This window comes from Seonamhaeicola sediminis (assembly GCF_004358095.2).
Classification (GTDB): domain Bacteria; phylum Bacteroidota; class Bacteroidia; order Flavobacteriales; family Flavobacteriaceae; genus Seonamhaeicola; species Seonamhaeicola sediminis.
In genome coordinates this window covers 1-50199 of the sequence record NZ_SMZJ02000014.1, presented here as the reverse complement: position 1 = coordinate 50199, position 50199 = coordinate 1, and the positions used below count along the sequence as shown (strand labels likewise).

The window sequence follows — 50199 nt, the reverse complement described above, 5'->3', positions numbered from 1 at the left end:
CTCCTAGTCAAGCACATAAACAGCAGAACATAAAACTTAAAAAATGGACAAAGAAAAACCATCAAAAGCTAGCTTTTGATGGTTCAAATATTAATACTAATTTTATTCAATAATCGGTCAACCTATTTTAGGACGACTCATAGTTACTGATAAATAATTTAATCCTTACTTTCATAAACATGCTTAGCATAGTGTAACTTTAAAGCATCAAGTTGTTCTCTGAAAGTTATTAGTCTAGTGCTAAAATCAGTCCAATTTCTATCTTCTTGTTTAGACCAAACCACTTCGGATAACGCTGTCATTCTTGGTAAAACCATATATTCTACATAATTTGGCGTACTAATATATTCCGTCCAAAGATTAGCTTGAGCTCCTAAAATATAATGCCCTTCTTCTTCCGACAATTCTTCTGGCGTGGGATTATAAGAGTACACATCTTCAACAGTAGTTAATCCTCCTATAGCAAGAGGTTCATTGTCTTTATTATCATGCTGATAATAATCAAAATAAACAGACTGGTAAGGTGTCATTATAACGTCATGACCTTGTTTAGCAGCTTCAATACCTCCTTTAGTTCCCCTCCAAGACATAATAGTTGCATTAGGAGCTAAACCACCTTCTAAGATTTCATCCCAGCCAATAATTTGCTTTTCTTTTGAATTTAAATACCTTTCAATTCTTTGTATAAAATAGCTTTGTAATTGGTGCTCATCGCTTAAGTTTTCTGTTTTAATTCTAGACTGACAGTTTACACACTTTTCCCAATTATCTTTTGGGCATTCATCGCCTCCTATATGAATATATTTAGAGGGAAATAATTGAATCACCTCATCAAGTACATTCTTCAAGAAAATAAATGTATCTTCTTTTCCAGCACAATAAACATCAGGAAAAACACCCCAGGTTTCTTGTACAAGTTTTACTGTTTCTTTAGCCTGAGCTTCTTTGCTGGCATTTGACATCATATTGTTTACAACAGTTGTAGGCTCATCTGGAAAACAACTTAAATGTGGGTAAGCTGCAATGGCAGCACTACTATGGCCTGGTAATTCTATTTCTGGAATTACTGTTATATGTCTTTTTGCTGCATAAGCTACAATATCTATTATTTCTTCTTGAGAATAAAAACCTCCATACTTTTTATTATCATTTGCCATTCCTGGAAAATGTCCAATTATAGTTCCGTTTCTCCAAGATCCTATTTCAGTTAGCTTAGGATATTTTTTAATTTCAATTCTCCACCCTTGATCATCCGTTAAATGCCAATGAAATGTATTCATTTTGTGTAAGGCGATTAAATCAATGTATTTTTTAATAAAACTCACAGGAAACATATGTCTGGCTACATCTAAGTGCATACCTCTGTAAACATATCTTGGACTGTCAATAATTTCAACTGCAGGTATGGTGATTTCATTTTGTGCATAGTTATTTGAGTCTTTTGAAGGAGATAATAACTGTAGCAAGGACTGAATACCATAAAAAACACCTTTAGAAGATTTGCCTGAAATAACAATTTTTTTATGTGTTACAGAAAGGGTGTAACCTTCTTCATTTTTAATGGAATCGTCTAATCTAAGCTCTATGTTTCCGGAACCTTCTGTTTGAGAACTAATATCATAACTACTTAATCGATTAAGTATTTCAGCAAGATATACTCCCTCATTCTCTAATATAGAATCTACAACAATTTTAGTTTTTGAATTAACCAAAAACTTTCCATCCATAAATTGCAAACTTGTTGGTTTAGGAATAATATCATAATCATTTGCAGTATTCTTGATCTCCTTATATTTGTTAGTGCAAGAAAAATTCATAAAAAATACCAGTGATAAAATTAAATACTTCATTTCAATTTACTTAATGTTAATAATCTAGACATCTTTTTATATAGACTACCTCTTAATTGGTATCTTATTAAAACTTTATAAGTAAGTGAAATTTTTTAGAAAAAACTAATCTTTGTTGCATTATAAATAACGAGGTTGTAAATAGTCCTTAAATTACAGAAGTATATTAGGTATTAGGTCTATTCTGAAATCTGATTCGAGACAATCCAATAACCTTTCTTTCTTTATTAAAATAATTTAGTAAATAGTACACCTAAATACTTATAAGTTCATACTAATTCATTATTTCAAAAGTTATATTTTAGCATAAATTATTTTTAATAATGAACCGTTACCTATATTTTGTCTTAACCTTACTATTTTTAACCATTTGGAGCTCTTGCCGTAAAGATTTTGAATTCTCACCAAGTAATGGCAACCTTGGCTTTTCTAAAGATACTGTTTACTTAGACACCGTTTTTACAAACATTGGCTCCAGCACATACAACTTAAAGGTCTATAATAGAGGTAATAATGATATATCTATTCCCTCGGTAAGATTGGCTTTAGGGGAAGCTTCTAATTACAGGTTAAGTATTGATGGTATGGCTGGGAAAGTGTTTGATAACATAGAACTTTTAGCTAAGGATAGTCTTTACATATTTGTTGAAACCACAATAGATATTAATAATTTACCCAATCTTAATGGAGAATACTTGTATACCGATCAAATAGAATTTGATGCTGGTTCCAACCTTCAAAAAGTAGAGTTAGTAACTCTGGTAAAAGATGCCATTTTTATTTACCCTGATAGAGATAATACTACAAAAGTAATTGAAACACTAACTATAGATATTGGTGGTGAACAAATAGAGACCGAATTACAAGGAAGGGAATTATTACCCAATGAATTAACTATGACTAATGAAAAACCCTATGTTATTTATGGGTTTGCTACAGTACCTAACGGTGAAACACTAATCATTGAAGCTGGGGCACGTTTACACTTTCATGAAAATTCGGGTATAATAGTAAATAATGGGGCGTCTTTACAAATAAATGGCGGTTTAAGTAGTAACCCAGAAACACTTGAAAACGAAGTAATTCTAGAAGGAGACCGGCTAGAACCTAATTTTTCTGAAAGACCCGGACAATGGGGAACCATTTGGTTTTTAGATGGTAGTGTAAATAATATCATTAACTACACAACCATTAAAAATGCTTTGGTTGGTATTTTATGTGATGGAAATGCCAACGACCCAACAGATAAACTCACCATTACCAACTCTAAAATTTACAATAGTAGCAACTTTGGGATTTTAGGCAGAAATACCTCTATAAATGCTGAAAATACAGTCATAAACAACACCGGGTTATCATCTTTTGCAGGTACTTTTGGCGGAAAATACAATTTAACCCACTGTACTATTGCTAATTATTGGAATAACGGATTTAGACAATTTCCATCCGTATTACTGAATAATTTTATTTTGGATGACGATAATAATGCGGTTGTAACTGATTTAAGTGAGGCTAGTTTTAATAACTGTATCATTTACGGGAACGATAATCCAGAAATTCTTCTTGACGAGGTTGAAGACACCTCCATTGACTTTAATTTTAAATTCACTAATTGTCTTATTAGGTTTGAAGATAATAACAATAATTTTAGTGGACCTAATTACGACTTTAATGATGCTACTCATTACGAGGGAAATATTTTTAATCAGAATCCAGATTTTAAAGACCCTGATTTGAATATGCTTATAATTGGGGAGGAGTCTGCAGCCATAAATAAAGGTTTAACAAACTTTGCAACTCAAGTACCTACCGATATTTTAGGAGTAAATAGAACAACCTCTCCAGATTTAGGAGCTTATCAGCATATTGTGTTTCCTGAAGAAGATTGATAACTCAGTCAGTATAATTAAAAAAATAAAGAACATTAAAAAGCCTGAAATGTATTTTCAGGCTTGGTTTTTTCACGTCATGTTGAATGTATCAAACTGTATGAAACCTAGAAACAAGTCTAGGGTACACACTATACCACAAATAACGGTCTACCCGCCATCATAGCATTTACTTTTTCTTTGGTAGCTTCTAACAGTGCTTCATCTTCATGATTAGTTACCACTTCATCAACCAAATTAGCAATAGCTACCATATCGTCTTCTTTTAATCCACGTGTGGTTACTGCAGCAACGCCTAATCGAATACCTGAGGTTACAAACGGTGATTTATCATCAAATGGTACCATATTCTTGTTAACCGTAATATCCGCTTTCACCAAAGCTTCCTCAGCCTCTTTGCCAGACACATTCTTATTGCGTAAATCAATTAACATACAATGGTTATCTGTACCACCAGAAATAATTTTATACTCTTTATCTACCAAGGCTTGTGCTAGAGCCGCAGCATTCTTTTTAACTTGTAATTGATAGTGTAAAAAATCGTCTGTAAGCGCCTCACCAAAAGCAATGGCTTTAGCAGCAATAATATGTTCTAATGGACCACCTTGATTTCCAGGAAACACCGCAGAGTCTAATAATGATGACATTTTACGTAACTTCCCACTCTTTAATGAAATTCCAAAAGGATTCTCAAAATCTTTACCCATCATAATCAAACCACCTCTAGGACCTCTTAATGTCTTGTGGGTAGTAGTAGTAACAATATGACAATGAGGTAGCGGATCGTTTAATATTCCTTTGGCTATCAATCCAGCAGGATGTGAGATATCTGCCAATAAAATAGCGCCAACGCTATCAGCTATTTCTCTAAAACGCTTAAAATCAATATCACGAGAATAAGCCGAAGCGCCTGCTATGATTAATTTTGGTTGCTCCTTGCTTGCAATCTCTTGAATTTTATCATAATTTAAAACTCCTGTCGCCTCTTCTACTCCATAAAATACTGGATTGTATAATTTACCAGAAAAGTTTACTGGAGAACCATGTGTTAAATGCCCGCCATGAGACAAATCAAATCCTAAAATCTTATCCCCTGGTTTTAAACAAGCAGCAAAAACAGCCGTATTGGCTTGACTTCCAGAGTGTGGCTGTACGTTAACATATTCTGCTCCAAATAAAGCTTTGGCTCTATCTATAGCCAACTGCTCAATTTCATCAACTACTTCACAACCACCGTAATAACGCTTACCAGGGTACCCCTCTGCATATTTATTGGTTAAAACAGAACCAGCAGCTTCCATTACTTGTTCGCTTACAAAATTCTCTGATGCTATAAGTTCTATACCGTGTAATTGACGCTCTTTTTCAGCTTCAATTAATTCAAAAATTTGTTCGTCGCGTTGCATAAAATTAAATTATGGTTAATTATCCGGCAAAAATAGGAAATTGAATAGTTTTAAACACCAAAAAACACAGAATTACACATAAGTTTTAAACGGTTTTATTAACTACTTGACAAATTTTAAATTTTAATGGATTTAAAGCATTTTTTATATGAAACTAAAAAAAAATGTGTACGTTTGAATAGAATTCAATAATCATTAACCAATAAAATAGTTATGCCATTATCAGCTAACAACCCAGATAGAAAGTCGTGGTTACACGTAGATAAAAATTCAGATTTCCCAATTCAGAACATTCCTTTTGGGGTATTCTTAACGCGTGATGATATTATTACCATTGGTACACGTATAGGTGATACTGCTATTGATTTAGGAGCGTTACACCAACTAGGATATTTTGATGGTATAGCTTTAACAGATGATATTTTTCTACAAGATACTTTGAACGATTTTATTGCAGACGGGAGAAAAACATGGCGCGCTGTAAGGAATAGAATAGCTCACATATTTGATGCTGAAAATAATACTTTAAAGAATAATGTAAAGCACAAAGAAATTGTTCTATTCCGCTTAGATGAAATTGAAATGCAATTACCTGTAGAAATTGGTGATTATACTGATTTTTACTCAAGTTTAGAACATGCCACCAACGTAGGAAGCATGTTTAGAGACCCTGATAATGCACTGTTACCAAACTGGTTACACATTCCGGTTGGATATCATGGAAGAAGTTCCTCTATCATTCCATCAGGAATTCCAGTTCACAGGCCTCAAGGACAAACACTTCCAAACGGAGCAACAGAACCTGTTTTTGGACCTAGCAGATTGGTTGATTTTGAATTAGAAATGGCTTTTATTACAACAGACGCTAATGATTTAGGTGAACCTATTCCTATTGAAGAAGCTGAGGAATATATTTTTGGGTTAGTATTACTAAACGATTGGAGCGCAAGAGATATTCAAAAATGGGAATACCAACCTTTAGGACCATTTTTAGCTAAAAATTTTGCGTCTTCTATTTCACCATGGATTGTAACTTTAGATGCTTTAGAACCTTATCGAGTTCAAGGACCTAAACCTCTCAAACCTCAACTAGAGTATTTGCATTACAAAGGCAAAAAGAGTTTCGACATCAATTTAGAAGTATCCATTCAACCTAAAGGCGCCAAGGAAACCGTTGTATCTCAATCTAATTTCAAATACATGTATTGGAATATAGCACAGCAGCTAGCACACCATACAATTAATGGATGTCCAGTAAATTCTGGAGATATGATGGGTAGTGGAACCATTTCCGGACCTACCGAAGACAGCTATGGCTCTATGCTAGAACTAACTTGGAAAGGAGAAAAGCCTATAAAAATGAAAGACGGTACCGAACGCAAATTCATTAACGATTATGATACCGTTATCATGAGAGGTCATTGTGAAAATGATGGTACCCGTATTGGCTTTGGAGAAGTTAAAACACAATTGCTTCCTATATTTATTAAAAAGTAGTCTAAAACTTTCAAAAAATTACATATTTAAACATTTCAACTGATTTATTCGTATTTCATGGATTAATTTAGTATTTTGGCACTACAATTGAATAGGTATCCAAAACCTTTAAATTACGACCCATGAAAAAAACACTACTTATCTCTCTTGTTATAACTCTAATTTTGTCTTGTAGCACTAGAAGACAAATGGAAAAAACTATCAGTTATGGAAATTACGATCGTGCTATTAACGATGCTATCGGTAAACTAAAAATCAATAAAGACCGAAGAGGAAAAGCAGATATCATTGAACTTTTGGAGGATGCTTTTTATAAAGCAGTTTCTAGAGATTTAGAAAATATTAGCTTTCTAAAAAAAGATAACAATCCAGAAAACTATTTACGCATTTTTGATGCCTACATTAGTTTAGATAATCGCCAAGAAGCCATTAAACCACTACTCCCCCTTTATATTAAAGGAAGCGAGGTTGATTTTAATTTCAATGACTATAGTGATGAGCTAATTACCTACAAAAATAGCGCGTCATTGCAACTTTATAACAGTGCGGTAGCGTTACTTAACTCAAATAACAAATTTGATATAAGAGCGGCCTATAATCAGTTAAGAGAAATTGAAAGTATAAATCCTAACTACAAAGATATTAGAACTTTAATGGAAGTTGCTCACCAAAAAGGTACTGATTTTGTACTTGTTGATATGATCAACGATTCTGGGATTATAATACCAGCACGCTTAGAAAACGATCTGTTGAATTTCAGTAGTTATGGTATCAATAGTTTTTGGTTACAATTTCACAGTAACCCTGTTGAAAATTTGAATTATGATTTCAATATGAAAGTAAACTTTAGAGGTATTAACATCTCACCAGAACAAATCAAGGAACGTCACATCATTAAAGAAAAGCAAATTGCTGATGGCAAAGAAAACTTGATAGAAAATGGAAAAGTAGTTAAAGACAGTTTAGGTAATGCCATTCAAGTTGATAAGATGAAAACTGTACGTTGTGAGTATTATGAATTTACTCAATTTAAAGCCTCTCAAATCACTGGAAATGTGGAGTATATTGATTTTCAAAACAATCAATTAATTGATACCTTTCCGATAAATAGCGAATTTATTTTTGAACATATTTACGCTACGTCCAGAGGTGACAGAAGGGCTTTAGAAACAAACCTAATTCCATTTTTAGAGCGTCGTGCTGTTCCCTTCCCTACAGCAGAACAAATGATATACGATACAGGTGAAGATTTAAAAATACAATTAAAGCAAATTATTAATTCATATTCTGCTTCCATAGCAGGAATTTAAAATAAAAAACTCCCAAATTAATTTGGGAGTTTTTTTAAACTATGACACTGAAGTGAATTTCTGGCAAATTCTTAACTCATATCTCATTCTGGAGTCTTATCAGTATGAGTCTGTAATATTAAAAACATAAATTAAAAAGGAGCCTTACTAACTACCTCCAACATCTCTTGAGTAACAGGATGCTCAAACTTTATATATTCAGCGTGTAAGTGCAAGCGCGCTCCTTTTGTTCCATACAAATCATCTCCAAAAATAGGTGTATTCAATCCATCTTGATGAGCCGCATGAACCCTTAGTTGATGCGTTCTACCCGTAATTGGATAAAAATAAACTCTAGTTTTTCCATTTTCAACGCCAATAACTGTATATTTTGTTTTAGCAGGTTTACCATGCTCATAGCAAACTAGTTGCCGGGGTCTATTGTCTAAGTCAACCCTTAAGGGTAAATCAATCTCACCCTGTTGTTGCTCAATTACCCCATCTAACAGAGCAACATAACGTTTTTTTATACTACGCTTTATAAATTGTTTTTGAAGGTTCTTATGCGTCTTTTCATTTTTTGCAACCAGTATTAACCCAGAAGTAGACATGTCTAATCTATGAACCAACAATGGTCCCGAACTATGTTGTAAATATTGCTGCATTTTAGTTTGTACTGAATCTATGATGGTTTTTCCCGGTACTGATAAAAACTCATTTGGCTTATTTACTATGAGCAAATAATCGTCTTCATAAACAATTTCTAGTGGTTCACTTTTACTATTAAACTCTAAAATAGGATTATCCTCAACATCTAAACCCTGCATCATATGTCCTAAAATTGGTTCGCACTTACTTCTACATGATGGATAAAATTGCTTATGCTTTCTTACTTCAGATTTAGGCGAAGCTCCCCACCAAAATTCAGCCATGGTAATCGGTTTTAAGCCATTTTCATAAGCATATTGGAATAGTTTAGGAGCAGCGCACTCGCCGGCACCTGCCGGAGGAATACGAATCGTGGTTTGTTTAAAAATCTCCAACAAATCTTTTGCCTCTCCGTTGGCATTTAAAAAGGCATATTGCTCATGCAAACGCCTTTGTAATGAAGCAGACTGTAAACGCCGCTTTTCTTTAAGCGCATCAATAGAAATTTGAATTTCTTTCAAATTTGATTCTGCTAATGCTATTCGTTTTCTCCAAGCCTCTTTTAAATCTTTTAATCTAAAATGATAATGAATACTTTGCTTTTTTAAATCCTCAAGCAAGTTTTCATAAGCCTCTTTAGATAAATTTGTTTTATTAGACTCTCTGAGTTCTTTACGCTCCCCTTTTTTTTGTTTAATAGTAGCTTTTAAAGTCCTTAACTCAGTATGATAATCTTCTATACTACACTGCAAGTTCTTTTTAGCAATGAGATACTCCTGAGATGCTTCTAATTTTTCAATTTTTCTATTGAGCTCATTTAGTTCTCGTTCACCAATTTTATAAAATCCTCTGGGATCTAAGGTATCATAAACAGTAGGCACAAACCCCTTTAAATCGTTTCGTTCAGCTAATTTTCCTGAAAATGCCGCCAAATACCCAATAGTTCGATTATTTTTTTGAACTACCATAATACCAAACATTTTACCTATAATCAATCCTTGACCTTCTGGGTTTAATCCAAAATTATGAGTGAAATCAGTCTGATTTTCAAGATAGTTTTGCAAATCTTTTGCCGCCAAAACACTTAATTCATGCGGTTCATAATAAAAAGGAAATGTGAATTGCTTTGGTAAAGACAATTCTTTAGGCTGATTTATTGGGTGAAATAAAACGTTTTTAAAATTACTCATATTAAATTCAAAAGAGTGGCAAAGGAACGAAATTATATATATTAATATGAAGTATAGATATTGGGTTATTTATGTACTTATAAACTATCAATTTTAAAATAAATATAGATAAATTAACTGATTTAAAGTATTACTTTAGCTTTATAAATTAAACTCTTACTAAATAAAAAACACTGTATACACATAACAATCAGTAGTTTAATAAAAAATTAATTGTTAATATATTTTTTACTATTTTCGAAGTCTGACTTTTTATTAATCCCTATGAAACAACTAATAATAGCATTATTTTGTCTATGCTTCTATTTACCCTGTTCTAGCCAGTCTCAAAATGAAGATTTCATGATTACTGTATTGAAATATAACATTAAAGAACAAACTTATATTTTTGGTGAATGGAATCCTAGCGATAATCAATCAGAGATTCATTTAAATTATTTAGGAGACATAGAAACTAGTGATGCTACTAAATACAAGATAATGACTTCTAGTCGGTATTGGGGACCAACTAAGAAAATTACAAATAAAATTTTAGTCTTTGATAGAAACCACAATTTTCTTGGAAATTATTATTTGAACACTAAGTGTGAATTGCCAACACAAATAGTAGATAATCAACTTATTTTTAAGCCTGTAGAATGTACAAACTGTAGTTACTCCATTACCAAAGTAGATTTTCATAATGGTATTCCTGAAAATTTTTACCTAGGATGTAGGCCAGGGCTCGGTAGTCTTTACTCTTTTTATTTGAGTATTTAGTTTAAATTGAAATTATTCAAAACTAAACACCCAGAACTTACCAAACGTACAACTTTTATTAGGGTTGCGGAGCAAGAAAATCAAGTCTATAATCAATAAGGCATATTCATATTTTCTATTGAAAAATGTTGGTAAGTTTTAAATATAAAATCTAATATTTAATAATTTCATATTCAAGGTTTCTGTTTATTTGCAAAATCATAATTATTAAAATTTTGATGAGAATAATACTATTCAATTTAGTCTTAACAGTTTATTATTAGTACTTTTCAAATAAAAAATAGGTTAAAAAACAACCCGTTATATGGCATTGAAAATTGTTATTTCTCATAAAACAAAATACAAGTATGATAGACTTGTTTCTCTATCTCCTCATATATTTAGATTAAGACCTGCTCCCCACAGCAGAACTCCCATTGAAGCCTACTCAATTAAAATAAAGCCAGAAAATCATTTTTTTAATTGGCAGCAAGACCCTTTTGGAAACTATTTGGCACGATTAACATTTCCTGAAAAAACGAAAGAGCTTAGTGTTGATGTTGAAATTATAGCCGATTTAAAAACTATTAATCCGTTTGATTTTTTTGTTGAAAAATACGCCGAAGATTTTCCGTTTCAGTACACAGATACTGTAAAAAAAGAACTGTTACCATATTTAGAAATAACAGACCACGGACCTCTTTTAAAAGCATTTCTAAAAACTGTTGATCTTTCTCCTAGAAAAACTATTTTTTTCCTAATAGACATTAATCGAAAAATAAATGAATTCTTAAATTACAGTATTCGTTTAGACCCAGGCGTTCAAACCTGTGAAGAAACACTCAGTTCTAAAGTTGGATCTTGTAGAGATTACGCTTGGTTATTTGTACAAGTAATGAGGCATTTAGGATTTGGAGCAAGATTTGTTTCTGGCTATTTGGTGCAATTAAAATCTGATGAAAAATCGTTAGATGGTCCATCAGGTCCTGAAGAAGATTTTACAGATTTACATGCTTGGGCTGAAGTTTACGTTCCAGGAGCTGGATGGATTGGTTTTGATGCCACCTCTGGACTTTTGGCTGGTGAAGGCCATATTCCATTAGCTTGTACACCATCCTTTGAAAGTGCTGCGCCTGTAACCGGAATGACTGATATTTGCGAAACAGAATTCTTCTATGAAAATACAGTAAAGCGCATTTTTGAATCGCCAAGAGTTACCAAACCCTATACCGAAGAACAGTGGAACGCTATTTACAATCTTGGTTTTAAAGTTGATGAAGAATTAGAAAAAGGCGATGTAAGATTAACCATGGGAGGTGAACCTACGTTTGTATCTATTGATGATATGGAGTCTGCACAATGGAATACAGATGCCGATGGCCCTCACAAACGAGAGCTTGCTAAAAATTTTTCAGCTAGATTATATGATGAATTTGGCAAAGGTGGTGTTTTGCATCAAGCACAAGGTAAATGGTATCCTGGTGAACCACTACCCCGTTGGTCTATTGAGATTTGTTGGCGAAAAGATGGTAAGCCTATTTGGCAAAACAAAAAGCTGCTATCGCTTTTTTCGGAAGCTAAAAAATTACCAAAAGATGCTGATAAAAAGTTTCTTAAAACATTAACCAAATATTTAGGTGTTTCAGAAAAATATATAAAACCCACCTATGAGGATAGCTTTTACTTCTTGTGGCAAGAAGGTCAAATGCCTATTGATATAGACCCCACAAAGGAAGATGGTAACTTATTGGTAAAAGACAAACTTAAAAATATTTTAAAAGAAGGGACCACAAAACCTGTAGGTTATGTGTTGCCACTTAACAACTCTAAAGGTACATGGCATAGTTGTGAATGGACATTTAGAAGAGAACATTTGTTTCTATTACCAGGGAACTCCCCTGTTGGTTTACGATTACCTCTAAATTCACTAATTCAAAAGCCTAAACAGAAAGAATTCCCCGTTTATCAACCAGATCAATTTTCGAAACAAGACAAATTACCAACCTATTTTGAAACAGTTGAAAAACGTTTTACACAGCAAAAAAAACCTTCAAAAGTTAATTATTTTATACGTACCGCCTTGTGCATTGAAATTAGGGATGATAAACTTCATATCTTTTTACCGCCATTAGATGCTATAGAATATTACTTAGATTTGGTAACTGCTATTGAGGCTACTTCAAAAGCTTTAGATATTCCTGTTGTTTTTGAAGGCTACAATCCACCTTTTGATAATCGCTTACAATCACTAAAAATTACTCCAGACCCTGGTGTAATTGAAGTTAATGTTCAACCTACAGAGAACTGGAGTGAATTAACCTATAACACCTTAGCACTCTATAAACATGCTAAGTTATCACGTTTAGGTACTGAAAAATTTATGATTGATGGTAAACATACAGGTACTGGTGGCGGGAATCATGTTACTATTGGAGGTATTACTCCTGCTGATAGCCCGCTTCTTAGAAAACCAAGTTTATTGCGTAGTTTACTAACGTTTTGGCAACATCATCCGGGGTTATCATACCTCTTTTCAGGAGCTTTTGTAGGAGCCACAAGTCAAGCCCCTCGAATAGACGAAGCTCGTATGGAAAACCTTTACGAACTAGAAATAGCCTTTAGCAAAATACCAAAGAATGGTGAGGTACCTTTTTGGTTAACTGATAGGTTATTTAGACATTTATTAACCGATTTAACAGGAAACACTCATAGAGCTGAATTCTGTATAGACAAGTTATACTCACCAGATTCCGCTTCAGGCAGACTGGGAATTCTAGAATTACGTGCTTTTGATATGCCACCGCATGCTCAAATGAGTTTAATGCAAAATTTACTAGTCCGTACACTTGTAGCTTGGTTTTGGAAAAAGCCTTACGAACATGATTTAGTGCGTTGGGGAACAGAGTTACATGATAAATTTTTAATAGAACACTTTGTTAGAAAAGACATAAATGATGTTGTAAACAAACTTAATAAAGCAGGGTACCCTTTCAAAGAAGACTGGTTTAATCCATTTTTCGAATTCAGGTTTCCACTACACGGTATGGTCACTATAAATGATATTCATATAGAACTGCGCGCAGCTATAGAACCTTGGAATGTTTTAGGTGAAGAAATGAGCGGTGGTGGTACTGCCAGATATGTAGATTCATCTCTGGAACGCATTCAAATTAAAGTTTCTAATTTTACTAACGAAAGATATATTGTAACTTGTAATGGTGTAAAAATACCTTTAAAACCAACCGATGTTAAAGGTGAATTTGTTGCCGGTATCCGTTATAAAGCCTGGAACCCTTATTCTGCTTTGCATCCTACAATAGGCGTAGATGCGCCTTTAGTTTTTGATGTTGTTGATACTTGGAACAGGTGCTCTATTGGAGGATGTACTTATTTTGTAGCACATCCGGGAGGACGTTCATATGAGTCCTTTCCTATTAATAGTTTAGAGGCCGAATCCAGAAGAATAAATCGTTTTTGGAATTTTAATCATACACAAGGTGATATTGCCCCAGATAAAAATGACATGATAAGTAAAGAGGAATTTAAAAACATTAAAAAACAAATTAATCCAAAGCAATTTAAATACAAAGAATTGAAGATTAATAATGAATTTCCTATTACTTTAGATTTAAGAAAGAAGTAGACAATGCCAATGCATTCCAACATACTATTTCAAAATTATTTTTCCGATTTCAAAAATTACGATGAAGTTTTGAAATCTGATTTATCTATTAATCCTAATTGGGAAAAATTACTAAAAAATTTAACCCAATACGGAAACCAGATATTAATAGAGAAGCAAAACGAAATAAATTGGCTTTTAGAAGAAAATGGGGTTACATATAATGTGTATAACGACCCTAAAGGAATGCATCGCTCTTGGCGATTAAACATCGTACCTTTTTTAATTCACCAAAATGAATGGGCAACTATAGAACGTGGTATTACTCAAAGATCTGAATTACTAAATCTTGTTTTAAAAGATGTTTATGGTAAAAGAGAACTTGTCTCTAGTGGCATTGTTCCTCCCGAAGTTATTTATGGACATAGAGGTTTTTTAAGACAATGTGATCAAATTCAGTATAATACATCAAAACATTTATTAATATATTCTGCTGACTTAGCACGTGGACCCGACGGACGTATGTGGGTAGTTAATGATAGAACTCAAGCTCCTTCTGGAATGGGATATGCCTTAGAAAACAGGTATTCACTTAGCAGAATGATGCCTGATCTGTTCAAAGACATCAATGTTAAACAACCCACACAATTTTTTGATGAGTTTAATCAAATGTTAATTGATTCGGCGCCAAATAACGTAACAAACCCCAATATTGTTATTTTAACACCGGGCCCCTTAAACGAAACATATTTTGACCATGCCTATATGGCATCTTTTCTGGGATATCCATTAGTTACCGGAAATGACCTTGTAGTTAGAAACGGAAAAGTATGGATGAAAACCCTAAAAGCGCTTAAGCAAGTTGATGTTATTATAAAACGTGTTGACGATGCCTTTATGGATCCTCTAGAATTAAGAGAAGATTCCTATTTAGGAGTTGCAGGTTTACTAGAAGTAGTAAGAAATAATCAAGTTGTTATTGTTAACCCTATTGGCGCTGGCGTACTAGAAAACTCTGGTTTAATACCTTTTATGAATGGCATTTGCAATTACTTCTTTAATGAAGATTTGATATTACCACAAATTGCTTCTTGGTGGTGCGGACAAGAAAGAGAACGTAACTATGTGCTCAATAATATGCGAGAATTTGTAATAAAAAACATTGACCGCTCCAATAGAGAATACCTTCATTTTTGTGAATTTTTAGATGATTTGTCTCTCAATAATTTAAGAGCTGAAATACTATTAAACCCCTATAAGTTTGTAGCACAAGAAAAAATTTCGTTTTCTACAGCTCCAGATTTTTTTAATGGTACTTTAGAACCCAGAAAGGTTATGTGTAGAACATTTGCTATTGCAAATAAGCACTCATACAACGTTATGCCAGGTGGTTTGGTAAGGGTAGCTGCAGAAAGAGAAAACCTGTTTGTATCTAATCAACGTGGTGGCATAAGTAAAGATTTTTGGATTATCTCAGATGAATTTCAAAACAGTATTCAGAGTTATTCCTGGAACAATAATAATAAAATATCGCTGTCAAATGTAAATGATTTACCAAGTAACACAGCCGAAAACTTATATTGGTCTGGAAGATATTTAGGTAGAGCACTTACAACTGCTCGTTACCTACGGATGGTTTTAAACCGAATGAATAATGAACAATATAACAATCAAAATTCAGAATCACGCAGTTTAGTTTATCTATATAAATCTGTAACTAATATTACTTCAACATTTCCAGGATTTGTAGGTAAAAATTCTGAAAAAACGTTACAAGACCCACTAAAAGAAATTTTGTCTTTGCTCTTAGATGAAAACCGTATAGGTAGTTTTGCACAAACACTTTCTAGTTTTAACCACGCTTACTATTCATTACGTAACTTATGGTCTAGAGACATGTGGCGTGTTTTTGATAGCATAAAGAAATTATGGAATAAATTTAAAGAGAACGAAACACATTCTATTTCTGAACTTTCCAAATTATTAGATCGTATCATAACAAGGCTTATAGCTTTTATGGGGCTTATAGAAGAGAGTATATTAGTAAGTCAAGGGCTTTTATTATACTTTATTGGTTTACAAACAGAACAAGCTATGATGCATATTGCAAAACTAAGAGCTCTGTTGGTTTTTAATTACTCTGAGCAATTGCAATATGAAATTCTGGAATCGTTTTTAACAAGTCATGAAAGTCTAAATATTTACAGGTACAGTTATCGCTCTTATTTAAGTGTAGAAAACGTTATTCGTTTAGTTATGCTTGATACAGAATACGCAAAATCACTCCATTACCAATTTAAACGTATTCAAAAAGACATACGTAAACTTCCACAATCTGAAACTAATTCAGGGAATAACTATTATAGTTTACATATTTCTGAGTCTATAAAAATTATAGAAAACCTAGATATTACTAATTTACTAGAGCTAAACAATACAAAAACTCTACGTCAAAATCTTGATGATGTCTTATCGGAACTTAGCAATTTATTACACAAAAGTAGTATTACTCTTTCTGATACTTATTTTAATCATGCCTACCAACAAAAACAATTGGTTAATCAAAACTTTCCATTGGCATAAATGATTTATCAAGTTTCACATACTACTACCTATAATTACGAGCATGGTGTATCATTTTGTCATAATATAGCCACTCTTAAGCCTAAGGAAGTTGCAGGTCAAACATTATTAGATTATCATTTAGACATTACACCTATTCCCGAAGAAATTTCAGAGAAAATTGATTTTTTTGGAAACACTGTCACAAGATTTTCTATTCAAAAACAACATTCAAAATTAAAGGTAATCGCCAGTAGTAAAATTTTAAAAGAGGTTAGTACAGTATCCAGTATTTATAATAACCCAGCTGCTCAACAAATTACTTTGCAACAAGCCTTGTTGGAATTAAAAAGTAATTCAACTGAAATACTTCATGTAAAACAGTTTTGCTTAGAATCTGTTTTGGTTGCTAATATTACATCAAATATCAAAGCTTATGCTGAAGTTTCTTTTCAACCAAATAGATCAATTTTTGAAGCGGCGTTTGAATTAATGCAGCGTATTTATACCGATTTTGAATTTAATGCTGAAGTTACAAATGTAGCCACACCCATTCATGATGTTATGAAACTTAAAAAAGGCGTTTGCCAAGACTTTGCGCAAATAGCCATTGCCTGTGTGCGCTCTGTTGGTTTACCTGCCCGTTATGTAAGTGGTTATATTGAAACACTACCACCGCCTGGTAAAGAAAAACTTATTGGTACAGATGCTTCTCATGCTTGGTTTTCTATGTTTATACCCTATTTTGGATGGGTGGATTTTGACCCAACTAATAACCAGATACCTTCAAATCAACACATAATAATTTCTCATGGTAGAGATTATTATGATGTTCCGCCATTAAAAGGTGTTATTTACAGTACGGGGAAAAATAAGATGAAAGTAGCTGTAGATATAAGACCTGTGATTTAATATCTCATCGTTAGTAATATTTCTACCCGTTTTATTGTTTGTTAACTGATTTAATTTAATGAAAATGCTACTATTTTATTACCAATTGGTGTTCCTAGTTTTTCGCCTCCACAGGCTATTGCTATATACTGCTTGCCATTAACTTGATACATAGCCGGGGTAGCAAAAGCAGCTGCGGGTAATTTGTACTCCCACAACAATTCACCTGTAAACTTATTAAATGCCCTGAAATAGCCATCCTTTGTCGCTCCAATAAAGAGTAACCCGTTTTGAGTAACTATGGGGCCTCCATAATTCTCACATCCCGTTTGTGGATATCCTTTTGCCTTTAGTTCTGGTGTATCTCCTAATACAATTGACCATTTGAAATTACCTGTATTTAAGTCTATGGAGTGCATAGTGCCCCAAGGTGGTGAAATAGCAGGTCTTCCCTTGCTATCTAAAAAACGCTTATAACCAGCGTATTTATAAGCCAAAGGATACGTAATTTTTGGATTCTTAGGCATAATAGTATCTGGTTCATTAAACAAGAAATGCATTAAAGCTTCCTTTTCTTTGGCTGGAATATGAGGAAATCCGGTCATCATACCCTTACCTGTTTTTATTAACTGAGCTACTTCGTTTTTTGATGTTTTACTTTTTAAATTTATTAAAGAGGGATAACCACTTTGAACCACCCCGCTTTTATCTTCTTGATGACAAGTAACACAGTATTGCATATAGGTTTGTTTCCCTAAGGGAAAGTTTTTCACTGAGTTATCATTCTCCTTCATTTGAATAACCCATGGTGCTTCTTGAGAGTTTATGTAAATAACACCTTCTTCGGGATCTGCAGCAGTTCCGCCCCACTCTGCAGCACCATCCAATCCAGGGAACAGAATCATGGGGTCTAAACTCGGTGGCGCATATAATCTTCTATCCGAATGTTTCAAAAGCTCTAAAAGTTCTTCTCTGTTATCGGCATACGGACTTATATCTTCATCTGTTAGTTCCGTTGACTGTCTTGCAAAAGGTTTTGGCTTTACAGGAATGGGTTGTGTTTTTGAGGCCTCTTCACCATCTAAAGTTGAAACAGGCACTGGTATTTCTTCAATATCAAATAGAGGCTCTCCAGTAACTCGATTAAAGACATAAACATATCCCTGTTTTGTTGATTGAGAAACTGCGGGTATCTTTTTACCTTCTCTAGTAATCGTAATTAAATTGGGTGGTGTTGGAGGATCTCTATCCCATAAATCATGATGTACCATTTGAAAATGCCAAAGTCTCTTTCCAGTATTAACATCCAAAGCTAGCAGGCAATCTGTAAATAAATTGTCTCCTTTGCGAACACCGCCATAAAAATCAGGGGAAGCCGAACCTGTTGGAATGTAAATAATACCGCGTTTTTCATCTAAAGCCATACCGCTCCAATTATTACCTGCGCCAATCAAAGGGTTTGAATGGGGATTTTTGTCTTCCCAAGTTTCAATACCTTCTTGGTATGGAAGTGGAATTGTATTAAAAACCCATTCCAACTTACCTGTAATAATATTAAACGCCATAATATTTCCTGGCAGAGCCCCAATATCTTCAGGAACACGAATAGGCATGACAATAATATCCTTGTATACGGTACCTGGTGTATTGGAGACAAGAAAACTACCCGTGGTAATTTCACCTAAACCACTACTTAGGTTTACTTTTCCGTTATCGCCAAAGCTTTCAATAGACCTTCCTGTTAAGGCATCAAGTGCATATAAATACGGTCCAGAAGTATATAATATGCGTTTATCATATCCTTTCTCCCAATAAGAAACTCCTCTGCTGGTTGAGGCTCTTAAATTTAACGAATCACCAAATCTCCAAATTTCCTTTCCTGTTGCAGAGTGCAAAGCAATGGCTCTAAGTCTTGAAGTAACACCATACAGAATAGTATCAATGACAATGGGATTCATTTGCATTTGTCCATAATCTGGTGACTCGTAGGTCCAAGCTACTTTTAACTTAGTAACATTATCTAATGTGATTTCTGATAATGTAGAATACTGATTTCTATCTGGTCCACCTTGGTATGATCTCCAAGTTGAATAATCTTTAGGCTTATAACTAGAATTTTGTTGACAGTTAAAAATAAGAAGGAAAGCTAAAAAAGCAGCTAAGTAAAAAGCACTGCGCATAGGTTGGTTTTCAAGTGTTTTATACTCTAAATATAGTGAATCCCAAACTTTTATTTCAGAACTCTTCCTATAGAACCTTTATCATTAGGAATAAGCTCATAAATATAGTCTGGTGCTAGCCCAATTTCATGACGATGTGAAACATACAAAATAGCCGTATGACTCTCTTTGGAAATTTTATTAATCAACTCAGAAAATATAATGGTATCTAAATCATCTAATCCATTGGTAGGTTCATCTAAAATAAGCAATGGTGGATGTTTTACCATAGCTCGAACAATTAAAACCAAGCGCTTGTGTCCTTGAGAAAGTGTTTGGAAATTTTGATTTTTAATATCGAACATATTTAATAATTTCAGCCATTCATGTGCTTTTAAAATTTGACCTTCATTGGGGTATTTGTAAAGACCAACAGAATCATAAAATCCAGAAATTATCATTCTTTCAATAGTATCTGATCGTTTGAAACCTTGCAACATTTCTGAAGTGAAATACCCTATTTTTTTCTTAATATCCCAAACACTTTCTCCACTACCTTTTTTAATCCCGAAAAGATATATATCCTGATTAAAAGCTTTAGGGTTATCACCTGAAATTAATGATAGAATGGTACTCTTACCGGAACCATTTGGCCCAATTAAATGCCAAAATTCTCCAGTTTTAATCTCCCAACAAATATTTTTTATTATTGGTTTTTCTAGATAAGAAACTGATACGTTTTGAAACTTTACCAAAGAAGGACTTTCAACTGAAACTTGCTCAAGGGGCTTTGGTAAATCTTGAATGAAATAGTGTTTTAATTTTGGCGTTGGATTGTCAAAATTTTCAAATGGGATAATCTGTTTGCCTTCAAATCTATATACTTTACTAATAAAAGGAAGCACATCTTTCTTTCTATTAGAAATTTGAATAACAGGAATTGATTTACTCAGCTCTTCAAGTGTAAGCGCTATTTCCTCTTGAGATTGAACATCTAAATTTCCGAATACATTATCTGCTACCAAATATTCAGGTTTGCTGGCTATTAAATGCTTAAGCAATGCTTTTTTTCGTTCTCCCTCAGAAGATTTCATTAAGCTATGTTTGTTCTTTGTGGCAATATCAAAACGTCCATGACGCTTTTCTTCTTCAATAAACTTATTAATGGTTATTTCAGAAAAAAGTGCCCCATTTAAACCATTTAAACTTTCAATAAGGTTTCCAGATAAAATATTTTTAATTAATGATTTTTTATCATCTTTATTGGAAACATAAATGGCAATGTGCTTTTTCAATTTATAGTCGATTTTTTGTCTAAATATAAAAAAAGAGGGATAAACCCTCTCTTCTGTATTTTATAAAAACCTAATTATATTACAAGTTACTTATGTGAAAAGGAACCAACCCATCAATAGGTCTTCTTACAAAGTTCCCTACTTTGAAGCCCATTTCGTCTGCAACTTCTCTTATTTCATTTTGAGAAAAGAAGGCTATAGACCCTGCAAAATGAACAGGAACCGTTTTTAACTCTTCCTTAAATTGCATTATCATATTTTTAGCAAATAATCTGATACCGTTTTTTATAAGATTGATTGTATATTCAGAATCTTTATGTAAAAACATAAACTCAGCAAAACTTGCTAAATAAGCATTGGGGTTGGGTTGTTTGTAAAGATTATACTTAATAAAATCTGATTCTAAATTATATTTAGCTCCAAATGCCACTTTAACATTTTCTGGCATGTGATTAAAATAATAATCCCTAATTAATTGTTTTCCGTAGTAATTACCAGAAGCATCATCCATAAGCGTATACCCCAATGAAAGTACACGTTGATGAAGTTTTTCACCATCATAATAACTACAGTTAGAACCTGTTCCCATGATACAAACTACAGCAGCTTCTTTGGGATGATTAATTGTTGAATATACGGCTGCCAAGGTATCTTCGTTGACAGAAACTTGAGCCTTAGAAAAAATATCCTCTAATACACCTTTTAACATTTTTCTTGGGTTCTCTGTACCACAACCTGCACCATAAAAGAACACATGAGAGACAATATCTTTATTATCAATTAAGGAATCACTTTCCTTGATGGTTTTATAAAGCTTCTTTTCAGTTAAAATGGCTGGATTAAGACCTTTGGTTCTAATCTTTTCCATTATTTTGTTACCATCTTTATCTACGGCTAACCAATCTGATTTGGTAGAACCACTATCAACAATTAATATCATAAGTTCAAAGATAAAAAAACTCCACAGTAATTAAATGCATGTACACTTAACACACTGTGGAGTGTTGTAAATTATAAGTTATATTATTTTACAGATGCAATGTATTGAGCTAAATCAACTAATTTAGTTGAATAACCAAATTCATTATCGTACCAAGACACTAACTTAAAGAAGTTATCGTTTAATGCGATACTTGCACCAGCATCAAATACACTAGTTAAAGGTTCTGAAACAAAATCCTGAGATACCACAGCTTCTTCAGTATAACCAAATACACCTGCTAATTCGTTTTCAGAAGCCGCTTTTAAGGCAGCTTTAACTTCATCCCAAGAGGCTGATTTTTCTGTTCTAACAGTTAAGTCTACAACCGATACATCTGGAGTTGGTACTCTAAATGCCATACCTGTTAATTTTCCGTTTAATTCAGGAATTACTTTTCCTACTGCTTTAGCAGCTCCTGTAGAAGAAGGAATAATGTTAGCTAAAGCACTTCTACCACCTCTCCAGTCTTTTCTTGAAGGACCATCAACAGTCATTTGAGTAGCTGTTGTAGCATGAACTGTAGTCATTAAGCCTTCTATAATACCGAAGTTATCATTAATAACTTTAGCTAAAGGTGCTAAACAGTTAGTAGTACAAGACGCATTTGATACAATGGTATCAGCGGCTGTAATTTTATCATTGTTTACTCCCATTACAAACATTGGAGCATCTGCAGAAGGAGCCGAAATAGCTACTTTTTTAGCACCAGCCGTAATATGAGCTTGCGCTTTATCTAGAGTTGTGAAAATTCCAGTACAATCTAAAACAACCTCTGCGCCAACGGCATCCCATTTTAAATCTTCAGGGTTGCGCTCTGCAGTAATTCTAATTTCGTTTCCGTTTACAACTAAGTTTCCGTCTTTAATATCCACAGTACCATCAAATCTACCGTGAACAGAATCATATTTTAATAAATAGGCTAAATGCTCTACATCTAACAAGTCATTAATTCCTACTACTTCAATATCATTAGGTCTAGAAGCTGCTACTCTAAAAGCAATTCTACCTATTCTACCAAATCCGTTAATTCCAATTTTTAATTTTGACATATCTAAGATTAATTAGTGTTATGTGCTCATGATATCTGAGACACGTAATAATTCTAAATTTATTTTTGTTTTTCCTTTAATGGCTTTATCTAATGGGGTTAATTCCATTTTGTTGTTTTTTAACCCTACCATATAATTAGTTTCTCCTTCTAGTAAGGTTTCTACAGCTTTCACCCCCATTCTACTGGCTAAAACTCTATCAAAACAAGATGGAGCTCCTCCGCGTTGCATATGGCCTAAAACCGATACGCGAACATCATACCCTTCCATATTTTCATCTACATATTCTTTTAGCTCAAAAATATTTTTACCAATTTTATCACCTTCGGCAACAACAACAATACTAGAAGTTTTTCCAGTTTTTCTACTCTTATTTAAAGATTCTTTCAATCTATCTAATCCTAAATCTTCTTCTGGAATGAGGATTTCTTCTGCTCCACCAGCAATACCAGTATTTAAAGCAATATGACCCACATCACGTCCCATCACCTCAATAAAAAATAATCTGTTATGGGAACTCGCTGTATCTCTAATCTTATCAATGGCATCTACTACTGTATTCAAAGCGGTATCAAAACCTAACGTGTGGGTAGTTCCAAAAATATCATTATCAATGGTTCCTGGTATACCCATTACTGGAAACCCAAACTCTTGATTGAAAACTAATGCCCCAGTAAAAGAACCATCTCCACCAATAACAACTAAACCTTCAACGCCCTCCTTTATTATATTTTGAAACGCTTTCTCTCTACCTTCTTTGGTTCTGAATTCTTTTGAACGAGCAGATTTTAAAATGGTTCCACCTTTGTTGATGATACCTCTTACACTACGGGCATTCATAGATTTAAAATCCCCATCAATCAACCCTTCGTAACCTCGATATACACCAATACATTCAACACCATGATAGGCACATGTTCTAACCACCGCACGAACCGCGGCATTCATTCCTGGAGCATCGCCCCCTGAAGTTAAAACGGCTATTTTTTTAATTTTATTAGGCATATATTAAATTTGCTGGTAAAATTACTAAACAAAAACAATATAATCATAGCATTTAGGGCTTTTTAATGCATACTTAACACTATAACGTTTTAGTAAATTATGGTTTATTATTTCGATAAAAACAGCTTGAAATTTTAACAAAAATAAAAGCTGTTTACTTTTGTGAAGATGGACGCTGATTTATGAAGCTGGGGGTAGCATTAGTATCTTCAATATTTGATTGTTCATCTAAGATTGATTGGTCTGCTTTTTTCTTGAACAAGCTCTGAATAAGTTCTTTAAAGGTGTCAAAATCTACATTGTAAGACACCCCTAAACCCTGCGTATAACCAATGGCTTCTCCAAAATTTCGGATACTATTTTCTCTGTTAAATACTTTAGCTATTAGTGTTCCTTCTTCATTTAAAAGAAAATCTATCTGTACATCTCCAGCCACAACTGTATTGGCAGCATCTGCTCCACCAATTGGCACCCCAACTTTACCATTTATGAGTACTCTATCGCTAATTTGGGTTTGAAGCGTAACACCTACCCTATCATTTGTTTGATAATCTGGTCTGTTTTGCCCTGCCTCATAATTAACGCCAAGACTAAGTTTACCATCACCACCAGAAAAAATACCATTAATAATACCATTAAGTCTCTCTGCTATGGTTCCTGAAAAATTAAGTTCATTTATCCCTCTAGAAAATGAACCCGTTGAGATTAAGTACAGAGCCTGATTTTGTCTATCGTCTGGTGATTCCAATCTATATTGTAACTCAGATTTTATAGACGAATGAATATTAGGAAATTCAAAATTAAATGCAGGCGTTGGTTGCTCTAAATCACCTGTTAACGCAATGTTTAACTCTACTGGAATACTTCTGTTTATAGGGTCATCTAATAAAGGAGATGGGTTGGCGGTTGTTTTATAAATAGCTAACATGTCTATTTGAGCTTTTAACGGGTCTCCTTCCCAATTGATGGTTCCACCAGGTTGTACTATGAACTCCTTTTGTACTAAGCCCCCATACGCAAAATTGTAAACTCCTTCGAATACCGAGAAATCACCCCACATATTAAACTTACCGTTAGTATTTATTTCAACAAGCATACCACCTCTACCGCGTCCTTTTAAGGAATGCCCTGTACTTTTATCTATAATTATTTCAACTTCGGCATCTTCTGTCACATCTACCTCAAAATCCAATTCTAATCCTTGAATATCTTGAAAAGCAATTTCCTTACCTTTATCTCTTGCTTCTTTTTCGGTTTTAGATAGAATTCTTATGAATGAATTATCACCAAAAGATTCGGTATCATTAAGTGGAATTTTAAAAACAGTGCCTGGTTTAGTTTCTGCTACAACACTTATTGTTAATTGCTCTGTGGGTCCTTGAATTTTAGCTTCACCTCCCATAAAACCCCTACCATAATAAAGTGCCTCTTCAGATTCTTCAGTATCTAAAATCAATAAATTTTTAGTATCGACATCTAAATCTAAACGCCATTTTGATAGATTCACATGGCTTAAAGAACCATTAAGCATTCCTCTTGATTTAAATTTGGTATCGGTTAGTTGTATATCATTAAAAATGAAACTTTGATTACTAAGTGATACGGAAGCATTATTATTAAAATTATAATCAACATTTAAATAAGGAATACCAAAGCCACCATTTATTACTCTCAGTTTTCCCTCAATATCTGGTCTTTTAAGATTACCTACAATATTGGCTTCTCCTGTTACAGCACCTCTTATATTAGAAAGCACATCTTGCAATAACGGATTGAGTGGCTCTAAAATGAAATGATCAAAAGTAAGATCTACATTTATTGTTGAGTTTTTACCAAGAACACTAATATCTCCTTTTGCAGCAAATGAATTTGCTTTATCATTTTTAATAGTTGCATCAACCTCATATTTTGTTAAATCTTCATTTCCTGTAATATTAGCATCAAAGTCTCCTAAAGGAAATTTATTAACCATAAAATCATTGATTATAATCGTTGAATTTGGTAAATAACTTCCGTTTTTCTGCAAAACATCTAACTTACCATTAACCTTTCCCGCTAAAGAGAGGCTATCAATTACAGGTGTTATTTTAGCTAGATTTACATTTTTAAAATTTAATTTGATATCTTTTTGGGTAGAATCTTTCAAAAACCCAGAAAGTTTAATTTCTTCATTTTTATGAGTAATCTTAAAGTTATCTAGATTAAACTTGGTAAGTGCCTTATCAAAAGACATTTTGTTGAGTGTATCATTTTTTTCATTTACAAACCATTTTCTATCCTTTATTGTAAAATCTGATTTTTTAAAGCCTACAACAGATTCCTTAGCTTCATTAATTGTATGATAAAAACTTAAATTATAAATGTCTTTATTTCGTTTTCCGCCTTTAAACTCAGAACGCATAAATAAAGTATCATTAACCGTAACGTTAATTAAATTAAAGTTAGACACGTTGTAGAACTTGGTGTTTAGACTATCTACCTCTACATAAGTATTGAAAAGTGGATTACTATTGTCTACTTGTAACTCAATATTATTTGCAAAATAATTATGAACTTTTATTTGCGGTGATTTAAATGTTAACTTAAACTTAGTTTCATCACTCTCTACCCTTCCTCGTATGTAGGTGTTTTTTCCTAATTCAATATCTGGAAAGATAACTTCGGCAATTTTATTATAGATTTTAAAATTAAAATCTATACTCTGAGTAGCACTTATATCATGTGGAATATAATTAGTATATATGTGCCCAATAGAATTTTCAAAAAGTTTTTTTAAATCTCTAAACACAAAACGCCCCTTAAGGTTGCCTTCTATGATATCTGGCGATTTAAACTCAACTTGCCTTATACCTTCATCAAATCTTGATGAAATATCAAACTGGTCAAAATAATATGCGTCATGCTCATTTGTATAAGTAGTATTATTAAATGATATTTTTCCATAGGCGTCATCTAAATTGCTACTATTCATATTCATTTTAACTCTACTCTTTAAAATGGAAATACTGTCTTTTTTAACAAAATTCAGAGTTCTTAAGTTAGCATAATCAACATTTGCTTCAAAATCGTATTTTTTAACTTTTTCAGAGAAATCAACAAGACCATTAAAATTAAATTGCAAGTTCCTGTCATTTACAATTAAGTTTCCATCAAAAATCTTATTTCTTACATTCCCAGCTACTTTTATACCACTATAATTATAATCATTATAAAGAATCTCGTAAATCTCTCCTTTTACCTTAGTATCTAGATTATCTGTTAAAAATCCATTACCATCAACATCAAAATTTAGTGAACCAACACCTGTTTTAGGGTCGTTTAAAAACACGCCAAAATCAAACTTTTCAAAAACTACTTTTCCCTTATAGGTAGCATTATCAATATCATCAACCTTAGTTATTTCTAAATTAGAATCAATAAACCCTATTTCTGTATCTATTTCAACATCTGCATTAATGGTCCTTGAAGTTATCTGTGTATTACCTTGAATGGTAAAATTTCCTAAACGCTCAAAAGATGAAGGTATAGCTTCTCCTAAAACATTGGGTAACAAGGCTTTTAAATCGTTATAAGTAGAGGTTACATTTGAAAACCGCCCATTCATATAAAAATTATGCTCTTCTTTATTAAACAAATTTTTAAAATTAACGTCCCCAATTATTCTGGTTTTTGTATTGGTTCTAAGATTTAAATTAGTGGCAGTTAAATTGTTTAAAGTTCCAGACATATTCACGCTAAACTTAGCACGTTGATTAACCCCAAACTCATTATAAATAATGTTGAGTTCATCTAGCAGTACATCTGAATTTTCAAATTTAGCGTCCACCAAAACCTTATCTGTGAAATACAGTAAATCTTCTCTTTTGTAGGTGAATTTCAAGTTTCCTTTTAAAACCGACTCTGGTGTTTTTATATCCAGATTATTAAAAGTCATGCCGGTAAGTGTGTACTTAAAATCGGTCATCATGTTTTTCATGGTTAGACCTCTACTATCCTTAAAAGAAAGTTTATTTATTCTGGCACTTACATCACTTCCTTTTATTAAAAAGTTGGTAGCATTAATATTTAAATCTCTTAAATCTAAGCGCTTAGAGGTTTCTCTGTTTTCGTCTATGAGTTTAAAAAGGCCATCATAAATAGACACATCACTTGATGACAACAAAAAACTACCATCGCCTTTTTTGGGGTTTTCACCTTCAATCTTTCTAACAAAAATATCAAGGTTGGTTTCAGAGGTATCTTTATAGGTTTTTATATTTAGAAATAAATTGAAGACATCAATATCACCAAATGTCATTTTATTATTAAAAAAATTCCTAAAACTTAATACAGAGGTATTTAACTCTACTATATTGATTAAGGTATCTTTTTTATAATCTTCAATAAAAATATTTTTAAACTCAATATCACCGTTAAACTGAAGTCCAACTTTTTCAATATTAATATTAGTTCCAAATTCTTCGTTAAGCTTGTTTGTAGCATAATTCCCTAAACCAGTTTGAACCGAAGGGATAGAAAGTACCAACACCAAAATGATGAAGAGTAGCAGTAAAATACCTGCTATTTTTGATGCTATTTTGAGTCCTTTTTTGATACGCTGTAAAATTATTGATATTATTAAGAATAAACTACATTTCCTTAGCAATTCTATATTTAGAAATTTAGGTCTTAGGTAAACTACTCAATACCTATTTCTACATTTCATTAAAAAAATAAATGAGTAATTTTGTAATTACGAATAATGGCATCTTTTCAGACGTTTATTCACAACCAAAATTAACAATTATTGTGCCTAAATATAATTAATGAATTCACAAAATATTTTCATTCTTGGTATTGAATCTTCTTGCGATGATACTGCAGCTTCTGTGATACATAATGGGAGAATTTTAAGTAATGTTGTTGCTAATCAAAAAATACATGAAGCATACGGTGGTGTAGTACCAGAATTAGCGTCTAGGGCACATCAGCAAAATATAGTTCCGGTAGTACACCAAGCCATTAAAGAAGCTGGTATTACCAAAGAAGATTTAAACGCTGTGTCTTTTACCAGAGGCCCTGGCTTGATGGGAAGCTTACTTGTTGGCACTTCATTTGCAAAATCTTTGGCCTACGGTTTAAATATTCCTTTAATTGATGTTAACCACATGCAAGCGCATATATTGGCACATTATATTGATGAAGCTGGCTTTAAGAAACCACCATTTCCTTTTTTGGCTATGACTATTTCTGGAGGGCACACTCAAATTGTAAAAGTGAACCACTATTTTGATATGAAAGTTATTGGTGAAACCATTGACGATGCTGTTGGTGAAGCTTTTGATAAGAGTGGAAAGATTCTTGGTTTAGGATACCCTGCGGGACCAGAAATTGATAAACGGTCTAAATTAGGAAACCCAAAAGCTTTTAAATTTACTAAACCCAAGGTTGACGCATTAAATTTTAGTTTCTCTGGCTTAAAAACTGCTATTTTATATTTTGTACAACGAGAAACAAAGGCTAATCCTAATTTTGTTGAAGAAAACCTTAATGATATTTGCGCTTCTATTCAACATACCATTATTGGTATATTAATTGACAAATTAAAGAAAGCATCTAAAGAAACAGGCATAAAACATATTGCTATTGGTGGTGGGGTTTCTGCAAATTCTGGGATTAGACAAGCGCTAAAAGATGGTGAACAAAAATTTGGATGGACTACATATATTCCAAAATTTGAGTATACCACAGATAATGCTGCCATGATTGCCATAGTAGGCTATTTAAAATATCTAGAGAGTGATTTCAGCAAACAAAATGTAATGGCCTCTGCTAGGTTGAAGATATAGCAACATTTGCAGTTCACTAACAAATCTAAAACCCTAAATCTTTTTATCTTAGCTAAATGCAACTCTTTTACAATCCAGACATAACAGATAGCACAGAAGAATTCTCTTTCCCAAAAGATGAAAGCAGACATATTATAAAAGTACTTCGTAAAAATACTGGAGATATACTCTACATTACTAATGGCAACGGTTTGTTGTTTAAAGCCGAAATAACACTACCCAACATTAATAAGTGTTTGGTAAAAATAAAATCAATAGAAAAGCAACCAAAACGAAATTATAAGTTACATTTAGCCGTGGCTCCAACTAAAATGAATGACCGTTACGAATGGTTTCTGGAAAAATCAACCGAAATAGGTATAGATACCATAACCCCTATTATTTGTGACCATAGCGAACGTAAAACAATTAAAACAGAACGTTTTGAACGCATCTTACAATCGGCTATGAAACAATCTTTAAACTGTTATAAGCCTAAGTTAAATAAAGCTTTAGCTTTTAAAGATTTTATAAAACAAGATTTTAGTGGTCATTTGTTTATTGCCCATTGTGAGGAAACAGACAGAAAATCTTTAAAACAATTATTAAAACCTAAATCAGAGGTTATCATTTTAATTGGACCTGAAGGCGATTTTAGTTCCGAAGAAATTAATATAGCTATTGCTAAGAAGTTTATTCCTGTAACTTTGGGAAATACTAGATTAAGAACGGAAACCGCAGCTATTGTAGCGTGCCATTCTGTAGCATTTATCAATGAGTAATATGAAAAAAGCCGTTTTAATTTTAGTTTTTAGCTTATCACTTTTAACTATTTCTGCTCAAGAGCTTGCTGTTCTAAAATACAAAGGTGGAGGCGATTGGTACAGCAATCCCACCGCATTACCCAACCTCATTAAATTTTGTAACGAAACCATCAATACTAAAATAGAAACCAACCCGCAAACGGTTGAAGTTAATAGTGTAGAGATTTTTCAATACCCTTTTTTGCACATGACTGGCCATGGCAATGTGTTTTTTAGTGATGAAGATGCCGAAAACTTAAGGAATTACCTTTTATCTGGAGGTTTTTTACATATTGATGATAATTATGGTATGGAGCCTTTTATTACCGAAGAACTAAAAAAAGTATTCCCTGAGAAAGAATTGATTGAACTACCAACAAACCATAAAATTTTTAATGTAGCATTTAACTTTCCTAACGGACTACCAAAAATACATGAACACGATGGGAAAACACCACAAGCCTTTGGTCTTTTTCATGAAGATAGATTGGTTTTATTGTTTACTTACGAAAGCGATTTAGGCGATGGTTGGGAAGACGAATCTGTGCATAACGATCCTCCCAATGTTAGAGAAAAAGCCTTAAAAATGGGAGCTAATATCATTAAATATGCCTTTGAAAACTGATAGTTTATATCAATAATACTTTAAAGACACAAAGTAAACCAATACAAATGAAATTACATTATTACTGCAGCAATCCTTCTTGCAAAAAACTAAATGCTATAAAAGTTAAATCTACCAACAGATATGACCTAAAACAAGAAATTGGATTGGAAATAAATGATCGATGTAAACATTGTAGTCACCATACCAAAAGACATATTAATAGATTACATGCTTCTCTAAATTACTTTATAATTATAGGAGGCGTTGTTCTGGCAGCTATTATAACAATCTTAATTTGGGATTTAGGTTTTGTTTCAACATTAACAGGAACTATACCCATAGCCATTTGGATGAATGAAGAAAAAAGAGCTAGTGCTTTTAATAAGATTATGATTAGAGATTAATTCACAATCATTTTGAAAGAATTTTTAATTATGATTGTTGAATGGTTTTTTGAAAGTCAAAAAGACATAAGTAGTTTTAAGGGCTTTATCAAATTGGTAATAAAATTTCTAATATTTGTTTTAATATTTATTGTGGTTTTATATTTACTGTTAAACACAAGAGAGACTGTTTCTATTTCTAATTAAAATATCGTCGATCAATTGCAACTTACTCATTACAATAGCAACTTTACAAAACAAACATTCCCTATTACGGTTATAAGTAACAATATTAACAATGCGCCCAACATTGGTAGTTTGTTCAGAATTTGTGATGCCTTCGGCGTTGAAAAATTAATACTTTGTGGCAGTCATATTTCGTTAGGAAGAAAAATGACAAAAACCTCTAGAGCAACCGAAAAAGCTGTTATTTTTGAAGTTCAAGAGTCAGCATTATCAGCTATTGAAATTTTAAAATCTAAAGGGTATCAAATCATCTCATTAGAAATTACTGAAAATAGTCGCCCTCTTCATACGTACAAATTTTCTAAAAAAAGTCCTATTGCATTGGTGGTTGGAGATGAAAACTTTGGTGTTTCTAAAAGCATTTTATATCTATCTGATACTATTATCCATATAGATATGTATGGTCAAAACAGTAGCATGAATGTAGTACAAGCTACCAATATTGCACTCTATGAAATTACAAAACAATTGTTGTAAAGTAATTGTTGTTATGTCTATTAATGAGATTACTACACTTTGTTCGGATTGACAACAAATAGTTTTTATATTTACTAAATGAATTCCAAAATAATTTCCAACGGTATTTTAAGAGCTATAGCTATCATTTGTGGTATCATAGTGGTTCTTTATTTTTTATACCAAATACAATCTGTAATTGGTTATATAGCCATTGCCGCGGTTATCTCTTTAATAGGGAGGCCTATAGTATTATTTTTAAGACGAAAGTTGAAGTTTAAAAACACGTTTGCTGTTGTAATTACTATGGTTTTACTATTAGCAATTATTGCTGGTTTGGTAAGTCTTTTTATACCTTTATTACTAGATCAAGGTCAAAAATTATCATTATTAAGTACTTCTGAACTTCAGGAAAATATTGAAAATTTATATACCGAAATTGTCAATTATTTTGACTTACACCAAATAGATGTAGAGCAATCTTTGAAGGACTCCAACCTGTTTTCAAAACTCGATTTTTCATTTATTCCTAACTTTTTAAACTCCATAATTAGCGGTTTGGGTAGTTTTAGCATCGGATTGTTCTCAGTATTATTTATTTCTTTTTTCTTTTTAAAAGACAGCAAATTATTTGAAAATAGCATCCTTACTATAATCCCAGACAACAAAGAAACTAGATGGAAAGCCTCTTCAGAAAAAATTAAAGATTTGTTATCGCGCTACTTTGTTGGCCTTATCTTCCAAATATTTATTCTCTTTTTAATTTATATGACAGGGCTGTTAATAATTGGGGTTGACAACGCGGTGGTTATTGCCTTTTTATGTGCGCTATTAAATCTAATTCCCTACGTTGGACCACTCATTGGTGCCTTTTTAATGATTACCTTGACAATGACAAGTAATTTAGGACAAAGTTTCTCTGAGGTTATTATGCCCAAAACATTATGGGTACTTTTAGTGATTGCTATTGGGCAATTGGTTGATAATTTTGGTAGCCAACCTATTATTTTTTCAAAAAGTGTAAAGTCACACCCGCTAGAAATATTTTTGGTAATTCTCATTGCAGGTATCTTATTTGGCGTACTAGGACTTATTATTGCTATACCATCTTACACGGCTATTAAAGTTATTTTAAAGGAGTTCTTGTCAGAAAATAAAATAGTTAAGAAACTCACTAAAGATTTATAATAGCTTTTGAATTTATCACTTTTAAATACTGAAATTCAAGACTTTATTTCGGCTAATTTGAATACAGATATTGCCTCAATATTGCTGAAAGGCAGCCCTTTTGAAGCCGTTGAAACCAAAAAAATTGTTGAACAAATTGAAGCCAAAAAGCGATGTAAAGACAAACTTCCTTCCTGGTTCAATGCTAAAAACATCTATTTTCCTAATAAACTAAATATCGAACAGACTTCTTCAGAAGTTACGGCTAGATACAAATCTCAATTAATTTCTGGTAATTCTATTATAGATTTAACTGGTGGTTTTGGAGTAGACAGTTATTATTTTGCAAAAAATTTTAACCACGTAATACATTGCGAAATCAATGAAAACCTATCAAAAATTGTTTCCCTCAATTACCAGCAACTTTCTGTAAATAATATTGAAACATTACATATTGATGGTATTTCGTATTTAAAATCGAATAAAAAGAAGTTCGATTGGATATACATAGACCCCTCTCGAAGGCATGATATTAAAGGAAAAGTCTTTTTCCTAAAGGACTGTTTACCAAATGTGCCTAAACATCTTAATTTAATCTTTGAAAAATCAAAAAATATATTAATAAAAACATCACCTCTGTTAGATGTTTCTGTAGGTATAAATGAATTGCAATCTGTAAAAACCATTCATGTTATTGCTATTAATAACGAAGTAAAAGAAGTGTTATGGGTTTTAGAAAAAGGGTTTGGTGATGAGATTGCAGTAGAAACCGTTAACATTAAAAACAACTTAGAAGTACATTTTAAATTTATATTAAATAAAAATCAAAATGAAGTTCAATTTAGCAAACCACTTTCTTATCTATTTGAACCTAATGCCGCTATTTTAAAATCTGGTGGTTTTAACGAAGTTTCAACTCAGTTGAATATTTTCAAACTGCACCAACATTCACATTTATACACCTCACACGCACCAATAGATTTCCCAGGAAGGTCATTTAAAATTGAGAAAATCATCAACTTTAACAAAAAAGATTTTAAAAAGTTAGGTATAGCTAAAGCTAATGTAACCACACGTAATTTCCCTGAAACCGTGCAGCATATCAGAAAAAAACTTAACATAAAGGATGGTGGTGATACATATATATTTTTCACAACAGATTTAAAGAACAAAAAAATAGTTATTATTTGCAAAAAGCTTAAATAAAAATGACAGCGCAAGAACTAGAAGGTGAATATACGGTTGTTGGGAGTAATCAAACTGCAGACGCAAACACATATAAAGGCATACTAACATTAATCCTTGATGATTATTACAGAATTAGAGCTAAATGGCTTATAAATGATTGGCAAGAACAATTGGGTTATGGTTTTTTTAAAGATAATATTCTTGTTATAAACTTTAACTATAAAGGAGATGATAACAGTGTATTTAAAGGAGTGGCTGTATATAAATGTCTTTCTAAAGATTTACTTGAAGGATTTTGGTCTGAGAAACATGGAGACCCAAATTTTATTGGAACTGAACGTTGCTATAGAGTTAAAGAAAATAAAGATTTAAATTAAGACCTTGGCTTATCTATACCCCTATCGTACATGACTATACTACCTGCAACAGACACATTTAAACTTAATTTGGATTTAAATTTTACCAAAAAATGTGATTTTTCAATGGCTTGTTTTGATAAGCCATGATCTTCGGCTCCTAACAGATACACACAACGTCTAGGGTGATGAAAGGTTTCCAAAGATTCAGCATCATTGGTAAGTTCTACCCCTACTAATCGTGCGCCTTTAGGTAAATTAATAAAAAACTCATCAAACGTTTCATAATGAAAATAAGGCATTGACTTTACAGCATTGTGAGTATCACAAGCCTGTTTAGCATAACGGTTTCCAATAGTAAAAATAAAACTAGCACCTAAATTCTGAGCAGATCGCCATAAAACCCCAAGATTTTCAGGTGTTTTTCCATTTTGAATACCTATTCCAAAAAATTCGTTTACAAAATTGTCATTCATAATGCAAAAATATGAAACATTTAAAAACAACAAATCCCCACTAATTCTAGTGAGGATTGAAGTGATCGCGACAGGATTCGAACCTGTGACCGTCTGCTTAGAAGGCAGATGCTCTATCCAGCTGAGCTACGCGACCAGTAATTCATAGTGTCGGGGTGGCAGGATTCGAACCTGCGACCTCCTGCTCCCAAAGCAGGCGCGATGACCGGGCTACGCTACACCCCGATAGGTTAAAAATGCGGAGAGACCGGGATTCGAACCCGGGCAGCACTTACGCGCTGACAGATTAGCAATCTGCTCCATTACCACTCTGGCACCTCTCCTATTTTCTTTAAGAACCTTTGCAATAAAAATTGCACTCCTAAACCTTAATTGTTCAGGCGGGTGCAAATGTAATTCATCCTTTAAAAGAACGCAACTATTTTATTTATTTTTTTGTAAAATTTATTCTGGATACTCAATACGTAAATGGTAAATATTAGCCAACTTATTTTTAAGCACTTTTTTAATAGATTGAATCTCTTTAAAGGTAATATTAGCATTTAAGAATTGACCCTCTTCTATTTGCCTATCTATAATACTTTCAACAAAAGCATCAATTTTTGTAGACGTTGGTTCTTTTAAACTTTTTGATGCCGCTTCTATACTATCACACATCATTAAAATAGCCGTTTCTTTACTAAAGGGTTTAGGTCCAGGATAACTAAAATCAGTCTTATCAACATCGTCATAATCTTGCTGTTCTTGCTGATAGAAATAATAAACCACACTGGTTCCGTGGTGAGTTCTAATAAAATCTATAACCCTATCTGGTAAATTATTTTTTTTGGCAATTTCAATACCATTAATAACATGGTCAATAATAATTTGAGCACTTTCTTTTGAAGATAATTCATCATGAGGATTTATCCCTGTAGATTGATTCTCTGTAAAATAGGTTGGATTCTTCATTTTACCAATATCATGGTACAACGCGCCTACCCTAACCAACATAGCATTAGCACCAATTTCGTTCGCAGATGCTTCAGCTAAATTTGCCACATTTAATGAATGATGAAATGTACCGGGCGCCTTATCTGAAAGTTCTTTAAGTAATTTAGAATTTGTATCTGAAAGCTCTAAAAGAGAAACATCAGAAACCAATCCAAATAACTTTTCATAAGCATAAATAAGTGGCTGTACAAAAAGTGTAGCCAACCCACAAAGTACAAACCAAATAAAAGTTTCCCATTTTAAAGTCTCTACACTGCCTTCATGAATTACAAAAAAAGCAAAATAAGCAATGATGTATATAAGTGTAATCTGCCCAACAGAGATAAACAAATTGGCTCGTTTATAAAGTTCTGAAACTGTTAAAATAGTTACTATTCCTGCAATAATTTGTAGAAACATATACTCATAACTATTAGGAACTATAAACCCTAAAAGCAATACTGTTAGCACATGAGTAAACAACCCCAATCTAGCATCAAAAAAAGCTTTTAAAACTAATGGCAATACACAAATGGGAACTATATATATGTATTTAGAATTGTAGTTAACAACAAATGTGGTTAAAAAAATGAGTAGTAAAATATTAAAGAAAATAAACGTTACTTTAGTATTGTTTTCATAAACTTCACTTCTGTACTTTCTTAAAAACAATAGCAACATTAACATTGCTAATGCCACCAATAGTGCATAAGCAAATAAAACCCAATTATAATTTGATTCATTCCATACTTGTGATTCATATTCAGATCGTAACGATTCTAATTTTTGGTACTTATCGCCTTCAACAACTTCACCTTTTGATATTATGAGTGTTCCCTTTGCTACACTACCTCTGGTGTATGATATCTTGTCTAATTCCTCTTGAATGACTTTATCTGTAAACGATTTATCATAGTTTAAATTTGGTTCAACCAAATCGAAAAATAACGAAGTAAAATCAGCTTTATAATTAATTAAATTATTCCTATTTAAAACCTTATCGATAACGGAGGACACTTGAATTTGCTTTACTAAATTTGAGAAAAGTGCATCCTGTATTTTGGTACGCTCTTTTAAAATAGCTACTGTTCTTTTCTCAGAAAAATTATAATCTTCATTTAATATTCCAAATAGATATAATTCATTTAATATATCATTACCAACGTGTTGTAAATGACTTATTTTTTTTGCGGGGATTGAATCTGAAAATACCTCTGAAAAAGAATTTTCAAAGTTATTTTTCACTCTAGGTTTTACAATACTATCAACAATAAAATAAAGAACTGCCTCTTCTGTTATAGCTTGCTTTTCGGCGTTAATCTCATCATCTGTTTTTTTAATAGCAAAGTCAAATGGTGCCAACAAATTCTCAGATTGCCAAGGCTTCCCCTTCTCAAAATTATACTTAAACTTTCCGCTTTTAGGAAAAAGATAAACAATCAAAAATGTTGTTGATACAAATAATAGTGCTTTATAAATTAGCGAATGGTTTCTGTATAGTTTATTTACAAAGTCTTTCATCTAATAAGTTAATGTTTTCAAATGTAGTAAATTCTCGGGTTTTAAGTTTTTTATCTGTACAAGAATCATTCTAAATTCCTTTAAAATCATTATTTTCGTTGCAGGTCATTCAAACGCTTAAAAAATGATTAAAGATGTAGTTATTGTTTCTGCTGCGAGAACACCAATTGGTAGTTTTCTTGGTTCATTATCTACTATTTCTGCTCCAAAATTAGGAGCCATAGCTATTAAAGGTGCTTTAGACAAAATTAATTTGAAACCAGAATTAGTTGATGAAGTTTTAATGGGTAATGTGGTACAAGCAGGAACAGGTCAAGCGCCCGCAAGACAAGCTGCAATTTACGCAGGGATACCAAATTCAGTACCCTGCACAACCATAAATAAAGTGTGTGCTTCTGGTATGAAAACTGTTATTCAAGCTACCCAAAGTATTGCTTTAGGAGATACTGAAATTATTGTTGCTGGAGGAATGGAAAACATGAGCTTAATACCACATTATTTACATGCCAGAACAGGAACTAAATTTGGTTCTGCTACATTAATTGATGGTATGCAAAAAGATGGTTTAGTAGATGCTTATGATCAGAATGCCATGGGTGTTTACGCAGATGCTTGTGCTAAAGAATATAATTTTTCTAGAGAAGACCAAGATGCTTTTGCTATTGAATCTTATAATAAATCTGCCAAAGCTTGGGAAACTGGTAAATTCAATAATGAAGTTATTCCAGTTGAAGTTCCTCAAAGACGTGGTGAGCCTATTTTAGTTAAACAAGATGAGGAGTTTACTAATATTAAAATAGATAAAATTCCAAGCTTGCGTCCCGCTTTCACAAAAGAAGGAACCGTAACGGCTGCCAACGCATCAACAATAAATGATGGTGCAGCTGCTATGGTTTTAATGAGTAAGGAAAAGGCACAAGAATTAGGATTAAAACCACTTGCAACAATAAAAAGTTACGCCGATGCTGCACAAGAACCAAAATGGTTTACAACCGCTCCCGCAAAAGCGCTACCAAAAGCCTTGGCAAAAGCAGATATCACAATAGAAGATGTTGACTTTTTTGAGTTCAATGAAGCTTTTTCTGTGGTTGGGTTAGCTAATATGAAAATACTGGGAATTGATGGTTCTAAAGTAAATGTTAATGGTGGTGCCGTGTCTTTAGGACATCCTCTAGGTTGTTCTGGAGCTAGAATTATTGTAACCCTAGTAAACGTTTTGGAACAGAAAAATGCTAAAATTGGTGCAGCAACTATATGCAACGGAGGCGGTGGAGCATCAGCAATTATTTTAGAAAGAAATTAAGTTGATTTAATGCAGTACGGAATTTGTAATTTAAGTGTTGTACCATTAAGAAATGAACCTGCTGATACTAGCGAACTTGTCTCTCAAGTGTTATATGGCGATTTTTTTAAAGTATTAGAACAGCGTAAGCATTGGAGTAAAATTAGGATGGCTTTTGATAAGTATGAAGGTTGGATAGACAACAAGCAGTACCTAGAAATCCCTGAAGACAACTATAATGCTTTAAATAAGGAAACACCTAAACTTTCTCATGATTTAGTGGAGTTTATTCAAAATTCTGATGGTCAATTACACCCTATTTTAATTGGGTCATCCTTAAACGGATTATCTCTTTTAAACCATTCTCATGATGGCAATATAATTGAAGGGAAAATTGATAAGGGAAATATTATAAAAACAGCTTTTTTGTATTTAGGAACACCATATTTATGGGGAGGTAAAACACCCTTTGGAATAGATTGCTCTGGATTTACTCAAATGGTCTATAAGCTTAATGGTTATAAATTACTAAGAGACGCTTCACAACAAGCTACACAAGGAGAAGCTTTAAGTTTTATTGAAGAAAGTGAACCAGGTGATTTAGCTTTTTTTGATAATAACGAAGGGATGATTACCCATGTTGGAATCATCATGAAAGATAACTACATTATTCATGCACATGGAAAAGTGAGAATTGATAGACTGGACCACTCTGGAATATACAACGTTGACAAGAGAACCCACACCCACAAACTAAGGGTCATAAAAAAAATAATATAAATAAAAAATCCACTTTTTAAAAAGTGGATTTTTTATTTTCTTAAGAAGTATAAGTCTAGTTTGCTGATGCTTCAAGAGCTTCAACAACTTCTTTCATTTCTTTATATTTATCTGTTTCTCCTAAAATACTATAAATATTCATTAAGGTTTTAGCCGCACTGATGCTTTCTGGATCTATACTAAGTGCTTTTGAAAGGTAAGGTACTGCTTTTCTATATATAGCTTGTCTCTCCTCTCTTAATTCTTCATAACGCCTATCATCTGCAGCAGATGTTCCTAAGCCATTCATTTCTTTAATAATAGACTCTTCTTTACCTAAAATTAAAGCTGATAAATTGATATAAGCATTAATATAGTTTGGATCTAATTCTATTGCTTTTTCATAATACGCTCTAGCTTGAGCATCTTCTCCAGAGTCAGCCGAAATTACACCCAAGTTATATTGTAATTCTGGATTTTTAGGATCCATTTTAGTTGCCTCCTCTAACAAACTCTTGAACTTCTCTGTATTACCCATTTTAAAGTAAATATTGGCTTCCGTAAGCAATAAATTTACATCATCAGGAGTCTCTGCTCTTGCATCTTTCATGGCCTCAATTGCCTTCTCATTATTACCTTGACTCACATATATTAAGGCAACATTCTTTACAATTTCAGGCTTTTTAGAATCTGTATTCTTCTCAAAAGGATCTTTATGAGTTTTTGTCTTAATTGAAATATCCCTCATTTGTTTATTAGGGAAAATCTCTTCTTTTTGAGTAGTTACATCAATAGCACAGTATTCGGTAGTTATACCAGTGTATCCCACTTTTTTTAGTTCTTCATAAAATTTTAGCGCTCTATCAAACTCTTGTACATTAACAGCAGTTGCTGCAGCGTAGTATAGATACACTGTATCTTTTTTTGATACTCCATACGCTTTTTCAAAGTATTTTGACGCTTTAGAAAAGTCTTTTCCTTCGTAAGCTTTGTTTCCCTTTGTTAGAAGCGCATTAGTCATACCCTGTTTTAATTCAGTTATCTCATTAGTATATAAAGACTGTACATTACTTAAACTTTCAAGAGCTATATCATAATCTTTTAGACTACCAGCGCCTCCAGAATAAAAGGCTTGAGCTTTTAAATAATAATATTTGTCCTTTGTCTTTTCGTCCATGGCATCAAGCAAAGCTTCCGCTTGCGCTAAAGCTGCCTTAGCTTCAGAATAGTTAGTCCCTTTAATAGCTTTTTCAACAGCTTTCAGTTCTTTCTTTTGGGCAAATGAAAAGCTGCATATCGCTAGTGTTAAAGCTATAATAATTTGTTTCTTCATTTTTAAATTCTATTAAATTAATTATCAGTGTTATCTTTGTTTATATCATTATCAAGAGTTGTGCCATCTTCGGAAGCATCAGTATTTTCAACATCTTCAACTTCTTCAACATCATCCTCATCACGCATTACTTTGGCAACTGCAGCAATGGAATCTGAATTTTTAAGATTTATCAATTTAACTCCTTGAGTAGCTCTACCCATGGTTCTTAAATTAGCAACTTCTAACCTAATTGCAATTCCAGATTTATTTATAATCATTAAATCATCATTATCAGTTACCGTTTTAATAGCCACTAAATTTCCTGTTTTTTCAGTAATAGAAATGGTTTTAACTCCTTTCCCGCCTCTATTGGTTATTCTGTAAACGGCTTCTCCATCTTCAGGGTCATCAATAAAAGTTCGTTTGCCATAACCGTTTTCAGAAACGACTAGCACGGTCTGTTCCATAGGATTTTCAACTGTTACCATACCAATGACCTCATCATTTGCTCCAGCCAAAGTAATACCTCTAACTCCTGATGCACTACGCCCCATAGGTCTTGTTTTAGCTTCTTCAAATCTGATGGCTTTACCAGATTTAAGCGCTAACATCACTTGACTATCTCCAGTGGTTAATTTAGCCTCTAGAAGCTCATCACCTTCTTTAATGGTAATAGCATTAATACCATTGGTTCTAGGACGAGAATACTGCTCTAAAGACGTCTTTTTAACTTGACCGTTCTTAGTGGCCATAATTACATAATGACTATTTATGTAATCATCATCTTTTAAATCTTGGGTACATATAAAGGCTTTAACTTTATCATCTTGTTCTATATTGATAAGGTTTTGAATAGCACGCCCTTTTGAAGTTTTACTTCCCTCTGGTATTTCATAAACACGCATCCAGAAACACTTACCTTTTTGAGTGAAGAATAACATGTATTGATGATTAGTACCTACAAATAAGTGTTCAAGAAAATCTTCATTTCTAGTAGTTGATGCTTTTTGGCCTACACCTCCTCTATTTTGAGTTTTATATTCTGTTAATGAGGTGCGCTTAATATAACCAGCATGTGAAATTGTGATGACTACTTTTTCATTTGGAATCATGTCCTCAATACTTAAGTCGCCACCAGCATATTCTATAGTCGATCTACGCTCATCTCCAAACTTATCTTTAACAACTTCCAACTCCTCTTTTATGATATCCATTCTACGATCTTTTTTGTCTAGAATATCTTTTAGGTCTTCAATAGTTTTTAATAATTCGTCATATTCATCTCGCAACTTATCTTGCTCTAAACCAGTAAGCTGACGCAGTCTCATTTCAACTATTGCTTTAGCTTGAATTTCTGTTAATTTAAAACGTTCCATTAACTTCTCTCTTGCTTCATCTGCATTGGCTGAAGCTCTAATCAAAGCAATTACCTCATCTATATTATCAGACGCAATAATTAAACCTTCAAGTATATGTGCACGCTCTTCTGCTTTACGAAGTTCATACTTGGTTCTTCTAACTACTACTTCATGCCTATGCTCAACAAAATAATGTATTAAATCTTTTAAATTTAACAGCTGAGGACGACCATTAACAAGTGCGATATTATTAACGCTAAAAGATGATTGTAACGCTGTGTACTTGTAAAGTTTATTTAGAACAATATTAGGAATAGCATCACGTTTTAAAACATAAACTACGCGCATTCCTTTTCTATCAGACTCATCTCTAATAGTAGAAATACCATCAAGCTTTTTCTCATTTATCAAATCAGCTGTTTTCTTAATCATATCAGCTTTATTAACTTGATAAGGAATCTCTGTAACAACAATAGACTCTCTTCCTTGAACTTCTTCTATATTGGCTTTTCCTCTAATAACAATTCTTCCTCGTCCTGTTTGGAACGCTTCCTTAACCCCATCATACCCATATATAGTTCCTCCCGTTGGAAAATCTGGCGCCTTAACATATTTGATTAATTCATCAACTTCAATATTGTTGTCGTTTATATAAGCAATAGTACCATCAACAACCTCTGTTAAGTTATGCGGTGGCATATTTGTTGCCATACCAACTGCAATACCAGAGGCACCATTTACTAAGAGGTTTGGTATTCTTGTAGGTAAAACGGTTGGCTCTTGAAGTGTATCATCAAAATTCAATTTATGATCTACGGTTTCCTTTTCAATATCAGCTAACATATCTTCAGAAATCTTCTGCATGCGCGCTTCTGTGTATCGCATTGCCGCAGGACTATCGCCGTCAATAGAACCAAAATTTCCCTGACCGTCAACTAACAAATAACGAAGACTCCACTCTTGCGCCATACGAACCATAGTATCATAAACCGACGTATCTCCATGTGGGTGATATTTACCTAAAACCTCTCCTACTATTCTTGCAGATTTTTTATGAGCGGAATTAGCTCTCACACCCAATTCATGCATACCGTAAAGCACACGCCTATGAACAGGTTTTAACCCGTCTCTTACATCTGGTAAAGCACGTGACACAATGACCGACATTGAGTAATCAATGTAGGCTGATTTCATTTCATCTTCAATGTTAATAGGGATCAATTTTTCTCCTTCTGCCATAAGTAAATCAATTAATTTTAAGAGTTTTTCAAAACATGCTAATATAAGTATTTCATGAGTGCTAATAACTGACTTACGTTAGTTTTTTGGTACTTTTTATTAACAATTTTTAACGCGTTTTTAGTTAATAAGTATACACCTTAAAATTTTGATTTTATAAAGATTTTTTCGTCAATTAGCAACTGACAGTTAATTTAAGGTATAGTTTTTGCCTTTAGTCAACTATTATTATTATTTTTAATGCAGAAAGAGTTTGTTATGGATGATAATTTTTCGCCAAGAGTAAAAGATGTTATTGCATATAGTAAAGAAGAAGCATTGCGCTTAGGTCATGATTTTATTGGTACTGAACACCTAATGCTCGGGCTATTGCGTGATGGAAACGGTAAAGCTATTAATATATTAAATGCCTTAGATATAGATTTAAATCATTTAAGACGAAAAGTAGAAATACTAAGTCCTGCTAACCCTAACATAACTGTAGGGTCTAACCAAAAGAAAAATCTACACCTTACAAGGCAAGCTGAACGTGCCCTTAAAACTACGTTTTTAGAAGCCAAATTATTTCAGAGCTCATCCATAAATACAGCTCATTTATTATTGTGTATATTAAGAAATGAAAACGACCCCACTACCAAGCTTTTAAATAAGCTGAAAGTAGATTACGACAATGTTAAAGAACAGTTTAAACTTATGATTACAAACGATAGCGATTATATAGAACCTAAATCGGAATCTTTTCAGGATGATAGCCCAAACCCTGAAGAAGAATCTTCAAAAGATATTTTTAATTCACCAACAAGCAAATCAAATAAGAAGTCTAAAACCCCTGTTCTGGATAATTTTGGACGTGATTTAACGGTTTTAGCTGAAGAAGGCAAGTTAGACCCCGTTGTTGGTAGAGAAAAAGAAATACAGCGCGTTTCACAAATTTTAAGTAGGCGAAAGAAAAACAATCCGCTTTTAATTGGTGAGCCTGGTGTAGGTAAATCGGCCATTGCTGAAGGATTAGCTCTGAGAATTGTAAAACGAAAAGTATCAAGAATTCTTTTTAACAAAAGGGTTGTTACTTTAGATTTAGCAAGCTTAGTTGCTGGCACCAAATACCGTGGTCAATTTGAAGAACGTATGAAAGCCGTTATGAACGAGCTTGAGAAAAACGACGATGTTATTTTGTTCATTGATGAAATACATACTATTGTAGGTGCTGGTGGTGCGACGGGTAGTCTAGACGCTTCTAACATGTTTAAACCAGCATTGGCAAGAGGTGAAATTCAATGTATTGGTGCTACTACCCTAGACGAATACAGACAATATATAGAGAAAGATGGTGCACTAGAACGACGTTTTCAAAAGGTTATTGTAGAACCAACAAGTGTTGAAGAAACTATAGAAATTCTCAACAATATTAAAGCTAAGTATGAAGAGCATCACAATGTTGATTATACACCTGAGGCCATTGAAGCTTGTGTAAAACTAACAAACAGATATATGACAGAACGGTTCTTGCCAGACAAAGCTATAGATGCTTTAGATGAAGCTGGTTCTAGAGTTCATATCACAAATATTGACGTTCCTAAACAAATTATTGAGTTAGAAAAACAACTTGAGGAGATTAAAGAAACTAAGAACGCCGTTGTTAGAAAACAGAAATACGAAGAGGCTGCTAAATTACGAGACGATGAGAAACGTTTAGAAAAAGAATTGTCTGTAGCGCAGGAAAAATGGGAAGAAGACACCAAACAACATCGTGAAGTTGTAACAGAAGACAACGTTGCTGACGTTATCTCCATGATGACGGGGGTTCCGGTAAACAAAATAGCGCAAACCGAGATTAATAAATTAGCTGAATTGCCTAATCTAATTAAAGGCAAAGTTATTGGTCAAGATGAAGCAGTTTCAAAGGTTGTAAAAGCTATTCAGCGTAATCGTGCTGGATTAAAAGACCCTAACAAACCTATTGGTTCTTTTATCTTTTTAGGGCAAACAGGTGTTGGAAAAACTCAATTGGCTAAAATATTATCTAAAGAGTTATTTGATAGTGAAGATGCACTTGTTAGAATTGATATGAGTGAATACATGGAGAAGTTTGCCATTTCAAGATTAATTGGAGCACCTCCGGGTTATGTTGGTTATGAAGAGGGTGGTCAGTTAACTGAGAAAGTAAGACGTAAACCTTATGCTGTTATTCTTTTAGACGAGATTGAAAAAGCACACCCAGACGTATTTAATATGCTTCTTCAAGTACTTGATGATGGCTATTTAACGGATAGTCTTGGAAGAAAAATTGATTTCAGAAACACCATTATCATCATGACCTCTAATATAGGAGCCAGAAAACTTAAGGATTTTGGTACTGGAGTTGGTTTTGGAACTGCAGCCCAAAAAGCTCAGGAAGATGATAATGCCAGAAGTGTTATAGAAAATGCACTTAAAAAATCATTTGCTCCAGAATTCTTAAACAGAATTGATGATGTGGTTATATTCAATGCTTTGGAGAAGGAAGATATCAATAAAATTATTGATATTGAATTAGAAAAACTCTTGGCGCGCATTAAAGGTTTAGGCTATATCTTGAAACTTAGTAATAGTGCAAAAGACTTTATAGCTGATAAAGGCTTTGACAGGCAATATGGTGCAAGGCCTTTAAAAAGAGCCATTCAAAAGTACATTGAAGATGCTCTAGCTGAAGAAATTGTAGCATCCAATGTTCAAGAGGGTGATAAAATCAAAATAGACTTAGATAAGAAATCTAATGAATTAAAAATTACGGTTGAAAAAGCTGAAAAACCAACAGAGTCTTAGAGTCTTATCTATCAAAACAATAACAAAATCCTACGTTCTTTATAATGTGGGATTTTTTTATATATGAGAAACTTTCTTGGTTCTGTAAAGTAAAATTACTCCAATTACAAAAAAGGTGATGAGAAACAATATTGAATATCGCATACTACCAGTTAACTCTGCCACAAACCCATACATGAACATGCCTATTACAATACCTATTTTTTCTGAAACATCATAAAAACTGAAATAAGAAGCTGTATCCTCAGAATCCTCAGGAATTAATTTACTATAGGTAGAGCGAGATAATGCCTGTACCCCTCCCATAACCAGACCTACACATGCTGCAGTAATATAAAATTGCGTAGGTGTTACAACAAAGTATGCATAGGCACAAATTGCAATCCAAGAAAAAACAATTACTATAAGGGTTTTTATATTACCGTACTTTTCAGACATTTTTGCAGTGTAATTTGCTCCAACAACAGCTATTAATTGTATTAATAAAATACTTATTATTAATCCTGTAGTTGAATCTTGATCTCCCCAATCCAATTCTTCAACACCAAAATAAGTAGCTGCAATCATGATGGTTTGAACTGCCATACTATAGACAAAAAAAGCGCTTAAATATCTTTTTAAAACTTTATTTGTTTTAAGTGCATTCCAAATCTTATTTAATTCTTTGTATCCATGAACAATCACAGAACGTGTAACTTTTTTACCTTCATGAGTTCCTTTAGGCAAATACTTAAACGTATATTGCGCAAAACCCATCCACCATATACCCACCATAATAAATGATATTTTCGTAGGTTGTCCTGCATCTTTAAAGCCAAATGTATCATAGTAGAGAATCATCACTAAATTAACCACCAATAAAAGAACACTACCTATATACCCTAAAGAAAACCCTTTGGCACTAACCTTATCTTGCTGTTCTGGGTACGCTATGTCTGGTAAATATGAGTTATAAAACACTAAACTTCCCCAAAAACCTACTAATGCTAGCAGGTAACATAACAATCCAAAAAATAAATTATCTAAAGAAAACCAATAAAGCCCAATACAAGACAGGGATCCTAAATAGCAGAAAAATTTCATGAAATTTTCCTTATTCCCAACATAGTCTGAGATACCTGAAAGTATAGGTGAAATTATTGAAACAATTAAAAAACTTAACGCAGTTACATAACTTATTAAGGAATCATTATTAAAATCATAACCCAAAAAAGAAACCGTATCATTAATCTTATTCCCTTCAGCATCTTTAATAATTGTTAAAGCACCATAAAATATCGGAAAAACTGCTGATGAAATAACCAAAGGATAAACAGAGTTTGCCCAATCATAAAAAGCCCAAGCATTGAGTAGTTTTTTGTTTCCTTTTTCTAATACTGCCATAATAAAAAAGCTGCTCTTTTAATGAACAGCTTCTAAAATAGAACAAATATTTATAATATCAATATTTTCCTAATGGTCTAAATGAAGTTACTCCAAACTTAGCTGCTTCTTCTTTAGCCTTAGGAGCCAATACTTTCAAATTAGCAATACGTGACTCATTTGAAGGATGCGTACTTAAAATCTCTGGTGGTGCTTCCCCACTACTTTTAGCTTTCATACGCTCCCATAATTTTGAGGCCTCATCAGGGTTATAACCCGCAATGGCCATTAAATAAACTCCAATTTTATCAGCCTCGGTTTCGTGGCTTCTGCTAAAAGGTAACATAACACCCACCTGACTACCTACGCCATAATATTGATTAAACGCATTTCTATCCTTTTCATCTTTAATAGCAATATTACCTGCAATAGCAACACCAGCCTGAATATAAGCTGCACTCATGCGCTGCTGTCCATGATTTGCCAAAGCATGAGCCACTTCATGTCCCATGATAGCGGCAACTCCTGTTTCATTTTCCGCAACTGGCAGAATTCCTGTATAAAAAACTATCTTCCCTCCAGGCATACACCAAGCATTTACCGTTTTATCATTAACTAAATTATATTCCCATTTATAATCTTTTAAATAACCATGATGTCCATTAGCATTTAACCAACGTTCTGCAGCAACAGCAATACGTTGTCCCACTCGTGTTATCATTTCAGCATCTTTTGTTCCAGTAACAACCTTGTTTTCGGATAGAAATTGATTATATTGAGCAAAAGCGGTTGGAAATAATTGTGAATTAGGCACCAAAGCCATTGTTTTTTTTCCTGTGAATGGATTAGTAGCACAGGCTATAACCATAATAACTACACCTAAAATAATAATCAGATTTTTCAATTTCATTTTTTGAATATTTTAATAAGGATAAAAGTACAAAAATTGTACCTTGAGACTTTTAAGACACCATCTTTTTTTGTTGGTCACCTATATTTTGTAGACTTTCACTAAATAACGTTAAGTTAACCATTTATTTTCGACATAAAAAAAACATTAAATTATTTAAAAATGAAAAAAATATTCATCTTTATAATATGCTCCATTTTTCTAAGTTGTAATGGTTCTGCCCAAAAAGAAAATAAAAATAATAAACCTTATAAAGTTACCAAGACAGAGGAAGAGTGGAAAACCCAATTAAGTGATTTGGAATACTATGTACTCAGAAAAGCTGGTACAGAGGAACGTTTTTCTAGTCCATTCAATAAAAATTACGAAAAAGGTATTTATGTATGTAAGGCCTGTGAAACCCCTTTATTTAAAAGCGAACACAAATATGACTCAGGCTCTGGGTGGCCCAGTTTTGACAGAGAAATTAAAGGCAATGTAGCTTTTTCTACAGACTATAAAATTGGTTATTCTAGAACTGAAGAACATTGTGCTACCTGCGGCGGTCATTTAGGACATGTGTTTAATGATGGTCCAAGAGAAACCACTGGAAAAAGACATTGTATAAACGGGGTAGCTTTGAAATTCATACCACAGAAATAACAACAAGTTTAAAATCTAAGTAAAGTCTTGTACTGTTTTATAGAATTGTATTAGTTAAACTAGAATCTTAAACATTATATGGAAAGCTATCTATCAAGTGTTATTAAACAGTTTAAATATTATAAAAGTTTAGGTGATAAAACCTTTGAACAATTGGATTTTAAAGAACTGCAAAAGAAGTTTTCAAAAAATTCAAATTCTATTTCAATTATCGTTAAGCATTTACTTGGAAACATGCTTAGTAGATGGACTCATTTTTTAACTGAAGACGGTGAAAAGATTTGGAGACAAAGAGACTCTGAATTTGAAGATACTTATACATCAAAAAAAGAATTAAATAAACTACCTCGGGGCAAGCCCACGAGGTATTAAAATAATTTGAGTTGTCCTGAATGAACTTCTTTATATTCCTTCTCTTTTCCTTGATTTTCAACATATCTCTGAATCACATCTTTGCTTGCATAGAGCCCTAC

General features: G+C 33.0%; 35 protein-coding genes and 3 tRNA genes. 20 read left to right on the top strand and 18 right to left on the bottom strand.

The features are described 5' to 3' along the window. Positions 1 to 158: 158 nt before the first annotated feature. Positions 159 to 1850, bottom strand: coding sequence for a beta-N-acetylhexosaminidase (locus E1J38_RS14275; RefSeq protein ID WP_255449910.1), 1692 nt, complete (start codon positions 1848 to 1850; stop codon positions 159 to 161). 323 nt (positions 1851 to 2173) lie between these two features. Here E1J38_RS14275 and E1J38_RS14270 point away from each other — a divergent pair, with 323 nt between their 5' ends. Continuing rightward, a complete protein-coding gene (locus E1J38_RS14270) occupies positions 2174 to 3739 on the top strand; it encodes a right-handed parallel beta-helix repeat-containing protein (RefSeq protein ID WP_133357485.1) in 1566 nt (521 codons plus the stop codon). 131 nt (positions 3740 to 3870) lie between these two features. Here E1J38_RS14270 and glyA read toward each other — a convergent pair whose 3' ends face one another. Beyond that, a complete protein-coding gene (gene glyA / locus E1J38_RS14265; RefSeq protein WP_133357486.1) occupies positions 3871 to 5145 on the bottom strand; it encodes a serine hydroxymethyltransferase in 1275 nt (424 codons plus the stop codon). A 213-nt stretch (positions 5146 to 5358) separates the two neighbouring features. On the opposite strand from glyA, the gene fahA reads away from it, so the two are divergent. Beyond that, positions 5359 to 6642 (top strand): fumarylacetoacetase, encoded by a 1284-nt coding sequence (gene fahA, locus E1J38_RS14260; protein WP_133357487.1) that lies wholly within the window; start codon positions 5359 to 5361, stop codon positions 6640 to 6642. 122 nt (positions 6643 to 6764) lie between these two features. After that, positions 6765 to 7952 carry a hypothetical protein gene (locus tag E1J38_RS14255; protein WP_133357488.1) on the top strand — a complete coding sequence of 396 codons (1188 nt, stop codon included), beginning with the start codon at positions 6765 to 6767 and terminating at the stop codon, positions 7950 to 7952. 131 nt (positions 7953 to 8083) lie between these two features. Here E1J38_RS14255 and E1J38_RS14250 read toward each other — a convergent pair whose 3' ends face one another. After that, positions 8084 to 9769, bottom strand: coding sequence for an RluA family pseudouridine synthase (locus E1J38_RS14250; protein ID WP_133357489.1), 1686 nt, complete (start codon positions 9767 to 9769; stop codon positions 8084 to 8086). A 264-nt stretch (positions 9770 to 10033) separates the two neighbouring features. Between E1J38_RS14250 and E1J38_RS14245 the strand changes: the two genes are divergently transcribed. From E1J38_RS14245 to E1J38_RS14230, 4 genes are all read left to right on the top strand, one after another. After that, positions 10034 to 10528, top strand: a complete 495-nt coding sequence (locus tag E1J38_RS14245) for a hypothetical protein (protein WP_133357490.1) — start codon at positions 10034 to 10036, stop codon at positions 10526 to 10528. 304 nt (positions 10529 to 10832) lie between these two features. Then, positions 10833 to 14150: a transglutaminase family protein gene (locus tag E1J38_RS14240; RefSeq protein ID WP_133357491.1), complete on the top strand. Its 3318-nt coding sequence runs from the start codon at positions 10833 to 10835 to the stop codon at positions 14148 to 14150. Between the two features lie 69 nt (positions 14151 to 14219). Beyond that, positions 14220 to 16712 carry a circularly permuted type 2 ATP-grasp protein gene (locus E1J38_RS14235; protein WP_255449909.1) on the top strand — a complete coding sequence of 831 codons (2493 nt, stop codon included), beginning with the start codon at positions 14220 to 14222 and terminating at the stop codon, positions 16710 to 16712. Then, positions 16713 to 17603, top strand: coding sequence for a transglutaminase family protein (locus E1J38_RS14230; RefSeq protein ID WP_133357493.1), 891 nt, complete (start codon positions 16713 to 16715; stop codon positions 17601 to 17603). Between the two features lie 50 nt (positions 17604 to 17653). Here E1J38_RS14230 and E1J38_RS14225 read toward each other — a convergent pair whose 3' ends face one another. The 6 genes from E1J38_RS14225 to E1J38_RS14200 all read right to left on the bottom strand — a co-directional run bounded on the left by E1J38_RS14225 (position 17654) and on the right by E1J38_RS14200 (position 28717). After that, positions 17654 to 19762 (bottom strand): pyrroloquinoline quinone-dependent dehydrogenase, encoded by a 2109-nt coding sequence (locus tag E1J38_RS14225; RefSeq protein WP_133357494.1) that lies wholly within the window; start codon positions 19760 to 19762, stop codon positions 17654 to 17656. Positions 19763 to 19812: 50 nt separating this feature from the next. Continuing rightward, on the bottom strand, positions 19813 to 21036 hold the full coding sequence (locus E1J38_RS14220) for an ATP-binding cassette domain-containing protein (protein ID WP_133357495.1): 1224 nt from the start codon (positions 21034 to 21036) through the stop codon (positions 19813 to 19815). 79 nt (positions 21037 to 21115) lie between these two features. After that, positions 21116 to 21976: an N-acetylglucosamine kinase gene (locus tag E1J38_RS14215; protein ID WP_133357496.1), complete on the bottom strand. Its 861-nt coding sequence runs from the start codon at positions 21974 to 21976 to the stop codon at positions 21116 to 21118. A gap of 83 nt (positions 21977 to 22059) precedes the next feature. Next, complete coding sequence (gene gap / locus E1J38_RS14210) at positions 22060 to 23067, bottom strand: type I glyceraldehyde-3-phosphate dehydrogenase (protein WP_133357497.1); 1008 nt, start codon at positions 23065 to 23067, stop codon at positions 22060 to 22062. An 18-nt stretch (positions 23068 to 23085) separates the two neighbouring features. Next, positions 23086 to 24072 carry a 6-phosphofructokinase gene (gene pfkA, locus E1J38_RS14205; RefSeq protein ID WP_133357498.1) on the bottom strand — a complete coding sequence of 329 codons (987 nt, stop codon included), beginning with the start codon at positions 24070 to 24072 and terminating at the stop codon, positions 23086 to 23088. Positions 24073 to 24226: 154 nt separating this feature from the next. After that, positions 24227 to 28717: a translocation/assembly module TamB domain-containing protein gene (locus tag E1J38_RS14200; RefSeq protein WP_255449908.1), complete on the bottom strand. Its 4491-nt coding sequence runs from the start codon at positions 28715 to 28717 to the stop codon at positions 24227 to 24229. A 160-nt stretch (positions 28718 to 28877) separates the two neighbouring features. Here E1J38_RS14200 and tsaD point away from each other — a divergent pair, with 160 nt between their 5' ends. The 8 genes from tsaD (at position 28878) to E1J38_RS14160 (ending at position 35106) form a co-directional block, all read left to right on the top strand. Further along, entirely contained in the window at positions 28878 to 29900 is a 1023-nt protein-coding gene (tsaD, locus tag E1J38_RS14195; RefSeq protein WP_133357499.1) for a tRNA (adenosine(37)-N6)-threonylcarbamoyltransferase complex transferase subunit TsaD, read from the top strand. Positions 29901 to 29956: 56 nt separating this feature from the next. After that, positions 29957 to 30661 (top strand): 16S rRNA (uracil(1498)-N(3))-methyltransferase, encoded by a 705-nt coding sequence (locus tag E1J38_RS14190; protein ID WP_133357500.1) that lies wholly within the window; start codon positions 29957 to 29959, stop codon positions 30659 to 30661. 1 nt (position 30662) lies between these two features. Beyond that, on the top strand, positions 30663 to 31307 hold the full coding sequence (locus E1J38_RS14185) for a DUF4159 domain-containing protein (protein WP_133357501.1): 645 nt from the start codon (positions 30663 to 30665) through the stop codon (positions 31305 to 31307). A gap of 47 nt (positions 31308 to 31354) precedes the next feature. Beyond that, the gene (locus tag E1J38_RS14180; RefSeq protein ID WP_133357502.1) at positions 31355 to 31693 is read left to right on the top strand and encodes a hypothetical protein; all 339 of its coding nucleotides are present in this window, start codon (positions 31355 to 31357) and stop codon (positions 31691 to 31693) included. Between the two features lie 201 nt (positions 31694 to 31894). Continuing rightward, complete coding sequence (locus tag E1J38_RS14175) at positions 31895 to 32395, top strand: TrmH family RNA methyltransferase (RefSeq protein ID WP_133357503.1); 501 nt, start codon at positions 31895 to 31897, stop codon at positions 32393 to 32395. A 78-nt stretch (positions 32396 to 32473) separates the two neighbouring features. Beyond that, positions 32474 to 33562 (top strand): AI-2E family transporter, encoded by a 1089-nt coding sequence (locus E1J38_RS14170; RefSeq protein WP_133357504.1) that lies wholly within the window; start codon positions 32474 to 32476, stop codon positions 33560 to 33562. A gap of 6 nt (positions 33563 to 33568) precedes the next feature. Beyond that, on the top strand, positions 33569 to 34747 hold the full coding sequence (locus E1J38_RS14165) for a class I SAM-dependent methyltransferase (protein WP_133357505.1): 1179 nt from the start codon (positions 33569 to 33571) through the stop codon (positions 34745 to 34747). Positions 34748 to 34749: 2 nt separating this feature from the next. Beyond that, complete coding sequence (locus tag E1J38_RS14160; protein ID WP_133357506.1) at positions 34750 to 35106, top strand: hypothetical protein; 357 nt, start codon at positions 34750 to 34752, stop codon at positions 35104 to 35106. On the opposite strand, the gene E1J38_RS14155 is transcribed toward E1J38_RS14160, so the two are convergent. From E1J38_RS14155 to E1J38_RS14135, 5 genes are all read right to left on the bottom strand, one after another. Beyond that, complete coding sequence (locus E1J38_RS14155) at positions 35103 to 35561, bottom strand: RNA methyltransferase (RefSeq protein ID WP_133357507.1); 459 nt, start codon at positions 35559 to 35561, stop codon at positions 35103 to 35105. The two genes, E1J38_RS14160 and E1J38_RS14155, sit on opposite strands and share 4 nt — an antisense overlap. Before the next feature lie 62 nt (positions 35562 to 35623). Beyond that, positions 35624 to 35697, bottom strand: a tRNA-Arg gene (locus E1J38_RS14150). 14 nt (positions 35698 to 35711) lie between these two features. Further along, positions 35712 to 35786, bottom strand: a tRNA-Pro gene (locus E1J38_RS14145). Between the two features lie 14 nt (positions 35787 to 35800). Then, a tRNA-Ser gene (locus E1J38_RS14140) sits at positions 35801 to 35884 on the bottom strand. Between the two features lie 121 nt (positions 35885 to 36005). Continuing rightward, positions 36006 to 38054 (bottom strand): HD family phosphohydrolase, encoded by a 2049-nt coding sequence (locus E1J38_RS14135; RefSeq protein ID WP_133357508.1) that lies wholly within the window; start codon positions 38052 to 38054, stop codon positions 36006 to 36008. Positions 38055 to 38178: 124 nt separating this feature from the next. Between E1J38_RS14135 and E1J38_RS14130 the strand changes: the two genes are divergently transcribed. Both E1J38_RS14130 and E1J38_RS14125 read left to right on the top strand, forming a co-directional pair. Next, positions 38179 to 39357: an acetyl-CoA C-acyltransferase gene (locus E1J38_RS14130; RefSeq protein WP_133357509.1), complete on the top strand. Its 1179-nt coding sequence runs from the start codon at positions 38179 to 38181 to the stop codon at positions 39355 to 39357. Between the two features lie 9 nt (positions 39358 to 39366). Beyond that, a complete protein-coding gene (locus tag E1J38_RS14125) occupies positions 39367 to 40116 on the top strand; it encodes a C40 family peptidase (RefSeq protein WP_133357510.1) in 750 nt (249 codons plus the stop codon). Positions 40117 to 40171: 55 nt separating this feature from the next. Here E1J38_RS14125 and E1J38_RS14120 read toward each other — a convergent pair whose 3' ends face one another. Both E1J38_RS14120 and gyrA read right to left on the bottom strand, forming a co-directional pair. Then, positions 40172 to 41428, bottom strand: coding sequence for a tetratricopeptide repeat protein (locus E1J38_RS14120; RefSeq protein ID WP_133357511.1), 1257 nt, complete (start codon positions 41426 to 41428; stop codon positions 40172 to 40174). A 17-nt stretch (positions 41429 to 41445) separates the two neighbouring features. Beyond that, positions 41446 to 44007 (bottom strand): DNA gyrase subunit A, encoded by a 2562-nt coding sequence (gene gyrA, locus E1J38_RS14115; protein ID WP_133357512.1) that lies wholly within the window; start codon positions 44005 to 44007, stop codon positions 41446 to 41448. A 258-nt stretch (positions 44008 to 44265) separates the two neighbouring features. On the opposite strand from gyrA, the gene E1J38_RS14110 reads away from it, so the two are divergent. Continuing rightward, positions 44266 to 46812, top strand: coding sequence for an ATP-dependent Clp protease ATP-binding subunit (locus E1J38_RS14110; RefSeq protein ID WP_133357519.1), 2547 nt, complete (start codon positions 44266 to 44268; stop codon positions 46810 to 46812). 57 nt (positions 46813 to 46869) lie between these two features. Here the strand turns inward: E1J38_RS14110 and E1J38_RS14105 are convergent, their stop codons facing one another. Together E1J38_RS14105 and E1J38_RS14100 are read right to left on the bottom strand one after the other, a co-directional pair. Continuing rightward, positions 46870 to 48195 (bottom strand): MFS transporter, encoded by a 1326-nt coding sequence (locus E1J38_RS14105; RefSeq protein WP_133357513.1) that lies wholly within the window; start codon positions 48193 to 48195, stop codon positions 46870 to 46872. Between the two features lie 58 nt (positions 48196 to 48253). Continuing rightward, positions 48254 to 49084: a M48 family metallopeptidase gene (locus E1J38_RS14100; protein ID WP_133357514.1), complete on the bottom strand. Its 831-nt coding sequence runs from the start codon at positions 49082 to 49084 to the stop codon at positions 48254 to 48256. Between the two features lie 162 nt (positions 49085 to 49246). Between E1J38_RS14100 and msrB the strand changes: the two genes are divergently transcribed. Further along, positions 49247 to 49726 carry a peptide-methionine (R)-S-oxide reductase MsrB gene (msrB, locus tag E1J38_RS14095; protein WP_133357515.1) on the top strand — a complete coding sequence of 160 codons (480 nt, stop codon included), beginning with the start codon at positions 49247 to 49249 and terminating at the stop codon, positions 49724 to 49726. Between the two features lie 78 nt (positions 49727 to 49804). Continuing rightward, positions 49805 to 50098, top strand: coding sequence for a DUF1572 family protein (locus tag E1J38_RS14090; RefSeq protein WP_133357516.1), 294 nt, complete (start codon positions 49805 to 49807; stop codon positions 50096 to 50098). Positions 50099 to 50199: the final 101 nt, after the last annotated feature.

What these genes read in the sequence shown, in the direction of transcription:
- E1J38_RS14180 (WP_133357502.1), top strand. Translation starts at nt 31,355, where the DNA reads ATGAAATTACATTATTACTGCAGCAATCCTTCTTGCAAAAAACTAAAT.
- E1J38_RS14170 (WP_133357504.1), top strand. Translation starts at nt 32,474, where the DNA reads ATGAATTCCAAAATAATTTCCAACGGTATTTTAAGAGCTATAGCTATC.
- gap (WP_133357497.1), bottom strand. Translation starts at nt 23,067, where the DNA reads ATGTCAAAATTAAAAATTGGAATTAACGGATTTGGTAGAATAGGTAGA.
- glyA (WP_133357486.1), bottom strand. Translation starts at nt 5,145, where the DNA reads ATGCAACGCGACGAACAAATTTTTGAATTAATTGAAGCTGAAAAAGAG.
- E1J38_RS14250 (WP_133357489.1), bottom strand. Translation starts at nt 9,769, where the DNA reads ATGAGTAATTTTAAAAACGTTTTATTTCACCCAATAAATCAGCCTAAA.
- E1J38_RS14100 (WP_133357514.1), bottom strand. Translation starts at nt 49,084, where the DNA reads ATGAAATTGAAAAATCTGATTATTATTTTAGGTGTAGTTATTATGGTT.
- E1J38_RS14155 (WP_133357507.1), bottom strand. Translation starts at nt 35,561, where the DNA reads ATGAATGACAATTTTGTAAACGAATTTTTTGGAATAGGTATTCAAAAT.
- E1J38_RS14270 (WP_133357485.1), top strand. Translation starts at nt 2,174, where the DNA reads ATGAACCGTTACCTATATTTTGTCTTAACCTTACTATTTTTAACCATT.
- fahA (WP_133357487.1), top strand. Translation starts at nt 5,359, where the DNA reads ATGCCATTATCAGCTAACAACCCAGATAGAAAGTCGTGGTTACACGTA.
- E1J38_RS14130 (WP_133357509.1), top strand. Translation starts at nt 38,179, where the DNA reads ATGATTAAAGATGTAGTTATTGTTTCTGCTGCGAGAACACCAATTGGT.
- E1J38_RS14190 (WP_133357500.1), top strand. Translation starts at nt 29,957, where the DNA reads ATGCAACTCTTTTACAATCCAGACATAACAGATAGCACAGAAGAATTC.
- E1J38_RS14215 (WP_133357496.1), bottom strand. Translation starts at nt 21,976, where the DNA reads ATGATATTAATTGTTGATAGTGGTTCTACCAAATCAGATTGGTTAGCC.
- E1J38_RS14110 (WP_133357519.1), top strand. Translation starts at nt 44,266, where the DNA reads ATGGATGATAATTTTTCGCCAAGAGTAAAAGATGTTATTGCATATAGT.
- E1J38_RS14245 (WP_133357490.1), top strand. Translation starts at nt 10,034, where the DNA reads ATGAAACAACTAATAATAGCATTATTTTGTCTATGCTTCTATTTACCC.
- E1J38_RS14135 (WP_133357508.1), bottom strand. Translation starts at nt 38,054, where the DNA reads ATGAAAGACTTTGTAAATAAACTATACAGAAACCATTCGCTAATTTAT.
- E1J38_RS14230 (WP_133357493.1), top strand. Translation starts at nt 16,713, where the DNA reads ATGATTTATCAAGTTTCACATACTACTACCTATAATTACGAGCATGGT.
- tsaD (WP_133357499.1), top strand. Translation starts at nt 28,878, where the DNA reads ATGAATTCACAAAATATTTTCATTCTTGGTATTGAATCTTCTTGCGAT.
- E1J38_RS14105 (WP_133357513.1), bottom strand. Translation starts at nt 48,195, where the DNA reads ATGGCAGTATTAGAAAAAGGAAACAAAAAACTACTCAATGCTTGGGCT.
- gyrA (WP_133357512.1), bottom strand. Translation starts at nt 44,007, where the DNA reads ATGGCAGAAGGAGAAAAATTGATCCCTATTAACATTGAAGATGAAATG.
- E1J38_RS14120 (WP_133357511.1), bottom strand. Translation starts at nt 41,428, where the DNA reads ATGAAGAAACAAATTATTATAGCTTTAACACTAGCGATATGCAGCTTT.
- E1J38_RS14240 (WP_133357491.1), top strand. Translation starts at nt 10,833, where the DNA reads ATGGCATTGAAAATTGTTATTTCTCATAAAACAAAATACAAGTATGAT.
- E1J38_RS14225 (WP_133357494.1), bottom strand. Translation starts at nt 19,762, where the DNA reads ATGCGCAGTGCTTTTTACTTAGCTGCTTTTTTAGCTTTCCTTCTTATT.
- E1J38_RS14160 (WP_133357506.1), top strand. Translation starts at nt 34,750, where the DNA reads ATGACAGCGCAAGAACTAGAAGGTGAATATACGGTTGTTGGGAGTAAT.
- E1J38_RS14275 (WP_255449910.1), bottom strand. Translation starts at nt 1,850, where the DNA reads ATGAAGTATTTAATTTTATCACTGGTATTTTTTATGAATTTTTCTTGC.
- pfkA (WP_133357498.1), bottom strand. Translation starts at nt 24,072, where the DNA reads ATGCCTAATAAAATTAAAAAAATAGCCGTTTTAACTTCAGGGGGCGAT.
- E1J38_RS14185 (WP_133357501.1), top strand. Translation starts at nt 30,663, where the DNA reads ATGAAAAAAGCCGTTTTAATTTTAGTTTTTAGCTTATCACTTTTAACT.
- msrB (WP_133357515.1), top strand. Translation starts at nt 49,247, where the DNA reads ATGAAAAAAATATTCATCTTTATAATATGCTCCATTTTTCTAAGTTGT.
- E1J38_RS14255 (WP_133357488.1), top strand. Translation starts at nt 6,765, where the DNA reads ATGAAAAAAACACTACTTATCTCTCTTGTTATAACTCTAATTTTGTCT.
- E1J38_RS14125 (WP_133357510.1), top strand. Translation starts at nt 39,367, where the DNA reads ATGCAGTACGGAATTTGTAATTTAAGTGTTGTACCATTAAGAAATGAA.
- E1J38_RS14090 (WP_133357516.1), top strand. Translation starts at nt 49,805, where the DNA reads ATGGAAAGCTATCTATCAAGTGTTATTAAACAGTTTAAATATTATAAA.